Origin of the sequence: Streptomyces sp. NPDC049687 (assembly GCF_044465285.1) — a bacterium.
Lineage (GTDB): Bacteria > Actinomycetota > Actinomycetes > Streptomycetales > Streptomycetaceae > Streptomyces.
Map to the genome: position 1 here is coordinate 56,222 of NZ_JBITLN010000015.1, position 57,037 is coordinate 113,258.

Here is a 57,037-nt window from a genome sequence, read left to right on the forward strand (position 1 = left end):
CTACGGCCCCGCCTCCACCCTGACCGCCATCAACACGGCCGCACAGGAGGCCGGGTACCTGGTGAGCTCGATCGCCCTGGACACGGCCGACAAGGCCACGGTGGTCCAGGCGGCGGACCGGCTGTCGGCGGAGGGAGCGGACGGCGTGATCGCTATCGCGCCCCAGCTGTGGGTGGCTCGCGCACTGGCCGAAGCCCGGCTGGACACCCCCCTGGTCGTCATGGACAACGATCTGGGCGACGGCACCCCCATGGTCACCTCGGACGCCCGCACCGGCGCCCACAAGGCCACCCGGCACCTCCTCTCCCTCGGCCACCTGACCGTCTGGCACGTGGCGGGCCCGGCCGGCTGGACCTCCGCCGACCGCCGCGCGGACAGCTGGCGGGACACCCTCAAGGCGGCCGGCGCCGAGATCCCCGCCCCCCTCACCGGCGACTGGAGCGCCGACTCCGGCTACGACCTGGGCCGCGAACTGGCCAGGAACCCCTCCGTCACCGCGATCTTCGTCTCCAACGACCAGATGGCCCTCGGTGTCCTGCGCGCCCTCCACGAGGCCGGCCGCCCGGTCCCCGACGATGTCAGCGTGGTGGGCTACGACGACATCCCGGAGGCCGCCCACTTCCTCCCTCCGCTGACCACGATCCGCACCGACTTCACCGACATCGGCACCACCTCCCTGCGCATCCTCCTCGACCGCATCGAAGCCTCGACGACCCCGGCCACCCCGGTGCCGCCTCTGACCCTCGTGCCGGTCGAACTCCGCGTCCGCGACAGCACCCGCCGCCGCGACTGACAGGTGCGACGGGCCTGTGCAGGCCAAGGACGGCACGCCCGGGACGTACGGCTTGACCAGGCGGCCGGAACCGAAGCCGCCGTCCAGTTCCCCACTGGGCGTGTCGATGACCGTCGCCGCCCGGGCGGTCAGCCCGCACAGGCGCGTCCCGCCGAAACGGTCGTCGACTCGATCGTCACCAACCGGTCAGCAGCAAGTGATTGAGGAGCAGGGCGATCAGGGCCTGCGCCGCCAGCCAGATACGGGGGCGGGTCAGGAACGCACACGAGGCCAGCAGCCACATGGCGAACGGCAGCCAGATGCGCTCGGTCTCCGCCTTGCTCATCCCGGACAGGTCGGCGATGAGCAGGGCGGCGAGCGTGGCGGCCACGAGCAGGGCGAGGCGGACGGCAGGAGAGACGCCGGTCTCACCCGACCGGGGCACGACGCGCCGGCGCAGGGCGGAGACGACACGGACGGGAGCGCCGTGCCGGTCGGGTGTCCGCACGAGCGGACGAGCGTCGGGGGAAGAACGCGTTCTGAGCCGTGCACGGGCCTCGAGGAGCGTGACGACCGTGCGCCGCAGGCCCGCCACCGTCGCCGGGCCCACGATCAGGACCGTGCAGGCGAGGTCGGCCCACACCCAGTAGCCGTACGGCCGGATGCCGCCCGCCCCCTGGTAGTAGCGCTCGACCAGAAGGCGGTACGCCTCCCACCACTTGAACCCCGCGAGGGTGAACACGACCGGGACGACGGTGACTCCGGCGAGGGCGTAGGGCATGGCCCGGGCCCGTGGGGGGCCGCCGAGCAGCAGGGCGGCACCCGCGATCACGGCGAAGAGGGTGAGCCCGTAGGAGAGGTAGCAGGTGAGGCCGAACAGGAGCCCGGCGGCGAAACCGGTGAGCGGCCGTCGGCGCCCGGTGACCGCGAGGGCGAGGAAGGCGATCGTCCAGGCGGCGACCGCCGCGAAGTAACCGTCCGCGGACGTCCCCATCCACACCGCGGCCGGCGCCATCACCAGGAACGGCGCCGCCCGGCGCGCGAGGGCCTCGTCCGCGAGCGCCCGCACGGCGACCAGCACCGCCACGCACGCGGACGCACCGAGGGTGATGCAGAAGACCCCGGCCCAGCCCCCGCCGCCGAGGCCGACCCGGTCGAGCAGCACGAACGTGACCGTCGCCGCAGGCGGGTGGCCCGCCACATGCGCGGGCCAGTTGTCGGGAGAGTGCAGCAGAATGTGGTCGGTGAAGTCCCGCAGCGTCGCGGGGATGTCCTGGAAGCGGTCGATGACCTGCAGGTACTCGTACCTGGTCGTGAGCCGGACCGCGATCCCGCGCTGCCAGCCGTCGATCAGCGCCAGTGACCACGTCCAGGCCATGGCCGCACCCCAGGCGGCGCCCAGCAGCGCGCGCCACGGGAGCCGGGCGGCCACTCGCGGGCCGTACGCCACGACGGTGACCGCGACGACGAGGGCCGCCGGGGTGCCGGGGCCGACGTGGGGGTCCCAATGGGCGTAGAGGGGAGGCCAGCCCACGTGCAGGGTGCCGTGCTCCCGCTCGATCGCGGTGCCGACCAGCGCGGCCGTCGCGACGAGCAGCGCGGCGGCCGCGGTCGCGTACAGGTCTCGGAGAAGATCACGGGTCACGGGGGAACGCTAGGCCGCGCGAACCGTGCCGAGGCCGCCGCGCGTGCGGACGTCAGCGTTTCGTCATGTGTCGAAGGCCCCTTTCCGCGGCCGCGGGCGCCTACGGTCGGCGCATGTCACGGTTGCACACCCCGCCCGCCTCGCCCTCGTCCCCCGGTTTCTGGCGTAGCCCCGTACGCGGACCCTGGTTCACCTCCGTGCTCGGTCTCGTACTGCTCGGCGGGATCACCGTGCTGTTCGTGACGGGGCTGCTGTCGTACGCCGCCTACAATCCGGGCCTCGCGCCGGTGAACGACAAGACCCCTGACAAGGGCCTCCTCGGCTTCTACCTCTTCGCCTGGCCGACGCGTCCGCACTGGCTGTACCGCCTCACCCAGGGCGTCCACGTCACGCTCGGCATCACGCTCGTCCCCGTCCTGCTGGCCAAGCTGTGGTCGGTGGTGCCGAAGCTGTTCGCGCTGCCGCCTGCCCGGTCGCTCGCGCACGCCCTGGAGCGGATCTCCCTGCTGCTCCTCGTCGGCGGTGTGCTCTTCGAGTTCGTGACGGGTGTGCTCAACGTCCAGCTGGACTACGTGTTCCCCGGCTCCTTCTACCCGCTGCACTTCTACGGAGCCTGGGTGTTCTTCGCCGCGTTCGTGGCGCACGTGGTGCTGCGGGCACCGGCCGCCGTCCGCAATGTGCGTCGCATGCGGGCGGGGAAGGGCCCCGAGGAGGAGACGGGCGGGGAGCCGGACTTCCCCCTGGTCTCCCCGCGACCCGCCGAGCCCACCGTGTCGCGGCGCGGTGCGCTGTGGCTGGTCGGGGGCGGTTCGCTGCTGCTGTTCGGGACCACGGCCGGGCAGAGCTTCGACGGTCCGCTGCGGCGCACGGCCCTCCTCGCGCCGCACGGTGCCGCCGATCCGGGCAGTGGCCCCGGTGGCTTCCAGATCAACAAGACGGCCGCCTACCGGGGGATCAGCGCGCGGGAGACGAGCGACGACGTGTGGCGGCTGGTCGTCACCGGGCCGACCGGGACCCTCCGGCTGAGCCGCGCCGAACTGCTCGCCCTGCCGCTGCGCAGTTCGGCGTTGCCCATCGCCTGTGTGGAGGGGTGGTCCACCGGCGACCAGTGGTGGCGGGGCGTGCGGCTGCGGGACCTCGCCGCGCTGGTCGGGTACGACGCGGACGCGGCCCCCGACGTCCTGGTGGAGTCCCTCCAGCGACGAGGCGCCTTCCGGGAGGCCGCCCTGCGGTCCAACCAAGTGCGTGACCCACGCTCGCTGCTCGCCCTGGACGTCAACGGCGAGACGCTGACCCCCGACCATGGCTACCCGGCCCGGATCATCGTGCCCGCGGCGCCCGGCGTGCTCAACACCAAGTGGGTGGCCCGGATGACGTTCGGAGACCTGTGATGCGCAGACTGTTCCCTCCGCTGGGAAGCCCCCTGCAGATCGTGCTCCTGGCCTGCTCATTCGCGCTCGCGGGCTACGCGGGCCTGCGGCTGCTGGCCGGGGACCCGCTCGGGGTGACGCTGTGGTTCGTGGGCGCGGCCGTGCTCCACGACCTGGTGTTCCTGCCGCTGTACGCGGCCGTGGACCGGGCCGTCACCGGTGTGCTCGGTGCCGGCGGCCGCCGGGTGGGGGCACCGCCCACGCCCTCAAGGCAGCGGGGGAGGACCCTGTACGTCCGGGTGCCGGCGGCCCTGTCCGGGCTCCTGTTGCTGGTGTGGTTCCCGCTGATCAGCGGCCGGGTCGCGGACGGCTACGAGTCGGCCACCGGCCTCTCCGCGGACGGCTTCCCGGCCCGTTGGCTGCTGATCACCGCCGTTCTGTTCGGCGCCTCCGCCCTGGTGCTGGTGCTGCGGCTGCGCAGCGAGACGAAGCAGCGGCCACCGGCCGACCACTGATCGATGGTGCGCCAGCCCAGCGGGCGGGCGTACCGCAGCAGCGCGGGGGTGCCGAGCCGGGCCCAGGGGAACGGGGCGCCGGAGGCGCCTTGAGGGTCGGTGCCGCGCACGATATGGACGTGGATGCGTTCGTCCACGTCGGCCTGTGCCGCTTCGGCGATCAACAGTCCGCCGGGCACCAGCAGTTGGGCCAGTCTGCGGAGCAGGGCGCGCGGGTCGCCGCCGATGCCGAGGTTCTCGTCCAGCAGCAGGGCGGTGTCCCAGCGGCCCTCGCCGGGCAGGGGTTCGAAGACCGAGCGCCACAGGGCCGGCCCGCCGAGCCTCAGGGTGTGGGCGACGGCTGCCTCGCTGACGTCGATGCCGAGTGCGGTCCGGCCGCGGGCGGCGAGTTCCGTGACCAGCCGTCCGGGCCCGCACCCGACGTCGAGGACGGCACCCTCACAACGGTCCAGGACCTGCCGGTCCACCAGGTCGGCCCGTGCGCACCACCGCTCGACGTCCAGCGGCAGCAGCCAGCCGTCGCTGCGGCGCAGGAAGAGGGGGCCGTGGCCGGCCCGGAGGGCGTCGGCGTAGGGGTCGGCGGACCAGTTGTGCCCGGCGGTGTCCCGCGCCATCACCTCATGCGCCGTGCTCATCGGCGGCCGGCCGTCCGCAGCCGGGCCAGTTCCGCCGCGAAGCAGCCGTGCGGCGCCGCGGCGGCGACCGCTTCGGCGTCGGCGAACGTGTCCACGTCCCGCAAGGGCGGCAGATCGCGTACTCGCAGACCCGCGGCGATCAGCCGGTCGCGCTGGACGGCGCCGGTGGTGGGCGTCGACATCGGGACACCGCGCAGCAGCCCGGGGTCCGGGTCGGCCAGCCCGAGCGCCCAGAAGCCGCCGTCCTCGGCCGGTCCGAAGCAGGCGCCGTACCCGTCGAGGTCGACGGCGAGGAGGTGCGGGGTGACCTGCGGTGTGTCCATCCCGATCAGCAGGGCCGGGCCGTCGCAGTCGGCGAAGGCCGCGGCCAGCCGCTCGTCCAGGCCGCCCGCGCACTGCGGTACGACGTCGAAGCCGGGCGGCAGCCATGGCCCGGTGTCCCCGTCGAGGACCAGGACCCGGCGGCGGGCGGGGGCGGCGGCCACCGCACGCAGGGTGTCGGTGAGCGCCGCCTCGGCGAGCACCGCCGCTTCCTCGGGCGTGAACGGCGGTGTGAGGCGGGTCTTCACCAGCCCTGGCCTCGGTTCCTTGGCGATGACGAGCAGGGTGGTCATCGGCGGGTGCCTCCTTCCGCCTGTGCCTCGGCCGCCTCGGGTGCGACGGGCGCTTCGGCCAGGACACGGCTCATGTCCCGTACCGCCTGCCAGGTGCCGCGCCAGGTCCCGGTCACCTTCGAGGCGCCGGAGCGCGGCAGGTACGGGACGTCGTGCTCGGTGACGCGCCAGCCTTCGTCGGCGGCGCGCACGACCATCTGCAAGGGGTAGCCGCTTCGCCGGTCGGTCAGGCTGAGGCCGAGCAGTGCCTCGCGGCGTGCGGCCCGCAGCGGACCGAGGTCGTGCAGCCGCAGGCCGGTGCGGCGGCGCAGCATCAGGGAGAGCGCGAGGTTGCCGGCTCGGGCGTGTACGGGCCAGGCGCCCCGGCCCTGCGGTCGGCGCCGCCCGAGCACCAAGTCGGCTCTGTCGCCCCGCACTTCGTCCACGAACGGCATGAGGAGGGCCGGGTCGAGCGAGGCGTCGCAGTCGCAGAAGCACACGATGTCGGCCGTGGCGGCGGTCAGCCCCGCATGGCAGGCGGCGCCGAAGCCGCGGCGGGGCTCGTGAAGGACGGAGGCGCCGAGGTCGCGGGCGATGTCGGCCGAGCCGTCGGTGGACCCGTTGTCCACGACGAGGGCACGCCAGCCATGAGGGATGCGGTCGAGCACCCAGGGCAGGGCTTCGGCCTCGTTCAGACAGGGGAGGACGACATCGACGTCCTCGGGTGCGGAAGAGGTCATCACGGTTCTCACCCTACGAACGCAAATAGTGCATATCGGACTTCGGGTCCTTACGAAACGCGGACGGCAGCGCCTGCGGACCGCTGGAGGGCGACGCGGAAACGCGTGCGGTGCGAGGCTGGCCGTATGGAACACCACCCGTACGAGCCGACGGCGGACGCCTTCGTCGGCAGGGGGGCCGGGGATGCCCGCGTCCTCGTCGTCGACGACGACCCCACGGTCGCGGAGGTCGTCTCGAGCTACCTCGATCGCGCCGGGTACGTCGTGGACCGGGCCGGGGACGGCCCGGCCGCACTCGCCAGCGCCGCCGCGAACTGGCCGGACCTGGTCGTACTCGATCTGATGCTGCCCGGCATGGACGGCCTGGAAGTGTGCCGCCGGATGCGTGGCCGCGGCCCCGTCCCGGTCATCATGCTCACCGCCCGCGGCGACGAGGACGACCGCATCATGGGCCTGGAGGTGGGCGCCGACGACTACGTCACCAAGCCGTTCAGCCCCCGCGAGCTGGTACTGCGAGTGGAGTCCGTGCTGCGCCGCACCCGGCCCCCCGCGGGCACGCGTTCCCTGAGCACTGCCGGACTCACCGTCGACCCGGCCGCCCGCCGCGCCGCCAAGAACGGCGCCGAACTCGCCCTCACCCTGCGTGAGTTCGACCTGCTCGCGTTCTTCCTGCGGCATCCGGGCCGGGCGTACAGCCGCGAGGACCTGATGCGGGAGGTGTGGGGCTGGGACTTCGGCGACCTGTCGACCGTCACGGTCCACGTCCGGCGGCTGCGCAACAAGGTCGAGGACGATCCCGCCCGGCCCCGGTTGATCCAGACGGTGTGGGGTGTGGGGTACCGCTTCGATCCGGCCGACGCTTCCGGCTCCTCCGGTCATTCCGGCGCAGGCGAGGAGTGATCATGCGCGACACCCTCCTCATCGCCCTGTTCGCCTTCCTCGGCGCCGGCGTGGCCGGTCTGCTCGGCGCGGGGGCACTGAGGCTGCTGCGCCGCCGCTCCCTGACCGCCTCACTCACCGTGGTGGCCGCCGTCGCCGTGACCGCCATGCTCGCGGGCACACTGGCCGTGGCACAGGCGATGTTCCTGTCCCGCCACGACCTCTCCGTCGTGACGACGGTGGTCGCGATGGCGGCCGTCGTCTCCCTCGGCACCGCGTTGGTGCTGGGCCGCTGGGTGGTCGCCCGCAGCCGCGAACTCACCCTCGCCGCCCGCTCCTTCGGCGACGGCGGTGACTTCACCGCGCCCCACGGCCCGGCCACCGCCGAACTCGCCGCACTCAGCCGCGAACTGGAGGCCACCAGCACGAGACTCGCCGAGTCCCGGGAGCGCGAGCGCGCCCTGGAGTCCTCCCGCCGCGAACTCGTCGCCTGGATCTCGCACGACCTGCGCACTCCGCTCGCGGGTCTGCGCGCGATGTCCGAGGCGCTGGAGGACGGCGTCGCCAGCGACCCCGGCCGCTACCTGCGCCAGATCCGCACCGAGGTCGAACGCCTCAACGACATGGTCGGCGACCTCTTCGAACTCTCCCGCATCCACGCCGGCACCCTGGCCCTGTCGCCCTCCCGGATCTCCGTCTACGACCTGGTCGGCGATGCCCTCGCCGGGGTGTATCCACTGGCCCACGAGTACGGCGTGCGACTCGTCGGAGGCCACGTCGAGCCCCTGCCGGTGGAGGTGGACGGCAAGGAGATGAGCCGCGTACTGGGAAACCTCCTGGTCAACGCGATCCGGCGCACTCCCGCCGACGGCACCGTCATGGTCGCCGCCGAACGCTCGCCGGACGGTGTGGTGCTGTCCGTGTCGGACAGCTGCGGCGGCATCCCCGAAGAGGACCTGCCCCGCGTCTTCGACACCGGCTGGCGCGGCACCCACGCCCGGACGCCTCCAGCGGGCGCCGGGCTCGGTCTCGCCATCGTCCGCGGCATCGTCGAGGCCCATCAGGGCCGGGCCACCGTACGCAACATCCCCGGTGGCTGCCGCTTCGAGGTGGTGCTGCCCGCGGCAGCTTCATGAACGCGGGCAGCACCACCGGTCCACCGCGGTCCTACGCGCCACGCATCCCGGCCAGCGCGAACTCCCGCATGCCCTCCGCGAAGCCGGTCTCCGGCTTCCACCCCAGCTCCGCCCGCAGCCGGGACGAGTCCGCCGTGATGTGCCGCACGTCCCCCAGCCGGTACTCGCCGGTCACGACCGGCTCCGGTCCGCCGTAGGCGGCGGCCAGCGTCCGTGCCATCTCCGCGACCGTGTGCGGCTCGCCGCTGCCCGTGTTGTACGCGGTGAGTACGCCGACGGCCGCATCCACCTCCAGCGCGGTGGCGTTGGCCGTCGCCACGTCCCGTACGTGCACGAAGTCCCGCCGCTGCCGGCCGTCCTCGAAGACGCGCGGCGCCTCACCCCGGGCGAGCGCCGAACGGAAGAAGGAGGCGACCCCGGCATACGGGGTGTCCCGTGGCATCCGGGGGCCGTACACGTTGTGGTAGCGCAACGACACCGCCACCCCGCCCGTCACCCGTGCCCACGCGGCCGCCAGATGCTCCTGGGCGAGCTTGGTGGTGGCGTACACGTTGCGCGGGTCCACCGGCGCGTCCTCGCCGACCAGCCCCGGCGACACCTCCTCCGCGCACACCGGACACCGCGGCTCGAAACGCCCGGCCTCCAGGTCGGTGACGGCCCGAGGCCCCGGACGCACCACCCCGTGCCGGACGCAGGTGTACCGGCCCTCCCCGTAGACCACCATCGACCCGGCCAGCACCAGCCGCCGTACGCCCTTCTCGGCCATGACCGTGAGCAGCACGGCGGTGCCGAGGTCGTTGCGGGAGACGTACTCCGCCGCATCGGCGAATCCGGTCCCCAGCCCGACCATCGCCGCCTGATGGCACACGGCGTCCACCCCGGACAGGGCGCGGGCCACGGCCTCCGGGTCCCGCACGTCCGCGTCCGGGTCCTCACGTACGTCGAACACGACGGGCTCGTGCCCGCGCGCCTCAAGCGCCTCGACGACATGGGACCCGATGAACCCGGCGCCGCCGGTGACCAGTACACGCATGCGCCCACGGTAGGGCGGCGCACCCGCCGTACCCGGGGCCGCACCCACCACGTCACGAGTTCGTAAGACGACGCGTCGCCGTCCGCACGGCCGCCCCTGGGGTCGCCCGTGCCGGATCCTGCCGCGCAGCGGGCGGCCGGTCATGTCGAAGACGCTTCTGCCGGGTCGGGGCAGGGCCGGGTGCGTGGTGTCAGGACCGACCCGCCCCCTCGGACAGTCGCCGCCCGCGCACTACGAGCCGTCGGGCGCCCCTGGAACCCACCGTGTGGCGGTGCGTCGCAACGGGACAGCGCCCGGTTTCCGCGAGACGCTGCCGCCGGGGCGGTACGGAGCGTTGCCTCCCCCGCCCCTCGACCCGTTCCGCTCTCCTCGGGAACCTCCGGAGTCCGCCATGGCAGCACCGCCCGCCCCGTCCGCCGACGACGCTTATCGCTTCGACGACCTGCGCGCGCTCTTCATCAACTGCACGCTCAAGCCGTCCCCGCAGCTCAGTCATACCCAGGGACTCATCGACAAGAGCCGGGCGATCATGGACGGGCGTGGGGTGACCACGGAACTCGTCCGCGCGGTCGACCAGGACATCGCGCCGGGCGTCTACCCGGACATGACCGAACACGGCTTCGCCACGGACGCCTGGCCCGCGCTGTACGAGCAGGTGATGGCCGCGGACATCCTGGTCCTGGCCGGGCCCATCTGGCTGGGCGACAACAGCTCGGTCACCAAGCAGGTCATCGAGCGCCTGTACAGCTGTTCGAGCCTGCTCAACCCCCTGGGGCAGTACGCCTACTACGGACGGGTCGGAGGGTGTCTGATCACCGGCAACGAGGACGGCGTCAAGCACTGCGCCATGAACGTCCTCTACAGCCTGCAGCACCTCGGCTACACCATCCCGCCACAGGCGGACGCCGGCTGGATCGGCGCCGCGGGTCCCGGCCCCTCGTACCTGGACCCCGATTCGGGCGGCCCCGAGAACGACTTCACCAACCGCAACACCAACTTCATGACCTGGAACCTGATGCACCTGGCGGCCATGCTCAAACGGGCCGGCGGCGTACCGGCCCACGGCAACCAGCGCACGGAATGGGACGCCGGCTGCCGGCCGGGGGCGGACAACCCCGAACACCGCTGATCGCCTGAGGCGCCCCATGGTCTCGGGGTGCCCCAGGCGCGTTTGTGCCGGTCCGGCCGATGGTCAGTGGTAGGTGTGGACGACCGCGTGGCCCTTGCCGCGGCCGATCATCCACTTGTTGACCGGGGTGGTGATCAGGAAGGCGACCGCGAAGCCGCCGAGCAGAGCAGACCAGAACAGCCCGTCGGAGAGGTGGGCGTCCATCGCGCCGGGGGTGATGGCGATGATGGCGTTGTCGACCAGCTCCATCACGGCGATGGAGACGGTGTCGGCGGCGAGCGCGACCTTGATCGCGGTCCTGAGGTCCAAGCCGGCCCGGCGCACCGCGAACAGCGTGAACGAGTAGCCGAAGACGAATGCCAGCGCGATCGCCAGGACCATGGTGGCCAGGTTGCCCCACAGCAGGGCGGTGCCGATGACCATGCCGACTATCTCACCGATGGCGCAGCCGGTGAGGCAGTGCACCGTCGCCTTCGCGGCCGTTCCCCACGAGGCCCCCGCCTGCCCGCCGTGCTGTGCGTGACCCTGCCGGCCCTCGTGGGCGGCGTGGTTGTGTGCGGTGCCGGTGTGATGGGCGGTGTGGTCCATGACCTCTTCCTCCTTCGCCTCCGGTGTGGCTCGGGTCCCGAGCTCCACGGTCATGAACAATATACCCCCCTGGGGTATTCCGCAGGTGGTATTCCGCAGGAGCGCTGAAACCGCCGGCGGAGCCGGACTCGATGCCCCGGCGCTCTTCACCGCGGTCCTCACGAGCGCACCCGACGAGCCTCTCGGCCGCGCCGCCCCGGCAGCGCTCGGTCACCACGGCCCGGGGCGGGACCCCTGAGTCCCGCCCCGGACCGGGTGCCGGAGGCTCAGGCTCCGTAGGCCACGAGCGCCATCATCCCGGCCTCGCCGTGGTAGGCGTTGTGGCAGTGCAGCATCCACTGGCCGGGGTTGTCCGCGTCGAAGACGACGGACACCTTCTTCCGGGGCAGCACGATGGCAGTGTCCTTGCGCGGGCCGGTGCTGCCGAGCTGGTAGGTGTGGCCGTGCAGGTGCATCGGGTGCCACATGTCGGTGGTGTTGACGAAGTCGAACCGGACGCGCTGGCCCTCCTCGACGAGCAGCGGGTCCGCCGTCGGGTCGGCCATGTCGTACCGCTTGCCGTTGACGGCCCAGTCGTACTTGTCCATGCTGCCGGTCAGTTCGATGCGGTGGACGCGGTCGGCCCTCTTCGTGTCCAGGCGCACCTCGTCGGCGGCGCGCAGCTGCGAGGCGGTCACGATCCGGCCGTCCAGTTCGGCCGGTCGTACGGTCGGCTTCGGGGTGCTTCCCGATCCGGTGCGCACCAGGGCCATGCCGGCGGCGTTCTTGCCCTCGGCGAGCGCGACGAGCGGGAAGACCCCGTCCCCGAGGGTGACCAGGACGTCGTATCGCTCGCCCATGCCGATGAGCAGCGCGTCGGTCTGCTGGTGCCCCACGGGGAAGCCGTCGGTGTGGGTGATGGTCAGCTTGTGGCCGCCGAGCGCCACCCGGTAGGCGGTGTCGCCGCCCGCGTTGATGATCCGCAGGCGGACGCGCCTGCCCGGCTTGCCGGAGTAGACGGCCGGGTCGGCCGGCACTCGCCCGTTGACGAGGTGGTACGGGTACTTCACGTCCCCCGCGTCGCCGCCGAGCAACCGGCTGGTGGCACCCATGAGCATGAACCGCATCGACATGCCATGCCCGGAGGACGAGGACGGCGAGGCCGCCGTCCCGTCCATGCCGGGGCCACCCATGTCCATCCCGTCCATGTCCCCCATGTCGTGACCGGACGAGCCGGCCGAACCGGAGGGGGGCGATGCGTCGCCGGAACCGCTCATGTCCATACCGCCCATGCCGTGCCTGAGCTCGGCGAAGGCTTCGTCGGGGGTGCCGGTCACGCCGTCGAGCCAGTCGTCGAGTACGACGACCCATTCCTCGTCGTACGACAGCGGTTCCTTGGGATCCTCGACGATCAGCGGGGCGTACAGGCCGCGGTCGAGCTGGACTCCGACGTGCGGGTGGAGGAAGTACGTGCCGGGTGTGTCGGCGATGAAGCGGTACGTGAAGTCGGACCCGGCTCGCACCGCGGTCTGGGTGACCGGCGGTACGCCGTCCATGTCGCCGCGCAGCGCGATGCCGTGCCAGTGGACGGAAGTCGTCGTACCGCCGGGAAGGTGGTTGGACAGCACGGCGGCGAGGGTGTCGCCCGCGGAGACACGGATCTCCTTGCCAGGAGCCTGGCCGCTGAAGGCCCAGGACTTCGCCATGGTGCCGCCGCCCAGATCGAGCATGGCGGGAGCGGCGGTCAGCTGGAGACGGCGCACCGTGCCCGTGCTGGTCCGCTCCTTCTCCGTGCGGGCGACCCGGGAACCGGACGGGCTGAGGAGGGAGGGTTTGCCGGAGACGTCGTCGCTGCAGGCGGCGAGCAGGCCGGAACCTGCCGCGCCCAGTCCGGCGAGCAGGACGGAGCGACGGTCGATGCTTTTCACGAAGGGTCCTCTTCTTGATGCGCGATAGGCGTTCGGGGCGGTCCGGACACGGTTCGCCGACGTCACGGGGACGCGGGAAGCCGTGGGACGCGGCCTATATGCGCAGTTGGGAGAGGAGAGACAGATCGGGCGGCGCACGATTCACGGAGCGCGCGATGCCCACCACCGAGAGCGCCGCGATCAGGGGCGGGAGGGGCGGGGCGGCGGACTCACGCGGTGCGGTGAGCTGTACGGCGTTGACGCCGGCGGCCGTGCAGAGCTGCATGGCCATGGAAGGGCAGGCGGCGCCGTCGGCATCAGGTGCCGCGACACCGGCTGCCGGTGAGCCTGTGTGGGGGTGGGCGGCAGCAGCCGCGACAGGTCCGGACATGGTGTGCGGTGCGGCCGCCGACATCGTCGTGACCGGCGAGTCGAAGAGTCCGTGGTGGAGCAGTACGGCGACCACGGCGCACAGCGTGACGAGCAGGCCGCGAGCCCAGAGCGCGGCACCGCCGGTCCGGGGCCAAGGCGATTCTCGTACCGTCATCGGGAGCGTCCGTTTTCCCTGCGATCGCGGGTGGCCAGTATACCCCGTACGGGTATCTCCGGTCGGCTGGAACGGCCGCCCGTCTACGATGAGCGTTCACTGGCTGGAGGGCTGCCACCCTTCGGCAAAGAGAGGAGTGGCCGTGCGTCAGCTGGGTGAGCTGGAGGCGGAGATCATGCACCGTCTGTGGGCCTGGGGACGTCCGGCGACCGCGCGCGACCTGCTGACGGACATCAACAAGCAGCGGCCGCTGGCCTACAGCACCGTCAAGACCGTGGCCGACATCCTGCACCACAAGGGCATGCTCAAGCGGCACAAGGAGGCCAGAGCCTGGGTGTACGAGCCCACCTGCACCCGGCAGCAGTACACCGCCGCGCTGATGCAGCAGGCCCTCGGCGGCAACCCGGACCCGGCCGGGACTCTGGTCAGCTTCGTGGAACAGATGACGCCCGACGAGGCGGACGCCCTCCGCTCGGCGCTCCGAGCGGTCAAGAGGCGGAGCACGGCATGAGCACAGCCGTGATCCTTGCCGGATACGCCGTCGTGGTGGGCGCCCTCGTGCCGTCCCTGCTGTCCCGAGCGGCGTGGGGGCACCGCGCTCCGGTCCTCGCGGTCCTCGCATGGCAGGGCCTCATGGTCACGTTCGTCTTCACCGCCACGCTCGCGGCGTACCACCTGCTCGTCGCCGATCACCACGCGCACGGCGGGCTCGTCGGGCTCCTCGGCGCCTGCGGTCTCGCTTTCGGCGCCCCGCTGTCGGGACCGGCGCCGTCCCTTCCCCAGGCCCTGGCGCTCGCCGGGCCCGCCACGATCCTGCTGCTGCCGCTGGGCCGGCTCGTCACCGGTGCCTGGCAGGCGCGCCGGGCACGACAGCGCCACCTCGACCTGCTCGCCCTCGTGGGCGACCCGGCGCCCGAGTACGGCGCCACCGTCGTCGACCATGTGACCCCCGCCGTCTACTGCCTGCCCGGCCGCCGCTGCCGAGTCGTCATCACGCGAGGCGCGCTGGACGCCCTGTCCGAGGAACAGCTGCGGGCCGTCCTGGAGCACGAGCGCGCGCACATCGACGGCAGGCACCACCTGCTCCACCTGCTGACTGACGCGTTCTCCCGGGCCTTCCCCGGTCTGCCGCTGGCGCGTCACGCCAAGGAGCAGACGGCGCTGCTGGTGGAGATGATCGCGGATGACCACGCCCTGCGGTTCCATCCGCGGGACGCGCTGGCGACCGCGATGTGCGAGGTGGCAGCGGGTCGGGTGCCGCCGGTGGCCCTGGGGGCCGGCGGGGCGGGTGCCCTGATCAGGCTCCGGCGTGTGCTCACGCCACAGCCCCGGCCGCACCGCGCGACCTGGCTGGGCGTGGCCGCGGCCACGGTCGTGGCGCCGCTGCTTCCGCTCCTGGTGGCCTGCGGGCCCTGATCCGGCGTAGCGGTTGTTCGCCGCCCGTACACCCCTTCGCTGCCCGGCCGTTGTTCGCGAAGGACAACGGCCGGGCAGCGGGTATCGGTTCGCAGGGTCTACTTGAAGGACCGCAGGCGCAGGCTGTTCGTGACGACGAAGACCGACGAGAAGGCCATCGCCGCACCGGCGATCATCGGGTTGAGCATGCCGGCGGCGGCGAGTGGCAGGGCCGCGACGTTGTAGCCGAAGGCCCAGAAGAGGTTGCCCTTGATGGTGGCCAGCGTCTTGCGGGACAGACGGATCGCGTCCGCCGCCACTCGCAGGTCACCCCGTACGAGGGTCAGGTCTCCGGCCTCGATCGCCGCGTCCGTGCCGGTGCCCATGGCCAGGCCCAGGTCGGCGGTGGCGAGGGCGGCCGCGTCGTTGACGCCGTCGCCGACCATGGCGACCGTACGGCCCTCCGCCTGAAGCCGCTTGACCACGTCGACCTTGTCCTGAGGCAGGACTTCGGCGATCACGTCGTCGATCCCGACAACACGGGCGACCGACTCGGCCACGAGTTGGTTGTCGCCGGTCAGGAGAACAGGCCTCAGGCCGAGTCGGCGCAGCTCGGCCACGGCCTCGGCGCTGGTCTCCTTCACCGCGTCGGCGACAGTGAGGACGCCGCGCGCCTCCCCGTCCCAGGCGACGACTACGGCGGTACGCCCCTCGGCCTCCGCAGCGGCCTTGGCCTCGACCAGTTCACAGGGCAGCTCGACGGCCCACTCCCTGAGGAGCTTCTCGCGGCCGACGAGTACGGCGTGCCCGTCGACGACGCCCTGGACGCCAAGGCCGGCGACGTTCTCGAAGTTCTCCGGTACCGGCAGGCTGCCGGCCCGCTCGATGGCGCCGGCTGCGACGGCCCGGGCGATCGGGTGCTCGGAGGCGTGCTCCAGCGCGCCCGCCAGCCGCAGGAGTTCGGCCTTGTCCACGCCCGGTGCCGTGAACACGTCCTGGAGCTGCATCCGGCCCGTGGTGACCGTGCCGGTCTTGTCGAGGACGACGGTGTCGACGCGGCGGGTGGACTCCAGCACCTCGGGGCCCTTGATGAGGATGCCGAGCTGTGCGCCGCGGCCGGTGCCGACCATGAGGGCGGTGGGCGTCGCCAGCCCGAGCGCACACGGGCAGGCGATGATCAGCACGGCCACAGCGGCCGTGAACGCGGCGGCCGCGTCACCCGTGACGGCCAGCCACCCCCCGAGAGTGGCGGCGGCGATCAGCAGGACCACGGGCACGAAAACGCCGGAGATCCGGTCGGCGAGGCGCTGCACCTCGGCCTTGCCGTTCTGGGCGTCCTCGACGAGCCGCGCCATGCGGGCGAGCTGGGTGTCGGCTCCGACGCGGGTCGCCTCGACGACGAGCCGCCCGCCGGCGTTCACCGTCGCGCCGGTCACGGCGTCGCCCACGCCCACGTCGACGGGCACGGACTCGCCGGTCAGCATGGAGGCGTCCACGGCCGAAGCGCCCTCGACGACGGTCCCGTCGGCCGCGATCTTCTCGCCCGGGCGCACGACGAAGTGGTCGCCGATCGCCAACCGCGCGACGGGGATGCGCACTTCCCTCCCGGCACGGAGCACCGAGACGTCCTTCGCGCCCAGCTCCAGCAGCGCCCTGAGCGCGGCACCGGCCTTGCGCTTCGACTTCGCCTCCAGATAGCGCCCGGCGAGGATGAACGCGGTCACGCCGGCCGCGGCCTCCAGGTAGATGGAGGAGGAGCCGTCCGAGCGGGAGATGGTGAACTCGAAGCCGTGCCGCATGCCCGGCATGCCGGCGTGCCCGAAGAACAGCGCCCACAACGACCAGCCCAGGGCGGCGAGAGTGCCGATGGACACGAGCGTGTCCATGGTCGCGGCGCCATGGCGGGCGTTCACCCAGGCGGCCCGGTGGAAGGGGAACGCGCCCCAGACGACGACCGGAGCGGCGAGAGTCAGCGACAGCCATTGCCAGTTGTCGAACTGCAGGGCCGGCACCATCGCCATGAGGACGACGGGCACCGAGAGCGCGACCGACACGAACAGACGCTGCCTCAGGGAGAGCAACTCTCCGTCCGCGGCGGGCGGCGTCGCCCGGACCTCGCCCTCGTCGTCGGCCAGGGCGGCGGGGGGAGGCGGCTGCTCGGCCGTGTATCCGGTCTTCTCGACGGTGGCGATGACGTCGGCGACATCGATTCCGTCCGCGTACGAGACCTTCGCCTTCTCCGTGGCGAAGTTGACGGTCGCCGTCACACCGTCCATGCGGTTGAGCTTCTTCTCGATGCGTGCCGCGCACGACGCGCAGGTCATGCCGCCGATGGAGAGCTCGATCTCGGAGACGGGCGCCGACGGGGGCGGCGTCTCACCGGGACGTGTCTTTTCGGGAGCCGTGCTGGTCATGGAGATTCTCCTGGGGAAGGCCGGGACGTACGGCGTCCGTATCAGCGGAGCGGCACGCCCCGGCGGGAGGAAAACGCGTGGTCCGGGGCCGGCTGACCCCGGACGGGCTCATGCCGGGCCGACGAGCTCGTAACCTGCCTCGTCGACGGCGGCGCGGACGGCCTCCTCGTCGAGCGGGGCGGCGGAGGTGACCGTCACCTCACCGGTCCCGGCGACGGCCGTGACCGCGGTGACGCCGCTCAGCTCGGATATCTCCTGCGAGACCGCGCCCTCGCAGTGCCCGCAGGTCATGCCGGACACCTTGTAAACGGCGGTGACGCCGCCGGCCCGGGAATCGGAGGCGGCGCCGGTGTGGCACGAACCGCCGGTGGAGCAGCAGGAGCCGGAGTTCTTCTGATCGGTCATGGCTTTCCATCCTCGGAGGTCGATGCGTGGACGACGCTCCGGGAGGAGCTCGTCCCCGCTCCTCCCCGAACGCACCCACACTATATACCCCCCTGGGGTATCCATGAGGGTGAGGGCGCCCACAATCGCTGGACTGGCTGCCGTGGTGTCCCTTGCCCGGCCGGCCGGCGGCCGGACCACCGCAAGGTGGGCGCCACCCGGCGCAGCCGGACGTGCCGACGGCTACGCGACCATCATCAGCAGCATGGCGGACATGGTTCCGCCCATCCCGATGTGAGCGGCGAGGGCCGCCTCGGGTGTAGCGCCGGCCCTGCGGCGACGACCGCCGTGGCGGCCCCGCTCCGCCGTGCGGGCCTTGTCCCAGACGGAGACCGTCAGCGACGCCAGAAACACCACGACGGTGTCCGGCATGGAGAGCAGCCAGCGGCCCCAACCGCGGCGCCGGCCGTTTTCGCGGCCGACCGTGAGACCGTTCCGTGCGGTGCCGCGGATGCGTGCCCAGACCGACGCGGCGATCGACAGCAGGAAGTAGACGGCGAGCGCGGCTATCACCAGACGCCAGACAGAAGGCGACGACGACGCGTTCGCCCCGGCGGCAGAGGCGTGCGCGGGCATGTCAGCCATGTCCATCCCCGGCATGGACCCCATGCCGGCCATGCCTTCCATGCCTTCCATGCCTTCCATGCCGGCCATGCCCTCCATGCCCTCCATGCCTTCCGTCCCGCCGGAGTGCCGCGAGGTCGCGGCATCCATCCCCGGCATGCCCGCCATTGCGGAGCCGTGGCCGTGGCCCAGCGCGAGGACGGGCCCGGACGACGTCGTCGTCATGGCCAACGTCATGATCACCATGCCGACGCTGCCGACGATGAGATGCACCCAGTGGCGGCCTTCCTTCCAGCCGCGTTCGCGCGCGTGCTTGACGGCCAACGCCAGGGCACCGAGCCCGAGGAGGGCGAACACCGCCGCCCACCACAGGCCGTACCCCCCGTACCAAGCTGCCGTCGCGGGCAGGGCCATGGTGGCCATGCACACCCCCATCAGCAGATCACCGCCCGCCGCGAACCGGCCGTCGCCGCTCGTGGTCACGACCCGGACCGCGCTGACGGCGGCGACCAGGGCGGCGACCGCCGCTATGGACCAGCTCAGAGCCAGAGTTCCCATGTCCACCCTTCCATGTGCGTCCCACTGAGCCGCGCAAGCGCTGGGCGGCTGGGACCTAGTACGCACGGGCGTGGGGGGAGGACTCAGAATCTGCTAAGCAGATTAGTGTTCGAGGGTTCGTCGGGCGCGTCGAGGTCGCCCCCGCAAACAGTGACCACTGCGTCTCCGGACAGCCGCAGCAGGGCCCGGTGCTGACACTGCCGTGCTTTGCAGTGTCGGTCAGCGAACCGACGACTGCCGGGCACTGGGCGAGCAGGGTTCCAAGGACCATCGAGTCCACCGGCGCCACCTTCGGACTCGGACTCGGACTCGGCCTGGCCGGGCATGGTCTAAGGTCATCCGGTCCCCTCCCGATGTGGAGGCCCTGCGGCGGGAGGCGACCTCGGAGCGCTCAAGGACAAGGGATGACTGAGCGCCGCACTGATGCGGCGGACAGCACCGGATGTTCAGTGCTGGTGACCGCCGTGCGCAGGGGTGTCGTGGTCAGCGTGATCGGGCGAGCCGCCCATCATCCGCATCATTGCCGGGCCGCCGGTGCGCCAGAACCGTATGAGCAGGGATGCGGCCAACAGCAGGAAGGCGATGTTGAGCCAGGTCGTGTAGTTCCAGGTGATCCCTTCCTCGGGGATCTTCGCGTCTGCCTGGTCGGGGACCAGTCCCAGCCCGCCGAAGACGAACTCGACGACGTACCCGGCGACCGCCATCGCCGCGAAGAACGTGACCAGCAGGAAGGCGGCCATTCGGGCGCCGTAGTACTTCCGGTAGATGTTCAGGATCGGGAGGATCAGCAGGTCGGCGTAGATGAAGGCGATCACCCCGCCGAAGCTGATCCCGCCCTTCCACAGCACCACGGCCAGGGGCACGTTGCCGATGGAGCAGACGAACGTCGCGATCGCCACCAGCGGTCCGACGAGCGGCCCGATCAGCTTGGCGGCGAGCGGATGGTCCGCCAGGAAGAACGTCTGCCAGAACTCGTCCGGCACCCACGCGGCGATCGCCCCCGCGATCAGCAGCCCGGTCACCAGGTCGCGCAGGATCGCCGCCCACTCCATGACGAAGATGTGCGAGACCGACGTGAAACCGTCCCGCGAGAACAGCCGGCGCACGAAGCCGACCTCTCCTTGCACGGACATGTCCATCGCCGCATGGCCCTCCATGGATCCGGCCACCCCGCGCTCGGCCTGCTCCCGGGCCTGGCGCAGCAGCCGCTCGCGCAGGAAGATCCGGAACAGGATGGCGAGTACGACGATCATGATCGGGCCGCCGACGAACTCCGCGGCCGTGAACTGCCAGCCCATCAACAGGGCCAGGATCACGCCCAGTTCGATCACCAGGTTGGTGGAGGCGATCTCGAAGGCCATCGCCGCGGTGAAGTCCGCGCCCTTACGGAAGAGGGAACGGGCGAGGGCGACGGCCGCGTAGGAACAGGAGGACGAGGCCGCGCCGAGCCCGGCGGACACGGCGAGGGTACGCGGCCGGTCGTCGCCGAGCAGCCGTACGACCGTGGCGCGGCGCACCAGTGCCTGCACCACTGCGGAGAGGGCGAAACCGAGGATCAGCGCCCAGGTGACCTCCCAGGTCATCGACCCGGCGATGGACAAGGCGTGCCCGAGAGCGTTCACGGAGCTGCACCTTTCCCGAAGCAATGGAGGCCAACGGTGAGTATCCCCCCGGTCTCCTGTGGGGATGCCGCCGCCCGGGATGAGTTCCCGGCCGGCGGCGCCATGTCATGACGCACCTCGCCCACGACCCGTGCGGAGATCCTGTCCATGCTGAAGGGCTGGAACATCCCGGTGAAACCGTCCTGGGAGAACCCGTCATGGGGGGCGAGCAGCAGGGATGGCGCGACCCCTCAGCGCAGCCCTGCGAACGTGCCCGCCGCCACCACCGCGCCCAGTGCCGCCCCTGCCACCACCTGGGCCGGAGTGTGATCGCGCAGGGCGATGCGGGACCAGCCGATCAGGGCGACCAGGGGGTAGGCGGCCAGCAGCCAGGGCCCGTAGGTGAGGGCGAGGATGGCGACGCTGCCGGAGGAGACGGCGGCGTGGACGGAGATCTTCCACGCGAAGGTGATGGCCATGATGACGACCAGGGTGGCGACCATCGCCGCGATGAGCGCGACCATGGCCGACGGGGCGCCCAGGAGGCCCATCAGCAGGGTGCCGGTGGTGACCGAGCAGATGATGAAGACCAGTACCACCAGCCGCTGCTGACGCACCCCGAGGTGACGGTCGGCCCAGGTGCCGCGCTTGATGCCGAGCTTGATGAAGAGCACCGGGATGACGGCCGCGAACAGTGCGCCGAACAGCCCCCATCCGACCCCGGCCAGCTTGTCCGCGTGCCAGCCGACGAGCAGCGTGACGACGAGGATCCAGTTCTTCGGCTCGAAGTAGTCGGTGACGAGCCGGGCGGCGCGGGACTCCGGGGGAGTCGTGGGAACGGTTTCGGTGGTGGTCACTGGGAGGCCTTCTGCTGGGCGGAGTGGGCGCCGTCATGGGCGCTGTCGTGGGTGCTGTGGGTGCTGTGGGTGCTGTGGGTGCTGTGGGTGCGGACGAAGTCCCGTACGGTGTCGGAGGCCCGGGCCGCCTCGATCCGCCGCAGCCACCGGGCCTCGGCCCTGAGGTCGAGGTCGACGGCGGCGTCATGGCCGGCGGAGCCGGCGTCCCGGCGCTCGACGGCCTCGTCGGGGGCGCGGCCCGCGAGCTTGGCGTGGCGCGCGATCTCGATCCAGCAGGCTTCCGCGATCTCCGGCCGGGCGGCGGCCTCCGCGGCGTCCCGCTGGGCGGCCGAGACATGCGGCTGGAGGGCGAGGATGGCGTCGCGGATCTCCACGACGCGGCGGTGCAGCCGCATTCGCAGCTCGCGGCGGCGCAGCTCCTCGCCCAGCACCACCTCGGGGACGGCCCCGGTCAGGTCCTGCCACAGCGGGCGCAGCGCGCGCAGATACCGCCACTGCCAGGCCGCCTGCCAGGCCACTCCGACGGCCGGTACGGAGCTGCCGACGAGGATCAGGCCGATGGCGGCCTGCTTCATCACGTCGGTGACCGTGCTCGCGTTCTCGTCGCTGCCGGGCCCGGCCACCTCGGTCAGGCGCAGTACGAGGTAGACGGCGCGGGAGAGCGAATAACCGACGCCGACGGCCGTGCCCGCGCCGAGCAGCCGCAGGCCGGTGCGCAGCCAGCCCGCGCCCGCGTGGCGGCTGGAGCCCCAGAACAGCCAGGTGGCCATGGCCATGGCGGTGCCCAGATAGGCGAGCCAGACCAGCAGATAGGCCGTGGCGGGGACGGATCCGGCGCTGCTCTCGAAGAAGTCCTCGGCCTCCGCCCGGCGCGGTATGAACGCGAAAAGCACCGTCAGCACGGCCATGGTGGCCCCGGCAGCGGCCATCCGCAGCCGTACCCCGGCACGCTGCTGGGGCCGGGCGATGACGAAGACGAACTCCAGGACGGCCGCCGCGGCGATGATGCCCAGGTACTGCTTGAGCAGGGTCGACAGGTTGACGATGCCGGTGTCGTCGTCGATGGCGTGCATGATGGGCGGGCGGCGCAGCGTCATGGCGAGCGTCAGCGCGGCGAAGGCGAACCACAGGGTGCGCTGCTTCGACGACCGTACGGCCGACGGAGCGCGCCACAGCGCGACCGCCCACAGCAGGATCAGAACAACGGTGCTCATGCGCGCGCCCTCACGATCTGCGGCCTCGGGAAGTGTCTCGGGAAGTGCGGATGGGGTGGCCGAGGGCGTCGCCCAGCCGGTCGAGCACGGGGTTGGTGGTGGCCTCGTGATCGAGGATGCGGTGGCTGAGAATCGTGGCCAGAAGTTCGGCGTCCTTCTCCTCGTTGTCGCTGTAGCTGGTGCGCCCGAGGATGTGCAGCACCTGGTCGAGGTCGATGCCGAGGTCGTCCTCGTCGTCCGGCGCGTCCACGCTGTCCGACAGCAGCCGGGTGGCGTAGGCGGGCCGTTCGGCGTCCGGCGAGCCGTGGTCCAGGAGCAGGTGGGCGAGTTCGTGCAGCACGATCTGGAGCTTGTGCAGGGCACTGGTCGCCGGCTCGTAGAAGATCAGGTCCGAGGTCTCGGTGGCCACCAGGACCCCGCAGGGCATGCTGCTGTTCGGGGCGCCCTCCAGCGGAACGAGGCGCAACGGCCGGCCTCGCCGGGCGGCGATGCCCTCGCAGAGGGCGTCGAGGTCGAAGGGGCGGGGGATGGCGACCGCGTCGGCGACGGCCTCGCAGCGGGCGCGGCGGCGCGTGATGTACATGCGGTCCTCGCTGGCCGGGCGGACCCGGGCTGGCCGTGAGCTCCCGGTGTTCATGGCGTTCCGCCGAAGCGTTGTCCGCGGAACGGAACGAACAGATTTCCGCGCGGAGCCTAGAAGATGGCACGCCTGTGCTCAAGTCGCGCCCAGCCGGTTGTGCCGTGCACCGATGCATTCAGGTCACGGACGGGCCGGAGGTCAGGACTTGGCGTCCCGCGCCCGGCCGGGCGGCGGCTCCGGCAGTCCCTCCAGCCTGCGTGCCTGGTCGATCACGCCACGGATGGCCTGGATGCTGCCGGCCGACAGGCCGTTCATGCGCAGCGCGACGTCCCGTACGTCGCTGTCCTCCAGGGCCTTCACCAGTTCCCGCTGGGCCCGGGTCAGTTCGACGCGTTCCTTGATCCGGGCGAGTTTGGCGTCGACCCGGTCGGCCACCTCGTCGTCGAGGAAGTAGGTCACCGGGACGCCGAAGAAGCCCGCGATCACGGTGAGCGTGCTGACCTTGGGGTCGGTGATCTCGCCCTTGCGGATCTTCTGGATCGTGGCGTGCGAGACCGTCGGCCCGTCCGGCCCGGCCTTGGTGCGGATCCCCTCGGCGATCTCCATGTAGCTGAGCGGACCCCGGTCCGGAGGATGGACGGTGCCGATCAGGTGGTCGAGCTTCTGGGCGATGGTGCGCCCGCCTGCCGGATTTCGGCTGTCCACCTGATCACCCCTCGCTGCTGACGCGGCCGACATCTCTTGCCGCCCTCGGCGGCACTTCACTACGGGCCCCTACTGTGGACCGAAGTTTACGGATGAGGATAGCGGCGCCGCTACGTAAAGTCTGATTGACAAGTCGGCACCACTCTCGGCATGCTGAGCGAGGCCCGTAAAACAGAGTAGACGGCGCCGCGTGCGGTCTACGGGGGAGCGCATGCTGCGCCGTCCACGACGGGAGCGGGCCAGCACGGGGGAACGGGGGAAGTGCCGGGCCGGGAGCGGGGGTCTTCCGGCCCGGCACTTTTTTGTGTCCGGGAAGCGTTCTCGCTCCCGGGGCGTCAGCCCAGCCGCTCTACCGCGGCGTGGCGGCGGTGGCGCCGCTCTCGTAGAGGAGCAGGGCCACGGCCGCGTTGCTCGTCCAGACGTCGGGGGTGCCAGCCGCCGGTGACGTCGGGTGTGCCGTAGACCAACGGGTAGGCGGCGTACGTGAAGGAGCCGGAGGCGTAGGCACTGTCACCGGCGAGGCCCGCGGCGGACGTGCCCGGGCTGGTGAGGACCGCGCCCTCTCCGTCGCTGCCGAGGACGCCCTTGCGCAGCACGAGGTTGCTCGCCGCAGTGCGGTAGGTCATGTCGGCCGCGCCGTCGGCGTTGTAGTCGGCGAGGGCCACGAAGTCCCGCTCCTGGTCGCCCCAGGCGGAGGATGTCATCGACCTGGGTCTTCTTCGTGGAGCGGGTGACGAGAATCGAACTCGTGCTCTCAGCTTGTGAAGCTTGGGTCTACGGGCTCAACAGTCCCGCTGACCTGCTGTCGAGCCGCGTCATCACCCGACGGGGCCTCTCTGGGTGGGTGACCGCTGTTCCCCGTGGTTCCCCGCAGTATCTGGCACGGCTCTGGCACGGGGCGGTTCAGGCGGGTTAGTCAGTCGCCCCGCGAACCCGGCACGCCGATAAGGGATCCGAGATCGGTGGAGGCGGTCAACGAGTGGGCCGAGGTCCTGAGATCGTTCTCCCATCCCGGGAGTTCGTCCGGTCCCATCCATTCGCTGTAGTCCGCTGCGACGGAGAGGAACTGTGTCTCCTCCGGTGTGCGGGCGGCGACCGTCATCGACAGCCGGTCGGCTACGTCCTTGGGGCCCAGCTCGCCTTTCGCAAGGCCGAACGCGAGGTTCACGAGGAGCCAGCGGCCGGCTGTCTCCTCGTCGGGAAGAGGTATGGCGAGTTCGTGCAGTGCTTGGACGTACAGTTCACGAATCTCGGTCTCGTCGCTCCCGCGCGGCAGGCCGGCCAATTCGCGCAGGGCGGGGGAATCACGCCCGTCAACGAGTGCATGAGCAGCAAGCATCGGCAGCTCCTCGGGTAGGAGTACCGCCGCCACATACCGCCAAGCGCTGTGCTGCAACCGGTCCATGCGCTCATCGTGAGAACAACGAGACTTCCTGGCAACCCGATTGCCGATCCGGCCTCGGCTTCCGTGGGGAGCGACCTCTTTGTCCCGAAGCAACCTGAGTGTGGGCGCTGCCTTGGGCTGGTAGGGCTCTCACTTGCCTGGCCGATCCAGACCGCACCGGAACGCAGAAGACGGTGTGCTCCACGTCGAACAGCACCCCGTCCACCGGCCAGGCCAACCGCTCCGCCAGGTCCTCCGGCTCGCCATCCCGCCAATCGGGCCAACCGCGGCTCCCTGTGGGTAGCCCTGCGCCCAGCAGCACGCGGTGCTCCGGCGCGAAACGGAAACCCCAGCGCTCCTCGACGTGATCAAGTTCCCGCTCGCTCATGCCTCGCTTCACCTCGACGCGGGCAGAGAGCATGGCAAGCAATGCCTGAGCGTCTTCGGAGGTCAGTGGGTTAGGAGCTGATCGGAGTCATGCGTGGAACGGTAGGACACCTTGGGGAGTGCGAGCAGGGGCGATTTCGCCGAGACCTCAGCTTGGGAAACTGCGGGCACGGAGGGCCTGTTGTAGGCGCTGACCGCCTGGAACGGCCGGTTCGCGACCTCTGCGGGCTCAGCTGCTCTTAGCGTGACTCCCGGCTGTTCCCCCTCGATCTGGTGCGCTTGTGGTGCGGTCACTGTCGGCGTGGGGCTCTAGGAACCGGCGCGACTGCAAGCGCCTCAGAGGTGTTGCTTGGCTGTTCTGACCAGTCGGCTGATGTCGTCACGGGTCCGTACCCTGGCGTCGTCGAGTTCGGTTCTGCTATCTGTCTTGGACAGTGCCGTAACGTCTGCCAGCAGGTCCTCCGCGGCCCGGCTCAGCGTCTCGTCGTCGGTGAGCATCTGCACCCTGAACAAGGCCTCTTGGGCGTTGGAGCGTAGGTCGTAGGCGCGGATCCGCACCGCGTCGGCGTCCTCCGGCGGTGGCTGTTCGTGCTCGCAGAACCAGAGGTGAACCAGGCAGCGGCGGTAGTTGACCAACGCGCCGGCGTAGGCAGAGTAGGCATCGAGTCGTTCCTGCCGGAGCTTCTCGCGGCGGGTGAACTGGTGGCTCCTGTCGGTGGTGCGCTGCTGGAATGCCAGGGTGATCCCCGATCCAAGCAGCGTTCCCAGGACGGCTATGCCGCTGGCGATGATGGTCTCCACACCCCAAGCTGATCACGCATCGCCGTCCTCCATGGGCATAACGCAACTCGGATGCCCACACGCTTTCCAACTGTGGTGGTGCCTCGCGGGGCCGCTGTAGGGGGTCCTGCACCTGCGTTCATGGCCGTTCGGTCGCGGGAGCGGCTACGGGTCCGGTCCCCTCTGAACGCCCGTGAACGGCGCTGAATGAGAAGGAAAATGAGACGGAGGGCAGGGCCGGGCTCGCTAGCATCGTCGCTGTTGAAGGGGGAGCCATGGCACTGGTCCGCAAGGGATCACGCCGGATCGTCGTCGACGGCACGGCCTATCGTTGGCGGCTGCGAGGCCGGCCGACGTACTTCCAGGCGCTGGCCTGGTCGCCGTGCACGTTCGCGGTCGAGCATGCGGATACCCCGGGCATGACGCTCGTGGTCACCATGAACGAGCCTCATCCGAGCAACTGGTTCGGACGCGAGGCCACGCCTGTATTGCCGTCCGGCGTTGCCCAGGCCATTCAGCTTGCTCTCCGCGCGGGCTGGACTCCGACGGCTCCGGGCTCCCCGTTCCACCTCGACCAATCCGCTGGCTTCGTGCCCTCGTCCTGAACGCGGTGGCGCTGGCACGGCTACCTCTTGCAGTGCTGGCAGGCTGTGAGCCCTTGCTCCTTGGCCCAGTCCTCGGATATCGACTCTTGACCCATGTAGGTGTCCGGCTTCCCGTTCAATGACGGGCAGTTGGCGTCAGTGTGGTACTTGGTTCGATGGTCCCCGATGCGTACGTGAACAGTGCTCATGAGGTCTCCTGCGTCGCTTGCCCGACGATGTGTAAGCCAGACACGGTAAGAAAACCCCATCTTGTCGGACGGCTACCCCTGGGGGAAACCCGTTCGGGCGGGGGGCGCTGACCTGCGGGTTTACTGGCGGCGGCTGCTCCTCGACTGTCATTGTCGGTCGTCGTCGAGTGGCCTTGGGGGACCTCGTACGGCCCAGGGACGGCCCGGGGGTGATCATCACGGACCGGCTGGTTGGCCGACTGCGGGCACTTCCGATTGGCCGACTGCGGGCACTTCCGACGCGGGCCGCCTGAACCTCAGCCGACGACAGCCAGCCACGACGGCGGGCGCGCCGACCGACCACGCACGCGTATGCCTCGCCCCGCACCCCCACCGACTCCAGCCACGCTGGCATGCCGCCGACCAGAGCAAGCCACGACGGCCGGGCCGTGACCACGGTGCCAAAGCCCTCAGTTTGGGAAGCTTGGGTCATGTAGGGGCGGTTGTAGAACTGACCTGCGGAGGAGCGGAGACGGGGCCTGACTGGCAGTCGACCTGGTCCCCGCCATTCCCCGTGGTTCCCCGCACGGCCTGGCACGGTCCTGGCACGACGTGTCGTGCTGTTGACCTCATCGTGACTACCGGGCATATGTGTACACGTAGGCCCCGTCCTGCGTCGTTCAGGTCAGCCGTGGATGTCACTTGCCCGGCCAGGGAACAGCGGAGGTGGGGTCCACGCCAGTCCGTTCCTGGCGAGCGTCGCCAGGATCCATGCTTGGCCGGCCGGACCTGCCACATTCCAGGTCCAGGCCATGGGGCGCTTCTGCTTGCGCGATAACCTCCACCGGGATTCTCGTCTCGCACCCATGGCAATGTTGTGAGCAAGGTCAGCAAGCCAGGCGATGCATGCGACGTAGTCATCGTCGGGCCAACTGGCAAGCGGCTGGTGCCGTCGGGCCATGTGTCGAATCTCGATCACAGCGGAGTAGGTCAGCATGGCCATTGCTGCATGGTCGTCAACGCGTCGATCCTTGCTCATGAGGCCCTCCAGCTTGCTGATGCCGCGCACCCTAGCGTGAGCTCGACGGCGCCGCGTTGCCGGTGTCCCGCTCGGGCCGGGGTCTGCGCACACGGCTCCGGAGGGCGCGTGCACCCCATGAGTTTTAGCAGGTCAAACAGGAAATACTTGCGCTGTGAGACACGCTGGTCCACAGATAGGCCGCGGACCGTAGGCCGTCGTGGCGACCTACAGCTCGTGGGGCGGTAGTCGCTGGCGTACTTGGGAAGCGACGCCCAGCCATGCCGCGGTGAGGGACTACGTCCAAGTAGTCCTTGGCCAGGCTCGGTTGGGGGCACTGCCTGGCTTGTGGCATCGGGTGTCGACTGCTCCTCGTCTTCTTCGCGATGCGTCGATGGAACTAGCATGTGCCTTGGTCTGTCGCGTCTGTACGCGCCCGGCTCAGTATGTTCACGGGCGTTGTGAGGTGGGGATGAGCACAAAACAGCGGGGGTCCTCCAGCATGCCGACCTATGTCCAGCACATCCGGCCCGCGCTGCTGCGGAACTACTCGGGCCTGATCTTCGAAGACGATCTAAAAGGTTACGATCAGAAAGGTCGGGATAACCGCTTCCTCTCGCGGGCGTTGGCGGCCGCCGCCGTCCGTTTGGTGACCGGCTGCGACTACGAGACGGCCGGCCAAGCTGTGATCGACGGCGAGGAGGATCAGGGCATTGACGGTGTCGCCGTGGGGGATAACTCGCGGGACGTCTGGCTAGTCCAAGCCAAGTGGAGCGATGAGGGAAAGGCGAAGCTAGACAAGGGCGAGGCCCTGAAGTTGATCGACGGGCTCCGGATCATCGACCGACGTGACTTCGACCAGTTCAACGAACGGCTAAGTCCCCACGTGGCGCAGTTGGACGCGGCGATGGGTGACCCGCGATTGCGGATCACCCTAGTCATCGCGGTCATGGGGGAGGGTGTGCTCTCTGAGGCTGCCACAGAGGTACTGGACCGAGCGCGCGCAGAATTCAATCACAATCAGGATCCAATGCTCAGGTACCAGGTGTTGAACAGCGCCGATTTCCACCGGCAATTGCGTCAAGACCTGCAACCGGACCCAGTCAACGTACAGGCCACAATGTCACGCTGGATCAAGCGGGACACTCCTTTCGAGGCTTGGCAGGGCACCGTGGCGGTCCGCGATATCGCTGATTGGTATGCCGAGCACGGCGACACACTTTATGAGCAGAATGTCCGAAATTCTTTGGGGATTACCCGGATTAATTCCGGCATCAAAGAAACTTTGATGGAAGAGCCAGAAAATTTCTGGTATTTCAACAACGGAATCACCGTTCTGTGTGACGACATCGTGCCTCATTGGCCAGGGCGGCGCAGGCCGGACGAACCGGTAAGGCTCGGACTGCATGGCGTAAGTGTTGTCAATGGTGCACAAACTGTCACCTCGATCCACGAGGCGATGTTGCGGAATCCTGACAGCGTTGAGAATGCCGACGTCACTGTCCGAGCATTTTCTTTGGGTGAGGACCGGCATGTCTATGCCAAACGAATCACCGAGACAACAAACACGCAGAATGACGTTTCACGGCGTGATTTTATCGCTCTGGAGCCGAATCAGGCAAAGATCCGGGAGGATTTCCAGCTGTCGTTGGGCAAGGTTTACGTCTATAAGCGGGGCGAACCTGATCCGGCGCCGGAGGCCGGATGTTCCGTGGTGCATGCGGCGATCGCGCTGGCGTGCGCCCACCACAGTCCGGAACTCGCTGTGCGCGCCGGCCAGGACACAGAGCTTCTTTGGGATCGTGGCACCGGTGGTGCATACCCGCGGTTGTTCGGCGAGGTTCCTAGCGCTCATCGAATCTGGCGCTCGGTGCAGGTACGCCGTGAAGTAGGAGCGGCGTTGGAGGTCGAGCAGAAACGGCTACACGGACGAGCTGCCGATATGGCGCGGCGCGGGGACATGCTCGTCACGCATCTCGTCTTCCAGCTTTTCGATAAAGACCTGCTTGACGAGCCGAACCTGGACTGGCAGCCAACGCTGGACCGTATCCCTGAGATGACATCGTCGGTGTTGTCCTGGCTGATCCATCACGTCGACGCCGAGTATGGCAAGAACTCTTTTCTCGCGAACACCTTCACTGATGAGACTCGCTGCAAACACTTGGCTAAACGGGTTCTAGAGGACCTAAGGCGCGGTGGCACCATACCGGTTCTTCCGGACGACTACCGGCCTCCAGTTCGGGCTCCACGTAAGCAACGGCGACCCAACGCGGTGCACACGCTCGTCAGTGCGCGGCGCCTTAAAGACGGCACTCCATTGGTTTTCCGTCCTAAAAGCGATGTCGAGAAGCAGGCTGTGGCCGGCTGGCTGGCCGAGGACTCGCAGAGAGCAAAGGCGACGTGGGTTAACGACCGGGTCAAATGCCTGCTATGGGCATACGACGAGAAGACTTATTCTGCGACCGGTCTCGTCACGCGGATCTGGGAGCTCGCAGGGTACGAAAATTCCCCCGTTGCAGTGCAGGGTCCGAGCCGTTGGACGACGGACGGCGTGAACTCACTTTGGGACCTCGCACTTCAGGTACTCAACGACGCTAACGATTCGGGCTGACCCTCCTCGGGACCGCACGGAGCACTCCGAATTGCACAGAACTACCTGCACGCGTCGGCCCGTTGTCTTTCGCGCTCGCGCCTGGCATCAGTTACCTTGGCCCCGTACGCCATCGTTAGAGCATTGTCGCACGGGGCCTTTCGCTGTCCTGGTGCGTTCGGTGCGCGCCTTGGTCACATGGGAGACAGATGGGAAAAATCCGCACCGAGCAGCGCAGGATCGGAGCCGAGGGCGGCCGCGGTCGCCGTGTTGACGACGGGCGCTACATCGGGTCCCCTCCGACCTTTGCCTGCGCCGAGCTGACCATGCCAGCCTTTACTCGGCCTCAAGACGAACGCCATGGAAGGCTCCTGCGATGATGCTGTCCAGGCCCTTTCCGTCGCCGACGACCTCGTCGACCGCCTTGCCGAGTTCGCCGGGGGCACTCATGAGCGTTGCCAAGATGCGGTCGCGTACTTTGGGGGACTTTAGGAAGTTTTCCAGACTGTTGCCCAGGGCGCGCGAGCGCAGCATCTCGTCGTCCTTGGCTGCCTTGATGACCAGAGCCATAAGCCCGGCGATCGTGGCCTCAGAGAGGTCGTCAAAAAGGGTGTTGAGGGTGTCTATGACGTCCAGGAGTGGCACCATCTTCGGGTCGCGGGACTTGGCGGTACCGATCGCAGAGGGGCCGGTGAGCTTGTCGCCGGACCGGTCGACCGAGACGTTGGAGATGCCCTTGTCCTTCTGCTCGATCGCGACCAGTCGGGCGGTGGAGATGTCGACCTCATCGTGGGCATTCTCCTCACGGATCCAAGCAGCCAACTCGCGGCAGAACGGGCACAGCCTTTCCAACGGGGATCCGGTCAGGTCGTAGATCTGCGAGAGGAAGTCGTACAGGCGCACGAAGGAGGAGACGTTCTTGCGGAACTGCTCCAGGCGCTCGATCTCCTGCTTGTCTTCGGCCTTGCGGGCGGCGTCCAGTGCCTGCACAAACCGCGTTTGTGGGCGAGACATCGCGGCTTCGACCGCGGCACGATTGCCCTCCTCTACCCCGCGGGTGAACTCAGCCAGATCGGCCGGATCAAAGATGCCGAAGGTTCGAAGACCCGCAGCAAGCACATGCAGCTGGTTGGGGTCGGTCTCCGATTCGATCTCGGCCTCTTCATAGAAGGTCGCGAACGCCTGCTGGATGTCCAGAGGCTCGTTGACGAAGTCCAGGATGTACACGCGATCCTTGACGATGTGACCGTCTCGAAAGGTCCGGTTCAGGCGCGAGAGGGTCTGCACGGCCTGGATGCCGTCCAGGCGCTTGTCGACGTACATCGCGCACAGCAGGGGCTGGTCAAACCCGGTCTGGAACTTATCTGCGGCAATCATCACCCGGTAGTGCGGCCCCGCGAAGGCCTCGGCCAGGTCGGAACCGGCGCCAGGATTCATCTTGGCCTCAGTGACCTCATCGACCACCCCGACCTCGGGGTCCTCCAAGGTGCCGGAGAACGCGACAAGGGTGCCCAGGTCGTACCCTTTGGCCTTGACGTACTTGTCGATGGCAAGCTTGTACCGCAGGGCGTGCTTGCGCTCGGAGGTCACGATCATGGCCTTGGCGTGACCGTCCAGCTGTCCGGCCACGTTCGCCCGGAAGTGCTCGACGATGATCTCGACCTTCTGCGCCACGTTCGTGGGGTGCAGACGCACGAACCGCTTGAGGGCCTTCGCCGCGGACTGCTGATCAACCAAATCGTCGGTGGCATCCGCCGAGACATTCACACCGTTCCTCTTGATCACCTCGGCGATCTGGTACACGGTCCGATAGGACTGATAGCACGGCAGCACATCCAGGATGAACCCCTCCTGGATGGCCTGCTTCATCGAGTACACGTGGAACGCCGCCGGCAGACCGCCCTCGTGCTTCGGGCGGCCGAAGAGTTCGATCGTCTTGGCCTTCGGCGTGGCCGTGAACGCGAAGAAGGACACGTTCGGGACCGGATCCTCGACCATCGAGTTCAAGGCGTCCTCGGTGTCGATTCCCTCTTCCTCGACCACCTCTGCGCCGCCCGAGAGCAGTACTTTGCGGACCTTGGCCGCGGTGGCGCCAGCCTGCGACGAGTGTGCCTCGTCGGCGATGACGGCGAAGCGGTGCCCCGCCAGGGAGGTCTCCTGCTTGAGGTGCCTGAGGACCGCTGGGAAGGTTTGGATGGTGACCACCACAATGCGTCGGCGGTCCTGCAGAGCCTTGAGTAGGGCCCTGGATTTGGAACCCTCGTCCGCACGGGCTTTCTTGTCGACGTTGTAGACGTAGTCTGGGGTGCCCTCGATCTGCAGCACTGCCCGTTGCATCTGGTCATCCAGCACCGTGCGGTCGGTGATCACGATGACCGAGTCGAAGACCTTCTGCCCGGCATCGTCGTGCAGGTTGGAGAGATGGTGTGCGGTCCATCCGATCGTGTTCGTCTTGCCAGACCCAGCTGAGTGCTGAATTAGGAACCGACCGCCGGCGCCCTCTGCCTTGACCTGCTCGATCATCTGAGCCACGGCCTGCCACTGGTGGAAGCGCGGGAATACCAGGTTCGTAGAACGCTTACGCTCCTGCGTGATCGCGTTCGTAGTCGTTTTCGAGTCCACGAACAGTAGCGACCCGAAGATGTCCAACCACGTGTCTCTGTCCATGACCTGCTCCCACAGGTAGGACGTGGCCGCACCGTGCGGGCGGGGCGGATTTCCCTTGCCGCCCTCAAAGCCCCGGTTGAACGGCAGGAAGTAGGTCGCTTCCCCAGCCAGCTTCGAGGTCATCCGCACCTCGGACTCGGTAACCACGAAGTGCACCAACGCTCCGGTACCGAACTCCAGCAGCGGCTCGCCCTTGGGTAGACGGTCCCTCTTATACTGCGCCACGGCCTTGTCGATGGACTGCTTGAAGTTCGTCTTCAGTTCGAAAGTGGCCACCGGAATGCCATTGATGAATGCGACCAGATCTATTGAGTCGTGCGGCTTCTTGACCGAGTAATAAACCTGTCGCATGATGCGCAGCCGTACCTTGTCGTAGGCACCCATTAGCGTGGCGTTCGTCGGGTCCGCCGGACGCCACTGCGTCATCTTCAGCTCGTCACGCAGACCTACAGGAACATCCGAGCGCAGCAACTGCAGCGTCCCGCCCGGGCCACCCCCTGAGTTGTCCAGCGGAGTGGAGCGCAGCTGCACGATAAGGTCCAGCAGCTGCTGCTTGGCGCTCGCCTCCCGAGAGGTGCCCTCCCCGATTCCGCGCACCCATGCCTTCGGGCTCAACCCCTTGAACCACGCGTAGATATCCTCGGGAAACAGGGCACGCTCACGGTCGTACCCATTGTCATTGGTGGAGTACAGCCACCCGTGCTGTGCCAGGTACTCACAGATCTCATCCTCGAACGCTTCCTCATGCACAAGGTTCACTGACGTCGAGGAGCTGTACTCCACCATGCTCAGACAGCCTTTCTAGTGTCGATCTGGCCGGTCACGGTCGCGGTAATAAGCGCACTACGACGTTCCTTCGCCAGCGCAATGTGCCGACGGGTCGTCTCAAGTAGTGTGTCAATCTTGGCCGTCTCGGCATCGAGGTGTGCCACGATGCGATGCTGCTCGTCTAGAGGCGGGAGGCCTACGGGTAGGCTTCCTGTGGTCCACTTGTTTGTGGAGGCCAGGTTGGTCGTCTTTTTCGCCGTGACTCGGAAGTAATTCCGTGCAGTCGGCCCGTCTAGGTAGTACATGAGGAACTTCGGATCCAGACGAGGTCCTGTACGTGCCGCGAAAATGTGGTTCTGGTGCAGAGCGTTCGGGATCTCCCCATACCAGACTGCGCCGCGCCCAAGCTTGTCAATATCGCCGCCCTCCGTCATAAGGACGTCTCCTACCCGAAGGCGAGCCTTCTGTGCAGCTGTATGCGACACTCGGATGGTCTTGATTTCGTCGAGATCCACGAATCCCATTTGGACATTAGCAACGCGGAGGTAAGGCCACTCAGGGTCTTCTGGGTCACCCTCTCCGCTGAGCGTGATGCCCGACTGGATGGTGGCCAGATACCTGAGGTGCACAGAGCTCTCGTTGTAGCGCTCTATCGAAGTTGAGATCGTGGAAGCACGTCGTTCGTCCAGCAGGCCGATAAACCGCTCCTGCGCAGCGATCAGCGCATCAATCTCTGCAGTCTCCCGGTCCACGAAGTCCACGATCGCACGCTGCTCAGAGAGGGGAGGAAGCGCGATGGGAATTTTGCGCAACTGGTCATTGTCGATCTCAATCTGTCCAGGGCGGACGCCTCGGGAAAGTCCTCTGTAGACGTCCCTGTAAGTCTCGGAGCGCAGCAGATAATTGAGATACTTCGAATCTGCGTTGTGGCGCGGCGCGAAACAGATGTAGTGCCCGGAGACGATGCCGCGGTAGTCGGAGATTCCGACCGACCCCTGCCAAGCCTTCATGCGGTTGACCACGAGCCAGCCAGGGTGGACCAACTGGTAGATATTACGGTTCTCGGCAGTCTGATTGAGGTTCTCGCGTGAGTCCTTCGGAATGACCCCGTACTCACGGAAGACGGAGAGCATCGTCTCTTCGGGATGCCCGGTGTCCTTGATTCTCTCAAACATCGACCATAGAGGCACCGTCGTCCAATGTGCAGGTAGATTTCGGAGTCCCGTTCCTCCTGGCCCCAAGAAGGACAAGTCCTTCACTTCGAACCCTCCTCAACCTTGTTGAGCAGATCGAGGATTTCCCTGAGAGAATCGTCGAGGTCAGCGTCGATCTCGTCGAGAGTACGCGGGGGCACGTGCTGGTAGAAGTGACGATTGAAGGGGATCTCGTACCCGACCCTCGTCTTAGTCCAGTCGATCCACGCATCCTCGACATGGGGCTTGACCTCGGTCGCAAAGTACGCCTGTACGGTCTCGTCGCGGGCTTCGTAAGACTTGGTGTGGCCATTCCATCCGAAAGGGATGATCTCGGTGTCGCGCAGACCAGGATCAGGCTCAATATCACCCGCGTTCTTCCCGCTCTGGACGCGACAGATATCAGCGGCCTCGTCACGCTCACCAAGGGTTTGCCACAGACTCTTACGTTGAGTTGTCGTCAGGCTGATACCTCGGGACCGCAGGTGTTTGCCGAGCTTGCCCATGAAAATTTCACGGTTGGTGTAGATTTCCTGCCCAAAGGCCTTCAGTGCGTTCGCGAGTCCGGTGATATTATTGAGCTTCTTATGCTCCTCCACCAAGGCAATGCGCTCAGGCGTGCATGCGAAATTGAGACGCAGGGGACGCTCGATGGTTACCTGCCAATAGGCGAAGTCAAGGTTCTCGAATACCTTAGAGGTCTCGGACTGCTCCATGGACTCGAATTGGCGCACGATCTCCTTGCGGGCAGACTCCTCGATGAATACGCGCTTGGAACCCAGGCCCTTGCGCATCTTGGAGCCACGATCGGTGGCGTCGATGAGCTGAACCTTGCCCTCCCGCTCGGGGCGCTTTGCGTTATCGAAGATCCACAGGTAGGTCGCGATCGGCGTGTTGTAAAACATGTCGTTCGGCAGGGCGACGATAGCTTCAACCAGATCGCTGTCCAGGAGCCACCCGCGGATGTCCGAGGATCCGGAGCCAGCGCCGCCCGTGAAAAGTGGAGAACCGTTAAGGACGATGCCCGCACGGCCACCGCCATCCTCACTGGTGGGCGGGTTCATCTTGGCGATGGCGTGCTGGACAAACAATAGGGAGCCGTCAGAGGTGGGCGGTAGGCCGGCGTTGAAACGACCGTGCGAGTTCGCGACAATCTCGTCGGCCTCATGTTTCCAGTCCACGCCGTAGGGTGGGTTGGACAGGATGTAGTTAAACGTCTCTCCCTCGAATTGGTCGTCGGTGAGGGTGTTACCTAGAGCGATGTTGTGGGGGTCTTGGCCTTTGGCAAGCATGTCGGAGCGGCACAGCGCATAGGACTCCGGGCGCAACTCTTGGCCGTACAGGATCAGTTCGGTTTCGGAGTTCATGCCGTGCAGGTGCTCCTCAGCAACCGACAGCATGCCGCCGGTGCCGACGGTGGGGTCGTAAATCGTACGGATTGCGTCCCCGGACAGAGCGCTATCATCCTCGGCGAACAACAGGTCGACTAGGAGGTTGATCGCGTCACGCGGGGTGTAGTGGTCGCCCGACTCTGCGTTTGTGGACTCGAAGTCCATATAGATGAGATGCTCGAACAGCTCACCCATCTTGGAGTTCGGCACCATAGCCGGAGACAAGTCAAGGTCCCGGAATGTACGCACGATCTCGGGCAGAATGCCGCCCTTGCGCATGCGCTCCACATGCTGGGGAAGGTTGAAGTTGGCGAAAACGTCGATGTCCTGACTGAAGCCGTCGATGTACTGCAGCAGAACCTCGGCCATGTCAGCCTCGCCAGCGTTGTAGACCTTGGCGAGGGTGAGTGTGGTCTTGTTGTAGAATGTCAGGCCGCCAGTGACGGCCTTAATCTTAGCCACGCGCAGTGTTTCGTTGGGCTGAGCGGCCACGATCTCAGCGATCTGGTCACGGTGGGGTGCCATGACACACTCGAGGCGCCGCAGGATCGTCATGGGCAGAATGATGTCGCCCGCCTTGTTGCGGGCGTACACGCCGCGCAAGATATCGGCGACGGCCCAGACGTTCCTGGTATCGACCATGAGTAGAGTCCTTCCTGATACACCCCGGCAGCGCGATTGAAGCTGATCAACAGCAGCGCTGCTCCTGGGACAAGATTAGGGGAGGCGACTGACAACGTTGCGGCCTTCCCGCTCCAGCCAGGCCGCCTTGACGGCGACTCCTTCGCCCAGGCCATCGACTCCTTCCTCCGCACCACGGCGACAGACCGGACGGCGATCGCAGTCGACGGCAAGACCCTACTCGGCCCCTACACCCCCGAGCGGCTGGCCGTTGCCTTGATCGCCGCCATGGAGCAGTACCGCAACGTCCTCTCCCGCCCCTCGTGTACGAGAACGTACCTAACGAGCCTTGCTGCGTCTCTAGGAACGCCTCGCGGCCTAACTCATCGTGCTCCGTGTCGGCCTTGAGCACTGACTCCTGTGTGATTGTCCTTCTCTCCAGGACGGAAGGCTACGACCGAGCACTGACGCACGCGGGCGGTGTAACGACTTTGGCCAGGAGCTGCTTTGGCGCGAGTGATCATGGCCCCGTAAGCTTCCGGCGCGTCGGGCAGTCTGTGGACCTGCCCGGTAAAGCACGACGTTGGGGCCATGATCTGCGAGGCTCGCGCCAAAGTGGCTGGCTAACTGGCCGTTCTCTATCCGTCCGTGTGGTCGGTTGGATTCGAACAAGGGCCTGGTTCGGGTGAGTTGGCGGGTGCGGGTGCATGGAAGAAGGGCCTCTTGGTAGCTCGCGGTTGTCGAGTCCAGCGAGGAGCAAGAGGCCCTGTTGTCGAAGTGTCGCGTGGTCGTGGTCGCCGGGTCCAGCTCGTCCACTCCTAGGTGTGACTGCCTCGCCCACAGGTTCGGGAACGCGGCCGACCGGCCGGAGCGCCGCCCCCGGTACGACTCGGACATGAGCGATGCGGAGTGGGCCCTGGTGCGGGACCTGCTGCCCGTTCCGGGATGGCTGGCGGGCCGGGGCGGCAGGCCGGAGGGCTACTGCCACCGGCAGATGATCGACGCGGTGCGCTACCTCGTCGACAACGGCATCAATGCGGGCGATGCCGTCCGACTTCCCGCCCTGGCCGCGGGTCTACGCCTTCTTCGCCCGCTGGAGGGATGCGGGGCTGGTGGACGAGCTCCACGACCGGCTACGCGAGGCCGTCCGCCTGGCTGAGGGCCGCAGCCCGGAGCCGACCGCGGCGGTCGTGGACTCGCAGTCCGTGAAGGCGGACGCCACCGTCACCCACGCCTCGCGGGGTTACGACGCAGGCAAGAAGATCAACGGACGCAAGCGCCACTTGCTCACCGACACCCTCGGACTCCTTCTGGCAGTGCTGGTCACGCCGGCGTCCACGACCGACCGGGACGCTGCCCGCATCCTGCTGCCCACAGCAAAGAATCACTTCCGGAAGCTGGCCCGCATCTGGGCCGACGGCGGTTACACCGGCCACCTCACCGACTGGACCACCCAGCACCTCGGAGTCGTCCTCGACATCGTCCGCCGCAGCGACGATGTCCAAGGTTTCCAGGTCCTGCCCCGCCGCTGGGTCGTCGAAAGATCCTTCGCCTGGCTCCTGCGCAGCCGGCGCCTGGTCCGTGAATACGAACGACGCACCGACACCAGCGAGGCCATGGTCCTGTGGTCGATGACCATGCTCATGAGCCGCCGCCTGGCCGCCCAGCGCCAACAGCGTCCTGCTCCGGCGCGGGCAGCCTGAACCTGCCCGGCTTCGCCTCGACCAGCCAGCCCCGCTCCACCAGCCGTTTCAGCCGGGCCCGCGCTCCCTCGACGCGCGAGGCAGAAGCGCTGTCCCATCCCAGCACCACCGCTACCCGCCGAGCACCGAGCCCATTCGGTCCCGCTTCCAGGGCAGCGGCCATCAACGCCTGGTAGTCCACCGACAGCACCTCGGTTCCGGCCGAGTCCTTTCGGTGCGGCACTGCCCGGCGCGGGCCCACCGGCTTCCTCGGCAACACGACGGCCACGGCAGGCGCATCCTCCTCGGCCAGCGCCTCCAGATACTGTTCCAGGCCGATCACCCGGCGCCTGAGTACCTCTTCGGCCTCCGTCAGAGCCGCCCGCACCCGCTCCAACTCGGCTTCGAGTTCCTCCACCCGCACCGCCGCGGCCTTCTGCCGCGCTTCCAAAACCGCCCGCACCGATGGCACCCGCCACCCCCACAACATCTCGGTCAGCAACGCACCAAGACTCCCGCGACAACTGCAATCTCATGCCTGACCAGCAGAAACCGCACACAAGGTTCGGAAAGAGAACGACCTCTAAGGGGCCCAGTCAGTGATGAAGCTGGCCTCCGCCACTTCGGCCGGTGAGACCTGGCCGAGCTGGGTTCTGGTGGTGGCCGCAGTGCTGGTGTCGGGTCTGCTTCTGGCGGGTCCGGCCCTGCGCCGCCGCTATCCCGTCGCCTGGTGGCTGTTGTGTGGATTCCCCGCCGAGGTGTTCCGGGTCGTGCAGACCTGGCGGCCTCTGATGGCTGGCTGCGGGCTCGCCGTGAGCCGTCGGCCGGCGCTGACCGTGGTGTCCGGGCTCGTCGGTAAAGGCGCGCCTCCGCCGCAGCCGCGCGTGCCCCGGCGGGGACTCATACGCCCGACGTCCAGCGGCTTCGTCCTGCTTGTCCGACTGCTGCCGGGCCAGGTGCCGGAGCACTTCGTCAAGGCTGCGCCCGCCATGGCGGAGAACTGGCAGGTGCACGCGGTGCGGGTGACCTCCTGGAAGCCGGGGGTCGTACGGATCGTCGCCTCGGCGACCGACCCGTTGGCCGATCCTCGGGTGCCGAAGCAGCGTGGGCCCGGCCATCTGCTCCGGGTGACCGTGGGTGCCTTGGAGACCGGGGCCGCGTGGGTGGTCGACCTGCGGCGCGTGCCTCACTGGCTGATCGTCGGGGCCACCCGCTCCGGCAAGTCGACGCTGATCAATGCCCTCGTGGCGGGCCTCGCTCCGCAACCCGTCGCCCTGGTCGGGATCGACTGCAAGGGCGGCATGGAACTGTCCCTCTACGAGCCGCGGTTATCCGCCCTCGCGACAAACCGAGAGCAAGCGGTCCGGCTGCTGGCTGCTCTCGTCGACCTGACTCTTGACCGGATGACCCTCTGCCGGGCGGCTCACGTCCGGAACATCTGGGGTCTGAGCGACGACGAACGCCCGGTTCCCGTCGTCGTGATCGTCGACGAGATCGCGGAACTGTTCCTCGTGGCGAGCCGGAGTGAGAAGGACGAAGCGCATGCGGCCGGTACAGCGCTGATCCGGCTGGCCCAACTCGGCGCGGCGCTGGGGGTGTTCCTCGTCGTGGCTGGCCAACGTGTCGGCTCCGACCTGGGGCCCGGTGTGACCGCGCTGCGGGCACAGCTCGGCGGCCGTGTGTGCCATCGCGTGGCCGACCCCGGCACCGCAGAGATGGCGCTCGGCGACCTCAACCCCGACGCGCTGAAGGCGGCGCAGGCCATCACCCCGGAACAGGCCGGTACAGCCGTCCTCGCCTCCGGAGACGGCTGGGAGCGCGCTCGGTCGCACCTGATCACGGAAGCGGAGGCGGAAGCCGTCGCCGCCGAGTACGCGCACCTGACTCCCGTCCTGTCCGAACTGCACATCGAAGCGCTGTGAGAGGGGCCTGCCGTGTTGGTGTCCATGTCGGCCGTTCTGCTGCTCGGCCTGTTGATCTGGTTCCTTCTGCGTATCCGGTACCTCAGGTGGGCCGACGCGCTGCTCTGCGGAACCTTCGGCTTCCTGCTCGCCCGGACCGTGGCCGCGCCCGTGGTTCAGGCCTTCCTCGACGGCGTGAACGGCTTCCTCGGCCAACTCCGATTCTGAAACACCCCACTACAGACCCGAGAAGGGGACTTCCTGTGCCCGACTACGTCATCCGCGCTGGCGACCGCGCCGCCTTCCTGGCCGGCCTGCGGGAGCTGGTCGACTTCCTGACCGCCAATCCGGCCGTCGTCGTACCGCGTCACGCGTCCGTCGTCGTCCTGGTCGACGCCTCCGACTCCGCCGCTCGTCGCGACGGTGTGGAGTTCGTCGCCGTTCCGCTCGGCGTGCCGACGGAGGACATCGGCCGGGGCTTCTTCGACGCACGCCGCGACTTCGGACCGATCTCGTACAGCGTCGTCGGGATTCCTCCCGAGGAACGGCAGTGATCGCCCGTACGACGGGCTCCCGACGGGGCGCGAAGTCGCCAAACCCGACCCCGTCAGGAACCCACTCCATCCGCCACATGAGCAGTGAAAGGAGCACTCACACTTTGTCCACCGCGCATCATTCGCGCAAATCCCCGTCGCTCGACTGCGACCTCAGGCAGCGTGACGCACAGGTCTCGACCTGCGCCGGACGGGAACAGATCGTCCTCGTCGAACTGGACGGAACCGAGCAGTGGCTGTGTCCCGCGCATGCAGCGGCCGTCTGGCTCACGAACCCGACGTTCCGCTTCAGCGCCAAGACCCGGCCCGAGGGGATCTCGGCCGTGATGGGGCAGGCGTTCGGCGGCGGGGGTGGTCGCCGATGACCATCGTCCTTCCGCAGAGCGTTGCCGCTCTCGTCGCCAGGGCGTCGGAGCCGGAGTTCTCGGCCTGGCGCCGGAACATCGTCCGTCTCGGTGGCTGCACCAACCCGATTCACCTGGTCGGCGCGGCAACCGTCTACGACACGACGACCGGCGCGGCTCTGCTCTCCTACGGCTCGGACGTCTTCGGCGGTCGCCTGCTCACCGCATGCGGCAACCGGCGGGCGACGGTCTGCCCGACCTGCTCGGCTGTGTACCGGGCGGACACGTACCAACTCGTCCGTGCCGGTCTCGTCGGAGGCAAGGAGGTGCCGGAAGCGGTGAGCGGTCACCCGCGGGTGTTCGCCACCCTCACCGCTCCCGGCTTCGGACCGGTCCACACGCGCCGTGAGCGTGACGGGTGCGTGCTGCCCTGTCGGCCTCGGCGGGTCGGAGACTGCTGCCCGCACGCGGCTCCGGCCGGCTGCCGGGAGCGGCACTCGGCGGATGATCCCCGTCTCGGTGAGCCGCTCTGCCCGCGCTGCTACGACTACGCGGGGGCCGCCCTCTGGCACGCGTTCGCGGGTCGGCTCTGGCACCGGTTCGGACTGGAGTTGCGGCGGGAGGTCGCACGGCGGGCCGGTCTGTCGCGTACGGAGTTCGGGGAAGACGCCCGACTCTCGTACGCGAAGGTCGCCGAGTATCAGCGGCGGGGTCTGGTCCACTTCCATGGCGTTATCCGTCTCGACGGTCCGGACGGGCCCGACTCGGATACGCCTGCCTGGGGGACTGTCCCGCTCCTGGTTGACAGCGTGCGGGCCGTGGTCGGTCGTGTCAGCCTGACCGCTCCCGGTGCGCGCGTCATCGGTCCCCGGGTGCTTCGCTTCGGTGCCCAGGTCGACGTACGTCCGGTCACGTCGTACCGACGGGACGCGGGGGAGCGGCCTGCCTCCGCGGCCACCGTGGCGGGCTACATCGCCAAGTACGCCACCAAGGGAGCCGAGTCCGCCGGCGCGGTGGACGGTCGTATCCGTCATTCGCGAGACATGGTCATGCTGCCGGTACGAGCGCACGTCTTGCGCATGATCAGTACGTGCTGGTGGCTGGGTGGCTTACCGGAGTTCGAGCCGCTCGGGCTGCGTCGCTGGGCTCACATGCTCGGATACGGCGGCCACTTCTCCAGCAAGTCGCGCCGTTACTCGACCACGCTGACGGCCCTCCGGCGGGCCCGTACGGATCACCGGGCGGAGCAACAGCGGGCCTCCCTCGGCCTCGCCGATCGCCCGACGGTCATGGTCGGCCAGTGGCGTTACGCGGGGCGCGGCTACTCGCCGGAAGCCGCGCTCCTGGCCGCGTCGGTACGGGAGGGCGGTGCTTCCCATGGCGCGTGACACCCGTACGAAGGCGGCCGAGCTGCTCACCGTGCGGCAGGTCCTCGACGAACTGGGCGGCATCTCCCGGCGCACCTTCTACCGCTGGAGGGAACTGCGCCTCGCGCCGGCCTGCATCCGGCTGCCGAACGGTGAGCTCCGAGTTCGGCGTGACGTGCTCAACGACTGGTTGGAGGAGCGGGCGGAGGGGGCGGCGTCGTGAAGTCGTACAAGGTCGTCATCTGGAAACTGAGCCTCAACCGGTCCGCCAAGAAGCCCACCTATCTCGTCCGCTGGTCCGTGGACGGGGAGCCGTTTCACGAGTCGTTCAAGACGACGGCACTGGCTGATCGTTTCCGGGCCAAGCTGCTTCGAGCCGCTGACAAGGGCGAACCGTTCGACACCGTCACCGGGTTGCCCGACTCGCTGCGCGGTGGGAAGGCGGCGCTGTCCTTCCTCGACCTGGCACGAAAGTACGTGGGCGTGCGGTGGGCCGAAGCGTCAGCCAAGCAGCGGGACAGCATGACCGATGCACTGGCGACTGTCGTTCCCGCCCTGGTCAAGCCAGGGCGGGGGCGGCCTGCTCCCGAGGTGCTGCGGCGGGCTCTGCGCTCGTATGTCCTGCCGGTTCCCCGCAGGGAGAGGGAGCGGCCTGACGAGATCGCCTCGGCGGTGCGCTGGATTGAAAAGGCATCGCTTCCGGTTGGGGAGTTGCAAGAGATCGCTCGTGTGCATGAGCTGATCGACGCGTTGGGGCGGAGGCTGGACGGCAAGCCTGCGGCCACTCAGACGTATCGGCGTCGGCGCGCGGTGGTCTTCAACTCCCTTGAATACGCTGTGGAGTTGGAACACCTCACGTCCAACCCGCTGAGCCGCGTTCGGCGCAAGCGAGGCAAGCGCGCGGTACAGGAAGTCGACCGTCGTGTGGTGGTCAACCCGCGGCAGGCTCGGGAGTTGCTCACCGCGCTGACCTACGTGGGCGGCTACGACCGGGCGAGCGGTCGGCGGCTACGGGCTTTCTTCGGGTGCCTGTACTACGCGGCCATGCGACCGGGGGAGGCGCTCGGGCTTCGCCGCTCCGACTGCACGCTTCCGGCGTCGGGCTGGGGCCGTATCGAGCTGACGGAGACCCGCCCGACCGCTGGGAAGGCGTGGACCGACTCCGGCGAGGCGCACGACCGGCGGGGGCTGAAGCAGCGTGCTCACGGTGAGGTGCGCATCGTGCCGATTCCGCCTCCGCTCGTGCGGCTGCTCCGTGAGCATCTGAAGGAGTTCGGTACGTCGGAGGACGGTCGGCTGTTCTCCAGCGAGCGGGGCAACGTGATCGCTGCCTCGTCTTACTCGCGTGCGTGGAAGCAAGCTCGGGAACTGGCACTCGTGCCCCGTCAGGTGTCGTCGGTCCTGGCCTTCCGGCCGTACGACCTCCGGCACGCGGGCGTCTCGCAGTGGCTCAACTCCGGCGTCCCGGCCCCGGAGGTCGCCGCTCGCGCCGGCCACTCGGTGGACGTCCTCCTGAAGATCTACGCGAAGTGCATCGACGGCCAGGAGCAGGAGATGAACGACCGGATCATGCAGGGTCTTGGCGAGGAAGAGCCATAGTGAAGGACCGCAGGTGAGTATTCGAAGGAGCTTCGGAGACATCCGGGGCTCCTTCGCGGTTCTGGCCTCCACCCAGTGGTAACGCTTCGGTTCTGGAGTGCCAAAATCTCTCCATCGCGGAACGAGGGGGAGAGAGTTGCCGGATCGGCGTGCCGCCATTCTGAGCGAGCTTGAGGCAGACCACGGGGTCACCGCTGTTTCGATGGGGTGGCTTCGAGAGCACTACGACCCTGAGTGGGGACGTCTCAGTGCGAGCCGCGCGGCGGAGATCAGCCGTTGGCTCGCGAGGCAGGACGTTGCACACCTTCCGTCGCCGCTGCCATCGAGAGAGACGGAAGAGGTGGTGCTCTACAAGCCCTCATCTCCGGTTGGTGTGTACATCAGCGCGGCGCGTTTGGAAGGCCCGTTCGAGCATCGCCCCGCAGCTGCCGCCTACATCTTGCAAGGCATTGCGCAGAGGTTGAGTCGTACCGAACAGGCCGAGCTGGATGCCGACTGAACGCCCATGGGGTGAGCTCCTGGAACGTCCTTCAGATCATGTGCCGGGCACCGAGCCCGGGGGCGTTGTCTGGGGCCATCGGCTTCGTGTTTTGTGGCAGCTGACCTGCGGGAAAGCCCGCCAAGATCATTACGTCGTCATTAGGTGATCACTGGCAAACGGCTGCTTCCGGCGGTATCCGCCTGCACATACGCGAAGACCCCGTCCTCAGCGTTCTCGCTGATGGCGGGGTCTTTAGGCACCTGATCCAAGGTGCCCCCGGCAGGATTCGAACCTGCGCACACGGCTCCGGAGGCCGTTGCTCTATCCCCTGAGCTACGGGGGCGTGTCGGTGCGGGCTGTTTGCTCGCGGCGACGGGTAGAACACTACCAGCTTCGTCGGGGTGTTCATGAACGGGTTTAGGTGGGGCGGGGCGGGGTGGTGGGTGCCCGCGCGGGGTGGAAGTGGGGAAAACCCGGACGCGGTGGCCGGTCCCGACCTACTCTCGAGTTGTGCCAGGCGCGTCGGGTCGGGTGCTTGTTGTGGACGACAACAAGGTCATCCGGCAGCTGATCAGGGTCAATCTCGAGCTTGAGGGTCTCGAGGTCGTGACCGCGTCCGATGGTGCCGAGTGTCTTGATGTCGTTCATCAGGTGCGGCCCGATGTCGTGACCCTCGATGTCGTCATGCCCCGTCTGGACGGGCTGCGGACCGCCGCTCGGCTGCGTTCCGATCCGCGGACGCGTGATCTTCCCGTCGCCATCATCAGCGCGTGTACGCAGTACGAGGTCGAGGCGGGCCTAGAGGTCGGCGTGGACGCCTTTCTTGCCAAGCCCTTCGATCCCAACGAACTCGTCACCCTCGTACGGCAGTTGCTGGAGGGGGAGCGGCGGGAGAGTGGTGGCGGTGGTGGCCGTGGTGGCGTGGGTGGGGGAGTGGGTGGGCTGGGGGTCGGCCTTGGGCTTGGGACCGTCCTTGGCGCCGGGGGAGGCGTCGGGGCCGGGCAGGGTAGTGGGGGGCCTGGCGTCGAGTAGGGGCCCGGTGTCGCGGTCAGGGGGCCGGGCGTCGCGGTGAGGAGGCCGGGCGTTGCGGTGAGGAGGCCGGGCGTCGCGGTGAGGAGGCCGGGCATCGCGGTCAGGGGGCCGGGCGTCGCGGTCATGGGGCCGGGCGTCGTATGGCGCGGCTGGCCGTTGGGAGTCCGAGTCAGTCGTTGTTCGCCTCGTCTGGTCCTCGCCGTCTCCGCCCTCGCTCTGCCTCCCCGCTGCCAGGGTCCCGCTCTGCTCCCCGCTGCCAAGGCTCCACTCTGCCTCCCCGCTGCCAAGGCTCCGCTCCGCCCCCCGCTGCCAAGACCCCACTTCGCCCCGCCACTACCGCGTCCCCGCTCTGCCCCGCCCCTACCGCGTCCCCGCTCTGCCCCGCCACTACCGCGTCCCCGCTCTGCCCCGCCCCTACCGCATCCCCGCTCTGCCCCGCCGCAGCCGGCGCCCGCCTCGCCGATCTGGAACCAGTCCCGTCTCATCCCCCTTCGCCCCTCACGCCGTCCACATCCCGGAACCTCCCCAAACCGGCTCGCGTACCCACCCCCCTCCTCCCCTACGCTTGTCCCGTGACTCCCGTCGAGCTCTCCCGCACCGTGCTGCACGCGGTACGTCGTGCTGTCGACGCCGGAGAGCTGAGCGTGGCCGTTCCGGCGCGGGCGGTGGTCACTCGGCCGGGTCCAGGGGGGACCGGGGACTACGCGACGAACATCGCCCTTCAGCTGGCCCGGCCGGCCGGGCAGCCGCCGTTGCGGATCGCCGAGATGCTGCGGCCGTATCTCGCTCGGGCCGAGGGTGTCGTCGGCGTCGAGATCACCGGGCCCGGTTTCCTCAACATCAGCCTCGATCACCTCGCCGCCTCCACCGGGCTCGTCGAGCAGATCCGCCGTGAAGGGCTCCGGTACGGGCACACCGACACCCTCGCCGGGCAGGTCTACGAACTCCGGGTGCCGTTCGAGGTCCGGGCCGAGGTCCTCGCCGACGCCCTGGTACGGATCGTCGGCTCGCAGGGCGGGCGCGTCACCACCCACCACACCGCCGGCGATGTCGCCACCCACCTCGGCAGCCACCACGGCGCCACCCCTCACGCCGTCCCCCAAGACCCCGCCTCCCCTGCCGCTGGCCCCCACGACACCACGCGCCACCGTAGCGACACCGAGCCCCCCAGCGCCGCCACCCCCACCGGCGTCACCACCCGCATCGCTCACCCCACCCCCTTTCTCCTCCACCCCCACCCCGCCCCCGAAGACCCCACCCCCCTCGGTCTCGACGCCGCTCGGTGGGCCCTGCTGCATCCCGCGCCCCATGATCGTCCCCGTGTCACCGCCGATCACCTGGCCCAGCGGGAGAGCAACCCCCTCTTCCGGGTCCGCTACGCGCACGCCCGTACCCGGGCCCTCGGTCGCAACGCCGCCGACCTGGGCTTCGCCGCCGAAGCCGGTGACGTGGAGGCCGCCTCCGCCGGGGGAGCGGAGACCCTCACCGCCCTCCTCGCCGACTACCCCCGCGTCCTCGCCACCGTCGCGGCCCTTCCCCGCCCGGAGGGCGTCGGCGCCCCCTCCCGCCTCACCCGGCATCTCGTCGCCCTCGCGGACGCCACCCTCGTCCTGCTCCCCCTCGTACTGCCGCTCGGCGAGGAGAAACCCTCGGCCGCCCACCGTGCCCGGCTCGCGCTCGCCGATGCCGCCGGGACGGTGCTGGCCGGCGGCCTGTCCCTGCTCGGTATCGACGCACCCGACCACCTCTGAAAGAGCACGCCCAAGATGAGCCGTTCCGCCCACCCCGCCGGGCCCCGTCACGCCGATGTCCTGCCCGAGGGGCACTACTCAGGGCCGCCCACCGACCTCAACGCCCTCGACCCGAAGGTCTGGGCGCAGACCGTCGGCCGCGACCGGGAAGGCGTCGTCACCGTGGGCGGCGTCGACGTCAAGACGCTCGCCGAGCAGCACGGCACCCCCGCCTACATCCTCGACGAGACCGACTTCCGCCAGCGGGCTCGCGCCTGGCGCACCGCCTTCGGTGCCGACGCCGACGTGTTCTACGCGGGGAAGGCGTTCCTGTCCCGTGCCGTCGTGCGCTGGCTGCACGAGGAGGGGCTGAACCTCGACGTCTGTTCCGGTGGCGAGCTCGCCACCGCCCTCTCCGCCGGTATGCCCGCCGACCGCATCGCCTTCCACGGCAACAACAAGTCCACGCAGGAGATCCACCGGGCCATTGCCGCCGGTGTCGGGCGGATCGTCCTCGATTCGTTCCAGGAGATCGTGCGGGTCGCCCACATCGCCCAGTCCCTGGGCAAGCGGCAGCGGGTTCAGATTCGTATCACCGTGGGGGTGGAGGCACACACCCACGAGTTCATCGCCACCGCCCACGAGGACCAGAAGTTCGGGATTCCGCTCGCCGGGGGGCAGGCGGCGGAAGCCGTTCGGCGGGCGCTTCAGCTCGACGGGATCGAGCTCATCGGGATTCACTCGCACATCGGGTCGCAGATCTTCGACATGTCGGGCTTCGAGGTCGCCGCCCATCGGGTCGTGGGGCTGCTCAGGGACATTCGCGACGAGCACGGGGTCGAGCTGCCCGAGATCGACCTGGGGGGTGGGCTCGGCATCGCCTACACCAGCGAGGACGATCCTCGTGAGCCCCACGAGATCGCCAAGGCCCTCACCGAGATCGTCACGCGGGAGTGCGAGGCCGCGCGGCTGCGCACCCCCCGTATCTCCGTCGAGCCCGGGCGCGCCATCGTCGGGCCGACCGCCTTCACGCTCTACGAGGTCGGCACCATCAAGCCGCTCGACGGGTTGCGGACGTACGTCTCCGTCGACGGCGGCATGTCGGACAACATCCGTACGGCGCTGTACGACGCCGAGTACAGCGTCGCCCTCGTGTCCCGGACGAGTGACGCCGAGCCCATGCTCGCGCGGGTCGTCGGCAAGCACTGCGAGAGCGGGGACATCGTGGTCAAGGACGCGTTCCTGCCCTCGGACCTGGCACCGGGTGACCTGATCGCCGTACCCGCGACGGGTGCGTACTGCCGGTCCATGGCGAGCAACTACAACCACGTGCTGCGGCCGCCGGTCGTGGCCGTGGCCGACGGGGAGTCACGGGTCATCGTCCGGCGGGAGACGGAGGAGGACCTCCTGCGGCTCGACGTCGGGTGAAACAGCAAAAGGAAAGCACCGGAAGCAAAGGGCGGAAGAATCTTTTGTCTGTCCACCCCGCGCAAATGAAATAAATGTCTCACGATCCGGACCGGGGATAGAAACTCCGGTTCGGTGGGTGAGACTGGACCAACCGTAGACGGTATGAGGAAACGAGGTCGGATGATGCGTACGCGTCCGCTGAAGGTGGCGCTGCTGGGCTGTGGAGTGGTCGGCTCAGAGGTGGCGCGCATCATGACGACGCACGCCGACGACCTCGCCGCGAGGATCGGCGCCCCGGTGGAGCTCGCGGGGGTCGCCGTACGGCGGCCTTCCCGGGTGCGTGAGGGTATCGACCCGGCCCTCGTCACCACCGACGCCACTGCCCTCGTCAAACGCGGTGACATTGATGTCGTGGTGGAGGTGATCGGCGGGATCGAGCCCGCCCGGACCCTCATCACCACCGCCTTCGAGCACGGTGCCTCGGTGGTCTCCGCCAACAAGGCCCTCCTCGCGCAGGACGGGGCCGCGCTGCACGCCGTCGCGGACGAGAACGACAAGGACCTCTACTACGAGGCCGCCGTCGCCGGTGCCATCCCGCTGATCCGGCCGCTGCGCGAGTCCCTCGCCGGCGACAAGATCAACCGGGTGATGGGCATCGTCAACGGCACCACCAACTTCATCCTCGACAAGATGGACTCGACGGGGGCGGGGTACCAGGAGGCTCTCGACGAGGCGACCGCGCTCGGGTACGCGGAGGCCGACCCCACCGCCGACGTCGAGGGGTTCGACGCGGCCGCCAAGGCCGCCATCCTGGCCGGGATCGCCTTCCACACGCGCGTGCGCCTCGACGACGTCTACCGCGAGGGCATGACCGAGGTGACGGCGGCCGACTTCGCCTCCGCCAAGGAGATGGGGTGCACCATCAAGCTGCTCGCCATCTGTGAGCGGGCCGCCGACGGCGGGTCCGTCACCGCTCGGGTGCACCCGGCCATGATTCCGCTGAGCCATCCCCTCGCCTCCGTGCGCGGCGCGTACAACGCGGTGTTCGTGGAGTCGGACGCGGCCGGTCAGCTGATGTTCTACGGCCCCGGCGCCGGCGGTGCTCCCACGGCCTCCGCCGTGCTCGGCGACCTCGTCGCCGTCTGCCGCAACCGGCTCAGCGGGGCAACGGGGCCCGGCGAGTCGGCGTACGCCGCCCTGCCGGTCTCGCCCATGGGCGAGGTCGTCACCCGGTACCACATCAGCCTGGACGTGGCCGACAAACCGGGCGTACTGGCTCAGGTGGCGACCGTGTTCGCCGAACACGGCGTATCCATCGATACGGTTCGGCAGCAGGGCAAGGACGGCGAGGCGTCCCTCGTCGTCGTCACCCACCGCGCGTCCGACGCCTCCCTCACCGGGACCGTCGAGGCGCTGCGCAAGCTCGACACCGTGCGGGGTGTCGCCAGCATCATGCGGGTTGAAGGAGAGTAACCAGCAATGACCCACCAGTGGCGCGGAATCATCGAGGAGTACCGGGACCGGCTGCCGGTTTCCGACACCACGCCGGTCGTGACGCTCCGTGAGGGCGGCACGCCCCTCGTGCCCGCGCAGGTGCTCTCCGAGCGCACGGGCTGCGAGGTCCACCTCAAGGTGGAGGGCGCCAACCCGACCGGGTCCTTCAAGGACCGCGGTATGACCATGGCCATCAGCAAGGCCAAGGAGGAGGGCGCCAAGGCCGTCATCTGTGCCTCCACGGGCAACACCTCTGCCTCCGCCGCCGCCTACGCGGTCCGCGCGGGAATGGTCTCCGCCGTGCTCGTGCCGCAGGGCAAGATCGCGCTCGGCAAGATGGGGCAGGCCCTCGTGCACGGCGCGCAGATCCTCCAGGTCGACGGCAACTTCGACGACTGCCTGACTCTCGCCCGCCAGCTCAGCGACAACTACCCCGTCGCGCTGGTCAATTCGGTCAACCCGGTCCGTATCGAGGGGCAGAAGACGGCCGCGTTCGAGATCGTGGACATGCTCGGGGACGCCCCCGACATCCATGTCCTGCCGGTCGGCAACGCGGGCAACATCACCGCGTACTGGAAGGGCTACAAGGAGTACGCCGGTGACGGGACCGCCCGGCGGACCCCCCGTATGTGGGGTTACCAGGCGTCAGGCTCCGCGCCCATCGTGCGCGGCGAGGTCGTCAAGGATCCCTCGACGCTCGCCACCGCGATCCGTATCGGCAACCCGGCGTCCTGGCAGTACGCGCTGGCCGCGCGGGACGAGTCCGGCGGTCTCATCGACGAGGTGACGGACCGTGAGATCCTGCGCGCCTACCGGCTGTTGGCCGCGCAGGAGGGCGTCTTCGTGGAGCCCGCGTCCGCCGCGTCCGTGGCCGGCCTGCTGAAGGCCGCCGAGCAGGGCAAGGTCGACCCGGGGCAGCGGATCGTGTGCACGGTCACCGGCAACGGTCTGAAGGACCCGGGGTGGGCCACCGAGGGCGCGCCGCGTCCCGTGGTGGTGCCGGTCGACGCCGCCGCGGCCGCCGGGCGCCTCGGCCTCGCGTAACAGGTCGCGGCAGGGGTAACCCCGTAAGGGGTGCACAGGGGGCTTACGACACGCATCGTGCGCCTCCTGTGCGCCCTATGTCGCCGCAGAACCTTCCTTCGATAGGCTGTACCGAACCCGCCCGCCGCATATGCCGCAGCGCCGCGTCGCCTCGCGGCCCCAGGGTTATCAGATACGTATCGAATATCAGTGTCGACGTCATTCGACAGTCACGCAGCTCAAGGAGAGTCATCGAGAGATGGCCGGTCCCGCCTTCCGCGCCGCCCCCGTCCGGGTGCGCGTCCCCGCCACCAGCGCCAACCTCGGCCCCGGCTTCGACGCCTTCGGCCTCTCGCTGGGGCTCTACGACGACGTCGTCGTCCGGGTGGCCGACTCCGGGCTGCACATCGACATCGCGGGCGAGGGCAGCGAAACGCTGCCGCGTGACGAGAAGCACCTCCTCGTCCGCTCCCTGCGCACCGCCTTCGACGTCCTGGGCGGCCAGCCGCGCGGCCTGGAGATCGTCTGCGCCAACCGCATCCCGCACGGCCGGGGCCTCGGCTCCTCCTCCGCCGCGATCTGCGCCGGCATCGTCGCCGCGCGCGCGGTGACCATAGGCGGCGAGAACAAGCTCGACGACACCGCCCTGCTCGAGCTCGCCACCGAGATCGAGGGCCATCCGGACAATGTGGCGGCCTGTCTGCTGGGCGGTTTCACCCTGTCCTGGATGGAGGCGGGGGCCGCGCGGGCTATCAGGATGGAGCCCGCCGATTCCATCGTTCCGGTGGTTTTCGTGCCCGGAAAGCCGGTTCTGACCGAGACGGCGCGCGGTCTGCTCCCGCGCTCCGTGCCGCACGTCGACGCCGCCGCCAACGCGGGCCGCGCCGCGCTGCTCGTCGAGGCCCTGACCAGGCGCCCCGAGCTGCTGCTGCCCGCCACCGAGGACCGTCTGCACCAGGAGTACCGCGCCCCGGCCATGCCGGAGAGCGCCGCCCTGGTGGAGCGGCTGCGCGCCGACGGGATCCCCGCGGTGATCTCCGGCGCCGGACCCACCGTGATGGCGCTCGCCGACGCGGGCACGGCCGACAAGGTCGAGGCCCTGGCGGGCGCGGACTGGGCCGCGAACCGGCTGGCCCTGGACCTGCAGGGCGCGAGTGTGCTGCCGCTCGCGCCGACTGGTGAAACGCACTCCGGCGACATTTAGTGCACGGTTGCCGGATTTCGAGAGGGGGAATGTTTGTTGGATCCGGTAGTGTTAACCTCAAGTCTGCACCCGACCCCACCATGGCGAGGTGCTTCACGTCCCCGTCCGGGACAGACATTCTTCCGGGAGCTCCCCACGCCGCACTGCGTTCCGTACGTCGTATCTGGGCAGTACGCCGTACACCGACGCTGAGCGGTCCGCAGGGCACGCTCCGGAATCGGTGCTACCACGCCACGTGACACTGGGTGCCACGGCTCGTCGTGGAAGCGCCATCACCAGCAAATCTCTCTTCCGCCCGTTGTGGCGGACCACCGCCCCGGCTTCGCCACAGCAAGGACCGAAGTCGGACAGCACAACCGGTCGCCGAGCCAGACAGGCCGACGTCCGCTCCAGGGAAGGACCCTTCGTGAGCGACACCACCGATCTGATGGGCGCACGTGTCGAGGAGACCGCTGCCGCGCCCGCCACGGACGCCTCCGCGCCTGCCACCGGTGCCGGCTCCCGGCGGCGCCGCGGTACCGGCCTCGAGGGCATGGTGCTGGCCGAGCTGCAGCAGGTCGCATCCGGCCTCGGCATCAGGGGCACCGCGCGTATGCGCAAGAGCCAGCTGATCGAGGTCATCAAGGAGGCGCAGGCAGGAGGCGGTGCCGCTCCCGCCAAGGCCGAGGCCCCCGCCGCCGAGACCAAGCCCAAGCGCCGTGCCACCTCCAAGGCGCGCACCGGCGACGCCGCCGAGAAGAAGGCGGACGCGGCCCCGGTCGCGGCCCCCGCCGACAAGGCCGTGGCCCAGCAGCAGATCGAGATCCCCGGCCAGCCGGCCGGTGCCGATGCTCCGGTCGAGCGCCGCCGTCGCCGTGCCACCGCCGACGCGGGCAGCCCGACGGCCACCGGCGCCGAGACCGTGGTCGCCGAGGCCAAGGCCGAGCCCAAGGCCGAGACGCCCGCGCAGCCGCAGGCCGAGAACAAGGCCGCCGACGCCGGCGAGGCCGAGGGCCGCCGCCGTGACCGCCGGGAGCGCAGCGACCGCGGGGACCGCAGCGATCGTGGGGAGCGCGGCCGTGACCGTGACCGCCGCGGCAAGGGCGACGACCAGCAGGGCGGCCAGCAGCAGCGCGGCCAGCAGACCCAGCAGCAGGGCGGCCGTCAGGACCGTAACGTCGGTCCGCAGGACGACGACGACTTCGACGGCGGACGCCGTGGCCGTCGCGGCCGCTACCGCGACCGTCGTGGCCGCCGTGGCCGTGACGAGATCGGCGCCGCCGAGCCGCAGCTCGCCGAGGACGACGTCCTGATCCCCGTCGCGGGCATCCTGGACATCCTCGACAACTACGCCTTCATCCGGACCTCCGGCTACCTGCCGGGCCCGAACGACGTGTACGTCTCCCTCGCCCAGGTACGCAAGAACGGCCTGCGCAAGGGTGACCACGTCACCGGCGCGGTCCGCCAGCCCAAGGAGGGCGAGCGCCGCGAGAAGTTCAACGCGCTGGTCCGCCTGGACTCCGTCAACGGCATGGCGCCCGAACACGGCCGTGGCCGCCCGGAGTTCAACAAGCTGACCCCGCTGTACCCGCAGGACCGCCTCCGCCTGGAGACGGACCCGGGCGTGCTGACCACCCGGATCATCGACCTCGTGTCGCCGATCGGCAAGGGCCAGCGTGGTCTGATCGTGGCCCCGCCGAAGACCGGCAAGACCATGATCATGCAGGCGATCGCCAACGCGATCACGCACAACAACCCCGAGTGCCACCTGATGGTCGTCCTCGTCGACGAGCGTCCGGAAGAGGTCACCGACATGCAGCGGTCGGTCAAGGGCGAGGTCATCTCCTCGACCTTCGACCGCCCGGCCGAGGACCACACCACGGTCGCGGAGCTCGCCATCGAGCGCGCCAAGCGCCTGGTCGAGCTGGGTCACGACGTGGTCGTGCTGCTCGACTCGATCACGCGTCTGGGCCGTGCGTACAACCTCGCCGCCCCGGCCTCCGGCCGCATCCTGTCCGGTGGTGTCGACTCGACGGCCCTGTACCCGCCGAAGCGCTTCTTCGGTGCTGCCCGCAACATCGAGGACGGCGGCTCGCTGACCATCCTCGCCACCGCCCTGGTGGACACCGGGTCCCGCATGGACGAGGTGATCTTCGAGGAGTTCAAGGGCACCGGCAACATGGAGCTCAAGCTCGACCGGAAGCTCGCCGACAAGCGCATCTTCCCGGCGGTGGACGTCGACCCGTCCGGCACCCGCAAGGAGGAGATCCTGCTCGGTGCCGAGGAGCTCGGCATCGTGTGGAAGCTGCGCCGGGTGCTGCACGCGCTCGACCAGCAGCAGGCGATCGAGCTGCTCCTCGACAAGATGAAGCAGACCAAGTCGAACGCCGAGTTCCTCATGCAGATCCAGAAGACGACGCCGTCGCCGGGCAACGGCGACTGAGCTGCGGCTTCCTCAAGGGCCGCCCCCCGTCACAGGAGTGACGGGGGGCGGCCCTTTGGCGCTGAGAGGAGTGGGTGCATCAGGCACCCATCCTCATCTCCTGTCTCTCTGGGGGGACTTCTTTGCGTACGCCCCTGTCCGCAGCCGGCCGGCACAGACGCCGGATACGTTTCGCCCTGCCCGTCGCCGCGGCCGGCCTGGCCGCCGCCGTCGCCGCTGTGCTCGTCACGACGACCGCGGGTGCGGCCACGGCAGCGCCGACGCCCGCGCACAGCGCCCCGTCGACGGCCGAGATCGAGGCGCGCCTGGCGACCGCGCTGGCCGGTGACGACACCGCGGGGGAGACGTCCTCGAAGTCGTCCCTGAGTGCGAGCAGCAGTTCGACGACCGTCGATCCGAAGATCATCGGCGGCAGCACCACGACCATCGCCACCGCGCCGTACATGGCCCAGCTCTGGTACGGCGACGACCGGGGCACCTCCATCACCACCGACGACGTCGGCTTCTTCTGCGGTGGCGCGGTCGTCGCCCCGACGAAGATCCTCACCGCCGCGCACTGTGTCGCGGGCTACAACTGGAACGCGCACGGCGTCGTCATCACCGGCACCGCGCAGCTGCTCTCCGAGGACTCCAGCGGCAACGTCGACCTGCACGGCGGCACCGCCAGCGGCGTCTGGCGGCAGTGGAACTACCCGTCGTACAACGAGTCGACCATCGACAACGACCTCGCCATCCTGACGCTCCCGAACCCGGTCAAGGCGACGCCGATCCCGATGACGACGGCCGGTGACACCACCTCGTACACGGCCGGCACCGTCGCGAAGGTCTACGGCTGGGGCCGCACCAGCTCCACCAGCCAGGACATCTCGGACACTCTGAAGACGGCCGACCTGCCGATCCAGTCCAACACCACCTGCTCGGCCGAGTACGGCGCCGACTTCATCGCGGGCCACATGGTCTGCGCGGGTGACCCCGCCACCGGCTCCGACGCCGGCACCACCTCCGCCTGCAACGGCGACTCCGGCGGCCCGCTGGTCGTCGGCGGCAAGGTCGTGGGCGTCGTGTCCTGGGGTGTGAAGGACTGCGTCGAAGCGGGCGCGTACAGCGTCTTCACCAAGCTCACGACGTACGTCGCCGCCGCCTACCCGCGCATCGACGACACCAACCTCAGCGGTGACCACAAGGCCGACCTGTTCGTGCGCAACGCCTCCACGAAGACGGGCTACGAGCTCGACTCCAAGGGCACCTCGCTGGCCTCCCGCCTGTCCTGGGGGTCGTACAGCGCCTGGAACCTGGTCCTGCAGACCGACCTCGACCGCGACGGCTACACGGACTTCATCCAGCGCCGCGCCTCCGACGGTGACGTCTACTGGCGGCACTGCGTGTTCTCCAGCAACGGAACCAACTGCACCTGGACCAGCAA

Annotated in this window: 51 protein-coding genes and 1 tRNA gene (2 of these 52 cut by a window edge); 27 read left to right on the forward strand and 25 right to left on the reverse strand. The window is 68.9% G+C overall.

Annotated features, from left to right (window positions below; translation table 11 throughout):
• Positions 1–793, forward strand: the 3' portion of a protein-coding gene (locus tag ACIBVL_RS35150; protein WP_399103827.1) for a LacI family DNA-binding transcriptional regulator. The gene continues 278 nt to the left of window position 1, outside the view; the window shows 793 of its 1,071 coding nt (coding positions 279–1,071); its start codon lies off the left edge, out of view; its stop codon occupies positions 791–793.
• Between the two features lie 175 nt (positions 794–968).
• Here ACIBVL_RS35150 and ACIBVL_RS35155 read toward each other — a convergent pair whose 3' ends face one another.
• On the reverse strand, positions 969–2,417 hold the full coding sequence (locus tag ACIBVL_RS35155; protein ID WP_399103829.1) for a hypothetical protein: 1,449 nt from the start codon (positions 2,415–2,417) through the stop codon (positions 969–971).
• Positions 2,418–2,530: 113 nt separating this feature from the next.
• Here ACIBVL_RS35155 and ACIBVL_RS35160 point away from each other — a divergent pair, with 113 nt between their 5' ends.
• On the forward strand, positions 2,531–3,808 hold the full coding sequence (locus tag ACIBVL_RS35160) for a molybdopterin-dependent oxidoreductase (protein ID WP_399103831.1): 1,278 nt from the start codon (positions 2,531–2,533) through the stop codon (positions 3,806–3,808).
• A gap of 349 nt (positions 3,809–4,157) precedes the next feature.
• Here ACIBVL_RS35160 and ACIBVL_RS35165 read toward each other — a convergent pair whose 3' ends face one another.
• From ACIBVL_RS35165 to ACIBVL_RS35175, 3 genes are read right to left on the reverse strand one after another with little or no spacing between them, the layout of a single operon-like run.
• On the reverse strand, positions 4,158–4,937 hold the full coding sequence (locus tag ACIBVL_RS35165; RefSeq protein WP_399103833.1) for a class I SAM-dependent methyltransferase: 780 nt from the start codon (positions 4,935–4,937) through the stop codon (positions 4,158–4,160).
• Positions 4,934–5,551: a DUF2064 domain-containing protein gene (locus ACIBVL_RS35170; RefSeq protein WP_399103835.1), complete on the reverse strand. Its 618-nt coding sequence runs from the start codon at positions 5,549–5,551 to the stop codon at positions 4,934–4,936. Before ACIBVL_RS35170 ends, ACIBVL_RS35165 begins: the two co-directional genes overlap by 4 nt.
• Positions 5,548–6,270 (reverse strand): glycosyltransferase family 2 protein, encoded by a 723-nt coding sequence (locus ACIBVL_RS35175; protein WP_399103837.1) that lies wholly within the window; start codon positions 6,268–6,270, stop codon positions 5,548–5,550. Before ACIBVL_RS35175 ends, ACIBVL_RS35170 begins: the two co-directional genes overlap by 4 nt.
• 126 nt (positions 6,271–6,396) lie before the next feature.
• On the opposite strand from ACIBVL_RS35175, the gene ACIBVL_RS35180 reads away from it, so the two are divergent.
• The gene (locus ACIBVL_RS35180) at positions 6,397–7,170 is read left to right on the forward strand and encodes a response regulator transcription factor (protein WP_399103839.1); all 774 of its coding nucleotides are present in this window, start codon (positions 6,397–6,399) and stop codon (positions 7,168–7,170) included.
• Positions 7,171–7,172: 2 nt separating this feature from the next.
• Positions 7,173–8,285 (forward strand): sensor histidine kinase, encoded by a 1,113-nt coding sequence (locus ACIBVL_RS35185; RefSeq protein WP_399103841.1) that lies wholly within the window; start codon positions 7,173–7,175, stop codon positions 8,283–8,285.
• Positions 8,286–8,316: 31 nt separating this feature from the next.
• Here the strand turns inward: ACIBVL_RS35185 and ACIBVL_RS35190 are convergent, their stop codons facing one another.
• The gene (locus ACIBVL_RS35190) at positions 8,317–9,318 is read right to left on the reverse strand and encodes an NAD-dependent epimerase/dehydratase family protein (RefSeq protein ID WP_399103843.1); all 1,002 of its coding nucleotides are present in this window, start codon (positions 9,316–9,318) and stop codon (positions 8,317–8,319) included.
• A gap of 391 nt (positions 9,319–9,709) precedes the next feature.
• Between ACIBVL_RS35190 and ACIBVL_RS35195 the strand changes: the two genes are divergently transcribed.
• Positions 9,710–10,447, forward strand: a complete 738-nt coding sequence (locus ACIBVL_RS35195) for a flavodoxin family protein (protein WP_399103845.1) — start codon at positions 9,710–9,712, stop codon at positions 10,445–10,447.
• A 63-nt stretch (positions 10,448–10,510) separates the two neighbouring features.
• Here ACIBVL_RS35195 and ACIBVL_RS35200 read toward each other — a convergent pair whose 3' ends face one another.
• The 3 genes from ACIBVL_RS35200 to ACIBVL_RS35210 all read right to left on the reverse strand — a co-directional run bounded on the left by ACIBVL_RS35200 (position 10,511) and on the right by ACIBVL_RS35210 (position 13,468).
• Positions 10,511–11,035, reverse strand: a complete 525-nt coding sequence (locus tag ACIBVL_RS35200; RefSeq protein ID WP_399104063.1) for a DUF4396 domain-containing protein — start codon at positions 11,033–11,035, stop codon at positions 10,511–10,513.
• A gap of 266 nt (positions 11,036–11,301) precedes the next feature.
• Positions 11,302–12,942, reverse strand: coding sequence for a multicopper oxidase family protein (locus ACIBVL_RS35205; RefSeq protein WP_399103847.1), 1,641 nt, complete (start codon positions 12,940–12,942; stop codon positions 11,302–11,304).
• A 94-nt stretch (positions 12,943–13,036) separates the two neighbouring features.
• The gene (locus tag ACIBVL_RS35210; RefSeq protein WP_399103849.1) at positions 13,037–13,468 is read right to left on the reverse strand and encodes a DUF6153 family protein; all 432 of its coding nucleotides are present in this window, start codon (positions 13,466–13,468) and stop codon (positions 13,037–13,039) included.
• A 142-nt stretch (positions 13,469–13,610) separates the two neighbouring features.
• On the opposite strand from ACIBVL_RS35210, the gene ACIBVL_RS35215 reads away from it, so the two are divergent.
• A complete protein-coding gene (locus ACIBVL_RS35215; protein ID WP_399103851.1) occupies positions 13,611–13,979 on the forward strand; it encodes a BlaI/MecI/CopY family transcriptional regulator in 369 nt (122 codons plus the stop codon).
• Complete coding sequence (locus tag ACIBVL_RS35220) at positions 13,976–14,884, forward strand: M56 family metallopeptidase (RefSeq protein ID WP_399103853.1); 909 nt, start codon at positions 13,976–13,978, stop codon at positions 14,882–14,884. The genes ACIBVL_RS35215 and ACIBVL_RS35220 overlap by 4 nt, the downstream gene beginning before the upstream one ends.
• Before the next feature lie 98 nt (positions 14,885–14,982).
• Here ACIBVL_RS35220 and ACIBVL_RS35225 read toward each other — a convergent pair whose 3' ends face one another.
• From ACIBVL_RS35225 to ACIBVL_RS35275, 11 genes are all read right to left on the reverse strand, one after another.
• The gene (locus ACIBVL_RS35225) at positions 14,983–17,277 is read right to left on the reverse strand and encodes a heavy metal translocating P-type ATPase (protein ID WP_399103855.1); all 2,295 of its coding nucleotides are present in this window, start codon (positions 17,275–17,277) and stop codon (positions 14,983–14,985) included.
• A 108-nt stretch (positions 17,278–17,385) separates the two neighbouring features.
• The gene (locus ACIBVL_RS35230) at positions 17,386–17,682 is read right to left on the reverse strand and encodes a heavy-metal-associated domain-containing protein (protein ID WP_399103857.1); all 297 of its coding nucleotides are present in this window, start codon (positions 17,680–17,682) and stop codon (positions 17,386–17,388) included.
• Between the two features lie 222 nt (positions 17,683–17,904).
• Complete coding sequence (locus ACIBVL_RS35235) at positions 17,905–18,843, reverse strand: DUF5134 domain-containing protein (RefSeq protein ID WP_399103859.1); 939 nt, start codon at positions 18,841–18,843, stop codon at positions 17,905–17,907.
• A 446-nt stretch (positions 18,844–19,289) separates the two neighbouring features.
• Positions 19,290–20,465, reverse strand: coding sequence for a permease (locus ACIBVL_RS35240; RefSeq protein WP_399103861.1), 1,176 nt, complete (start codon positions 20,463–20,465; stop codon positions 19,290–19,292).
• Between the two features lie 230 nt (positions 20,466–20,695).
• A complete protein-coding gene (locus tag ACIBVL_RS35245; RefSeq protein WP_399103863.1) occupies positions 20,696–21,301 on the reverse strand; it encodes a hypothetical protein in 606 nt (201 codons plus the stop codon).
• Entirely contained in the window at positions 21,298–22,515 is a 1,218-nt protein-coding gene (locus ACIBVL_RS35250; protein ID WP_399103865.1) for an MAB_1171c family putative transporter, read from the reverse strand. The genes ACIBVL_RS35245 and ACIBVL_RS35250 overlap by 4 nt, the downstream gene beginning before the upstream one ends.
• 10 nt (positions 22,516–22,525) lie before the next feature.
• The gene (locus ACIBVL_RS35255; RefSeq protein ID WP_399103867.1) at positions 22,526–23,098 is read right to left on the reverse strand and encodes a hypothetical protein; all 573 of its coding nucleotides are present in this window, start codon (positions 23,096–23,098) and stop codon (positions 22,526–22,528) included.
• Between the two features lie 195 nt (positions 23,099–23,293).
• Complete coding sequence (locus ACIBVL_RS35260) at positions 23,294–23,800, reverse strand: XRE family transcriptional regulator (protein WP_399103869.1); 507 nt, start codon at positions 23,798–23,800, stop codon at positions 23,294–23,296.
• A gap of 335 nt (positions 23,801–24,135) precedes the next feature.
• Positions 24,136–24,504 (reverse strand): hypothetical protein, encoded by a 369-nt coding sequence (locus ACIBVL_RS35265; RefSeq protein ID WP_399103871.1) that lies wholly within the window; start codon positions 24,502–24,504, stop codon positions 24,136–24,138.
• 212 nt (positions 24,505–24,716) lie between these two features.
• Positions 24,717–25,205, reverse strand: a complete 489-nt coding sequence (locus ACIBVL_RS35270; RefSeq protein ID WP_399103873.1) for a hypothetical protein — start codon at positions 25,203–25,205, stop codon at positions 24,717–24,719.
• A 702-nt stretch (positions 25,206–25,907) separates the two neighbouring features.
• On the reverse strand, positions 25,908–26,372 hold the full coding sequence (locus ACIBVL_RS35275; RefSeq protein WP_399103875.1) for a hypothetical protein: 465 nt from the start codon (positions 26,370–26,372) through the stop codon (positions 25,908–25,910).
• Between the two features lie 254 nt (positions 26,373–26,626).
• On the opposite strand from ACIBVL_RS35275, the gene ACIBVL_RS35280 reads away from it, so the two are divergent.
• Positions 26,627–26,956: a hypothetical protein gene (locus ACIBVL_RS35280; RefSeq protein ID WP_399103877.1), complete on the forward strand. Its 330-nt coding sequence runs from the start codon at positions 26,627–26,629 to the stop codon at positions 26,954–26,956.
• 852 nt (positions 26,957–27,808) lie between these two features.
• Here the strand turns inward: ACIBVL_RS35280 and ACIBVL_RS35285 are convergent.
• Entirely contained in the window at positions 27,809–28,162 is a 354-nt protein-coding gene (locus ACIBVL_RS35285; protein WP_399103879.1) for a hypothetical protein, read from the reverse strand.
• Positions 28,163–28,643: 481 nt separating this feature from the next.
• On the opposite strand from ACIBVL_RS35285, the gene ACIBVL_RS35290 reads away from it, so the two are divergent.
• Positions 28,644–30,752 (forward strand): AIPR family protein, encoded by a 2,109-nt coding sequence (locus ACIBVL_RS35290; RefSeq protein ID WP_399103881.1) that lies wholly within the window; start codon positions 28,644–28,646, stop codon positions 30,750–30,752.
• Positions 30,753–31,067: 315 nt separating this feature from the next.
• Here ACIBVL_RS35290 and ACIBVL_RS35295 read toward each other — a convergent pair whose 3' ends face one another.
• Genes ACIBVL_RS35295 through ACIBVL_RS35305 form a run of 3 tightly spaced genes read right to left on the reverse strand, consistent with a single transcriptional unit; the run spans position 31,068 to position 37,392 of the window.
• Entirely contained in the window at positions 31,068–34,184 is a 3,117-nt protein-coding gene (locus ACIBVL_RS35295; RefSeq protein ID WP_399103883.1) for a type I restriction endonuclease subunit R, read from the reverse strand.
• A 2-nt stretch (positions 34,185–34,186) separates the two neighbouring features.
• Positions 34,187–35,425, reverse strand: coding sequence for a restriction endonuclease subunit S (locus tag ACIBVL_RS35300; RefSeq protein WP_399103885.1), 1,239 nt, complete (start codon positions 35,423–35,425; stop codon positions 34,187–34,189).
• Positions 35,422–37,392, reverse strand: a complete 1,971-nt coding sequence (locus ACIBVL_RS35305) for an N-6 DNA methylase (RefSeq protein ID WP_399103887.1) — start codon at positions 37,390–37,392, stop codon at positions 35,422–35,424. The genes ACIBVL_RS35300 and ACIBVL_RS35305 overlap by 4 nt, the downstream gene beginning before the upstream one ends.
• An 874-nt stretch (positions 37,393–38,266) precedes the next feature.
• On the opposite strand from ACIBVL_RS35305, the gene ACIBVL_RS35310 reads away from it, so the two are divergent.
• Positions 38,267–38,530: a transposase gene (locus ACIBVL_RS35310; RefSeq protein WP_399103889.1), complete on the forward strand. Its 264-nt coding sequence runs from the start codon at positions 38,267–38,269 to the stop codon at positions 38,528–38,530.
• Positions 38,415–39,074 (forward strand): IS5 family transposase, encoded by a 660-nt coding sequence (locus ACIBVL_RS35315; protein ID WP_399103891.1) that lies wholly within the window; start codon positions 38,415–38,417, stop codon positions 39,072–39,074. The genes ACIBVL_RS35310 and ACIBVL_RS35315 overlap by 116 nt, the downstream gene beginning before the upstream one ends.
• On the opposite strand, the gene ACIBVL_RS35320 is transcribed toward ACIBVL_RS35315, so the two are convergent.
• Entirely contained in the window at positions 39,013–39,543 is a 531-nt protein-coding gene (locus tag ACIBVL_RS35320) for a hypothetical protein (RefSeq protein ID WP_399104065.1), read from the reverse strand. The two genes, ACIBVL_RS35315 and ACIBVL_RS35320, sit on opposite strands and share 62 nt — an antisense overlap.
• A gap of 112 nt (positions 39,544–39,655) precedes the next feature.
• Between ACIBVL_RS35320 and ACIBVL_RS35325 the strand changes: the two genes are divergently transcribed.
• The 8 genes from ACIBVL_RS35325 to ACIBVL_RS35360 all read left to right on the forward strand — a co-directional run bounded on the left by ACIBVL_RS35325 (position 39,656) and on the right by ACIBVL_RS35360 (position 45,317).
• Positions 39,656–40,975 (forward strand): FtsK/SpoIIIE domain-containing protein, encoded by a 1,320-nt coding sequence (locus tag ACIBVL_RS35325; protein ID WP_399103893.1) that lies wholly within the window; start codon positions 39,656–39,658, stop codon positions 40,973–40,975.
• A gap of 12 nt (positions 40,976–40,987) precedes the next feature.
• Positions 40,988–41,182: a hypothetical protein gene (locus tag ACIBVL_RS35330; RefSeq protein ID WP_399103895.1), complete on the forward strand. Its 195-nt coding sequence runs from the start codon at positions 40,988–40,990 to the stop codon at positions 41,180–41,182.
• Positions 41,183–41,217: 35 nt separating this feature from the next.
• A complete protein-coding gene (locus ACIBVL_RS35335; RefSeq protein WP_399103897.1) occupies positions 41,218–41,508 on the forward strand; it encodes a hypothetical protein in 291 nt (96 codons plus the stop codon).
• 104 nt (positions 41,509–41,612) lie between these two features.
• Complete coding sequence (locus tag ACIBVL_RS35340) at positions 41,613–41,873, forward strand: hypothetical protein (protein WP_399103899.1); 261 nt, start codon at positions 41,613–41,615, stop codon at positions 41,871–41,873.
• Positions 41,870–43,240, forward strand: a complete 1,371-nt coding sequence (locus ACIBVL_RS35345) for a replication initiator (RefSeq protein ID WP_399103901.1) — start codon at positions 41,870–41,872, stop codon at positions 43,238–43,240. Before ACIBVL_RS35340 ends, ACIBVL_RS35345 begins: the two co-directional genes overlap by 4 nt.
• Entirely contained in the window at positions 43,230–43,442 is a 213-nt protein-coding gene (locus tag ACIBVL_RS35350) for an AlpA family transcriptional regulator (protein WP_020131201.1), read from the forward strand. The genes ACIBVL_RS35345 and ACIBVL_RS35350 overlap by 11 nt, the downstream gene beginning before the upstream one ends.
• Positions 43,439–44,818 carry a tyrosine-type recombinase/integrase gene (locus ACIBVL_RS35355; RefSeq protein ID WP_399103903.1) on the forward strand — a complete coding sequence of 460 codons (1,380 nt, stop codon included), beginning with the start codon at positions 43,439–43,441 and terminating at the stop codon, positions 44,816–44,818. The genes ACIBVL_RS35350 and ACIBVL_RS35355 overlap by 4 nt, the downstream gene beginning before the upstream one ends.
• A gap of 340 nt (positions 44,819–45,158) precedes the next feature.
• Entirely contained in the window at positions 45,159–45,317 is a 159-nt protein-coding gene (locus ACIBVL_RS35360) for a hypothetical protein (RefSeq protein WP_399103905.1), read from the forward strand.
• A gap of 253 nt (positions 45,318–45,570) precedes the next feature.
• Here the strand turns inward: ACIBVL_RS35360 and ACIBVL_RS35365 are convergent.
• Positions 45,571–45,642, reverse strand: a tRNA-Arg gene (locus tag ACIBVL_RS35365).
• A gap of 167 nt (positions 45,643–45,809) precedes the next feature.
• Between ACIBVL_RS35365 and ACIBVL_RS35370 the strand changes: the two genes are divergently transcribed.
• From ACIBVL_RS35370 to ACIBVL_RS35405, 8 genes are all read left to right on the forward strand, one after another.
• Entirely contained in the window at positions 45,810–46,331 is a 522-nt protein-coding gene (locus ACIBVL_RS35370) for a response regulator (protein ID WP_399103907.1), read from the forward strand.
• A 572-nt stretch (positions 46,332–46,903) separates the two neighbouring features.
• A complete protein-coding gene (gene nrtL / locus ACIBVL_RS35375; RefSeq protein ID WP_399103908.1) occupies positions 46,904–48,082 on the forward strand; it encodes an ArgS-related anticodon-binding protein NrtL in 1,179 nt (392 codons plus the stop codon).
• A gap of 15 nt (positions 48,083–48,097) precedes the next feature.
• Entirely contained in the window at positions 48,098–49,489 is a 1,392-nt protein-coding gene (gene lysA / locus ACIBVL_RS35380) for a diaminopimelate decarboxylase (RefSeq protein WP_399103910.1), read from the forward strand.
• Positions 49,490–49,651: 162 nt separating this feature from the next.
• Entirely contained in the window at positions 49,652–50,944 is a 1,293-nt protein-coding gene (locus ACIBVL_RS35385; RefSeq protein ID WP_399103912.1) for a homoserine dehydrogenase, read from the forward strand.
• 6 nt (positions 50,945–50,950) lie between these two features.
• On the forward strand, positions 50,951–52,009 hold the full coding sequence (gene thrC, locus ACIBVL_RS35390) for a threonine synthase (RefSeq protein ID WP_399103914.1): 1,059 nt from the start codon (positions 50,951–50,953) through the stop codon (positions 52,007–52,009).
• Between the two features lie 238 nt (positions 52,010–52,247).
• Positions 52,248–53,192 (forward strand): homoserine kinase, encoded by a 945-nt coding sequence (gene thrB, locus ACIBVL_RS35395; RefSeq protein WP_399103916.1) that lies wholly within the window; start codon positions 52,248–52,250, stop codon positions 53,190–53,192.
• Between the two features lie 406 nt (positions 53,193–53,598).
• Complete coding sequence (rho, locus tag ACIBVL_RS35400) at positions 53,599–55,614, forward strand: transcription termination factor Rho (protein ID WP_399103918.1); 2,016 nt, start codon at positions 53,599–53,601, stop codon at positions 55,612–55,614.
• A 122-nt stretch (positions 55,615–55,736) separates the two neighbouring features.
• Positions 55,737–57,037: the 5' portion of a trypsin-like serine protease gene (locus tag ACIBVL_RS35405; protein ID WP_399103920.1), read on the forward strand. Its footprint extends 517 nt past the window's final position; only the first 1,301 of its 1,818 coding nucleotides appear in the window; the start codon lies at positions 55,737–55,739; its stop codon lies beyond the right edge, outside the window.

Bases quoted from the DNA above. Each gene is read 5' to 3' on its own strand.
- ACIBVL_RS35160 (WP_399103831.1), top strand. From the start codon at position 2,531: ATGTCACGGTTGCACACCCCGCCCGCCTCGCCCTCGTCCCCCGGTTTC.
- ACIBVL_RS35165 (WP_399103833.1), bottom strand. From the start codon at position 4,937: ATGAGCACGGCGCATGAGGTGATGGCGCGGGACACCGCCGGGCACAAC.
- ACIBVL_RS35170 (WP_399103835.1), bottom strand. From the start codon at position 5,551: ATGACCACCCTGCTCGTCATCGCCAAGGAACCGAGGCCAGGGCTGGTG.
- ACIBVL_RS35175 (WP_399103837.1), bottom strand. From the start codon at position 6,270: ATGACCTCTTCCGCACCCGAGGACGTCGATGTCGTCCTCCCCTGTCTG.
- ACIBVL_RS35180 (WP_399103839.1), top strand. From the start codon at position 6,397: ATGGAACACCACCCGTACGAGCCGACGGCGGACGCCTTCGTCGGCAGG.
- ACIBVL_RS35185 (WP_399103841.1), top strand. From the start codon at position 7,173: ATGCGCGACACCCTCCTCATCGCCCTGTTCGCCTTCCTCGGCGCCGGC.
- ACIBVL_RS35190 (WP_399103843.1), bottom strand. From the start codon at position 9,318: ATGCGTGTACTGGTCACCGGCGGCGCCGGGTTCATCGGGTCCCATGTC.
- ACIBVL_RS35195 (WP_399103845.1), top strand. From the start codon at position 9,710: ATGGCAGCACCGCCCGCCCCGTCCGCCGACGACGCTTATCGCTTCGAC.
- ACIBVL_RS35200 (WP_399104063.1), bottom strand. From the start codon at position 11,035: ATGGACCACACCGCCCATCACACCGGCACCGCACACAACCACGCCGCC.
- ACIBVL_RS35210 (WP_399103849.1), bottom strand. From the start codon at position 13,468: ATGACGGTACGAGAATCGCCTTGGCCCCGGACCGGCGGTGCCGCGCTC.
- ACIBVL_RS35220 (WP_399103853.1), top strand. From the start codon at position 13,976: ATGAGCACAGCCGTGATCCTTGCCGGATACGCCGTCGTGGTGGGCGCC.
- ACIBVL_RS35225 (WP_399103855.1), bottom strand. From the start codon at position 17,277: ATGACCAGCACGGCTCCCGAAAAGACACGTCCCGGTGAGACGCCGCCC.
- ACIBVL_RS35230 (WP_399103857.1), bottom strand. From the start codon at position 17,682: ATGACCGATCAGAAGAACTCCGGCTCCTGCTGCTCCACCGGCGGTTCG.
- ACIBVL_RS35235 (WP_399103859.1), bottom strand. From the start codon at position 18,843: ATGGGAACTCTGGCTCTGAGCTGGTCCATAGCGGCGGTCGCCGCCCTG.
- ACIBVL_RS35250 (WP_399103865.1), bottom strand. From the start codon at position 22,515: ATGAGCACCGTTGTTCTGATCCTGCTGTGGGCGGTCGCGCTGTGGCGC.
- ACIBVL_RS35255 (WP_399103867.1), bottom strand. From the start codon at position 23,098: ATGTACATCACGCGCCGCCGCGCCCGCTGCGAGGCCGTCGCCGACGCG.
- ACIBVL_RS35265 (WP_399103871.1), bottom strand. From the start codon at position 24,504: ATGACATCCTCCGCCTGGGGCGACCAGGAGCGGGACTTCGTGGCCCTC.
- ACIBVL_RS35270 (WP_399103873.1), bottom strand. From the start codon at position 25,205: ATGGACCGGTTGCAGCACAGCGCTTGGCGGTATGTGGCGGCGGTACTC.
- ACIBVL_RS35280 (WP_399103877.1), top strand. From the start codon at position 26,627: ATGGCACTGGTCCGCAAGGGATCACGCCGGATCGTCGTCGACGGCACG.
- ACIBVL_RS35285 (WP_399103879.1), bottom strand. From the start codon at position 28,162: ATGAGCAAGGATCGACGCGTTGACGACCATGCAGCAATGGCCATGCTG.
- ACIBVL_RS35290 (WP_399103881.1), top strand. From the start codon at position 28,644: ATGCCGACCTATGTCCAGCACATCCGGCCCGCGCTGCTGCGGAACTAC.
- ACIBVL_RS35295 (WP_399103883.1), bottom strand. From the start codon at position 34,184: ATGGTGGAGTACAGCTCCTCGACGTCAGTGAACCTTGTGCATGAGGAA.
- ACIBVL_RS35305 (WP_399103887.1), bottom strand. From the start codon at position 37,392: ATGGTCGATACCAGGAACGTCTGGGCCGTCGCCGATATCTTGCGCGGC.
- ACIBVL_RS35310 (WP_399103889.1), top strand. From the start codon at position 38,267: ATGAGCGATGCGGAGTGGGCCCTGGTGCGGGACCTGCTGCCCGTTCCG.
- ACIBVL_RS35315 (WP_399103891.1), top strand. From the start codon at position 38,415: ATGCCGTCCGACTTCCCGCCCTGGCCGCGGGTCTACGCCTTCTTCGCC.
- ACIBVL_RS35320 (WP_399104065.1), bottom strand. From the start codon at position 39,543: ATGTTGTGGGGGTGGCGGGTGCCATCGGTGCGGGCGGTTTTGGAAGCG.
- ACIBVL_RS35325 (WP_399103893.1), top strand. From the start codon at position 39,656: ATGAAGCTGGCCTCCGCCACTTCGGCCGGTGAGACCTGGCCGAGCTGG.
- ACIBVL_RS35345 (WP_399103901.1), top strand. From the start codon at position 41,870: ATGACCATCGTCCTTCCGCAGAGCGTTGCCGCTCTCGTCGCCAGGGCG.
- ACIBVL_RS35350 (WP_020131201.1), top strand. From the start codon at position 43,230: ATGGCGCGTGACACCCGTACGAAGGCGGCCGAGCTGCTCACCGTGCGG.
- lysA (WP_399103910.1), top strand. From the start codon at position 48,098: ATGAGCCGTTCCGCCCACCCCGCCGGGCCCCGTCACGCCGATGTCCTG.
- ACIBVL_RS35385 (WP_399103912.1), top strand. From the start codon at position 49,652: ATGATGCGTACGCGTCCGCTGAAGGTGGCGCTGCTGGGCTGTGGAGTG.
- thrC (WP_399103914.1), top strand. From the start codon at position 50,951: ATGACCCACCAGTGGCGCGGAATCATCGAGGAGTACCGGGACCGGCTG.
- thrB (WP_399103916.1), top strand. From the start codon at position 52,248: ATGGCCGGTCCCGCCTTCCGCGCCGCCCCCGTCCGGGTGCGCGTCCCC.